This window comes from Brachybacterium tyrofermentans (assembly GCF_039526165.1).
GTDB classification, from domain to species: Bacteria; Actinomycetota; Actinomycetes; order Actinomycetales; family Dermabacteraceae; genus Brachybacterium; species Brachybacterium tyrofermentans.
This window is the reverse complement of the sequence record NZ_BAAAIR010000034.1, coordinates 57,278-113,619: the sequence shown is the minus strand read 5'-3', so window position 1 is coordinate 113,619 and position 56,342 is coordinate 57,278. Positions and strand designations below refer to the sequence as shown.

The 56,342-nt window shown below is 70.5% G+C and carries 48 protein-coding genes, 2 tRNA genes and 1 pseudogene (1 of these 51 cut by a window edge); 24 read left to right on the top strand and 27 right to left on the bottom strand.

Annotation, left to right across the window (positions count from 1 at the left end):
• Positions 1–46: 46 nt before the first annotated feature.
• On the top strand, positions 47–913 hold the full coding sequence (locus tag ABD093_RS08155; protein ID WP_343923618.1) for an HAD family hydrolase: 867 nt from the start codon (positions 47–49) through the stop codon (positions 911–913).
• Between the two features lie 52 nt (positions 914–965).
• Here ABD093_RS08155 and ABD093_RS08150 read toward each other — a convergent pair whose 3' ends face one another.
• Entirely contained in the window at positions 966–1,913 is a 948-nt protein-coding gene (locus tag ABD093_RS08150) for an NAD(P)H-quinone oxidoreductase (RefSeq protein ID WP_193118091.1), read from the bottom strand.
• Positions 1,914–1,915: 2 nt separating this feature from the next.
• The gene (locus tag ABD093_RS08145) at positions 1,916–2,893 is read right to left on the bottom strand and encodes an MDR family oxidoreductase (protein WP_343923616.1); all 978 of its coding nucleotides are present in this window, start codon (positions 2,891–2,893) and stop codon (positions 1,916–1,918) included.
• A 77-nt stretch (positions 2,894–2,970) separates the two neighbouring features.
• On the opposite strand from ABD093_RS08145, the gene ABD093_RS08140 reads away from it, so the two are divergent.
• Positions 2,971–3,058, top strand: a tRNA-Ser gene (locus ABD093_RS08140).
• 138 nt (positions 3,059–3,196) lie between these two features.
• Here ABD093_RS08140 and ABD093_RS08135 read toward each other — a convergent pair.
• Positions 3,197–4,150, bottom strand: coding sequence for an SDR family NAD(P)-dependent oxidoreductase (locus tag ABD093_RS08135; protein WP_343923614.1), 954 nt, complete (start codon positions 4,148–4,150; stop codon positions 3,197–3,199).
• 143 nt (positions 4,151–4,293) lie between these two features.
• Here ABD093_RS08135 and ptsP point away from each other — a divergent pair, with 143 nt between their 5' ends.
• Positions 4,294–6,012 carry a phosphoenolpyruvate--protein phosphotransferase gene (gene ptsP, locus ABD093_RS08130; RefSeq protein ID WP_343923612.1) on the top strand — a complete coding sequence of 573 codons (1,719 nt, stop codon included), beginning with the start codon at positions 4,294–4,296 and terminating at the stop codon, positions 6,010–6,012.
• 334 nt (positions 6,013–6,346) lie between these two features.
• On the opposite strand, the gene ABD093_RS08125 is transcribed toward ptsP, so the two are convergent.
• The 12 genes from ABD093_RS08125 to ABD093_RS08070 form a co-directional block, all read right to left on the bottom strand.
• Positions 6,347–6,619, bottom strand: coding sequence for an HPr family phosphocarrier protein (locus tag ABD093_RS08125; protein ID WP_193118087.1), 273 nt, complete (start codon positions 6,617–6,619; stop codon positions 6,347–6,349).
• Positions 6,620–6,904: 285 nt separating this feature from the next.
• Entirely contained in the window at positions 6,905–8,050 is a 1,146-nt protein-coding gene (locus ABD093_RS08120) for a mannitol-1-phosphate 5-dehydrogenase (RefSeq protein WP_343923610.1), read from the bottom strand.
• A 4-nt stretch (positions 8,051–8,054) separates the two neighbouring features.
• Positions 8,055–10,256 carry a PTS sugar transporter subunit IIA gene (locus tag ABD093_RS08115; protein WP_343923608.1) on the bottom strand — a complete coding sequence of 734 codons (2,202 nt, stop codon included), beginning with the start codon at positions 10,254–10,256 and terminating at the stop codon, positions 8,055–8,057.
• A 256-nt stretch (positions 10,257–10,512) separates the two neighbouring features.
• Positions 10,513–11,325: a TVP38/TMEM64 family protein gene (locus ABD093_RS08110; protein ID WP_226850432.1), complete on the bottom strand. Its 813-nt coding sequence runs from the start codon at positions 11,323–11,325 to the stop codon at positions 10,513–10,515.
• Between the two features lie 54 nt (positions 11,326–11,379).
• Positions 11,380–12,192: a DUF1684 domain-containing protein gene (locus ABD093_RS08105; protein ID WP_193118084.1), complete on the bottom strand. Its 813-nt coding sequence runs from the start codon at positions 12,190–12,192 to the stop codon at positions 11,380–11,382.
• 123 nt (positions 12,193–12,315) lie between these two features.
• A complete protein-coding gene (locus ABD093_RS08100) occupies positions 12,316–12,663 on the bottom strand; it encodes a GntR family transcriptional regulator (protein ID WP_193118083.1) in 348 nt (115 codons plus the stop codon).
• The gene (locus ABD093_RS08095) at positions 12,660–13,556 is read right to left on the bottom strand and encodes a hypothetical protein (RefSeq protein ID WP_193118082.1); all 897 of its coding nucleotides are present in this window, start codon (positions 13,554–13,556) and stop codon (positions 12,660–12,662) included. Before ABD093_RS08095 ends, ABD093_RS08100 begins: the two co-directional genes overlap by 4 nt.
• Before the next feature lie 262 nt (positions 13,557–13,818).
• A complete protein-coding gene (locus ABD093_RS08090; protein WP_343923603.1) occupies positions 13,819–14,133 on the bottom strand; it encodes a putative quinol monooxygenase in 315 nt (104 codons plus the stop codon).
• 139 nt (positions 14,134–14,272) lie between these two features.
• Entirely contained in the window at positions 14,273–16,063 is a 1,791-nt protein-coding gene (locus tag ABD093_RS08085) for an ABC transporter ATP-binding protein (protein WP_343923601.1), read from the bottom strand.
• Positions 16,060–17,787, bottom strand: coding sequence for an ABC transporter transmembrane domain-containing protein (locus ABD093_RS08080; RefSeq protein ID WP_343923599.1), 1,728 nt, complete (start codon positions 17,785–17,787; stop codon positions 16,060–16,062). The genes ABD093_RS08085 and ABD093_RS08080 overlap by 4 nt, the downstream gene beginning before the upstream one ends.
• Positions 17,788–17,936: 149 nt before the next feature.
• Positions 17,937–18,833, bottom strand: a complete 897-nt coding sequence (locus tag ABD093_RS08075) for an SDR family NAD(P)-dependent oxidoreductase (RefSeq protein ID WP_343923597.1) — start codon at positions 18,831–18,833, stop codon at positions 17,937–17,939.
• Between the two features lie 4 nt (positions 18,834–18,837).
• A complete protein-coding gene (locus ABD093_RS08070; RefSeq protein WP_193118078.1) occupies positions 18,838–19,356 on the bottom strand; it encodes a MarR family winged helix-turn-helix transcriptional regulator in 519 nt (172 codons plus the stop codon).
• 70 nt (positions 19,357–19,426) lie between these two features.
• Between ABD093_RS08070 and ABD093_RS08065 the strand changes: the two genes are divergently transcribed.
• The 5 genes from ABD093_RS08065 to ABD093_RS08045 all read left to right on the top strand — a co-directional run bounded on the left by ABD093_RS08065 (position 19,427) and on the right by ABD093_RS08045 (position 23,187).
• Complete coding sequence (locus ABD093_RS08065) at positions 19,427–20,374, top strand: EamA family transporter (protein WP_343923594.1); 948 nt, start codon at positions 19,427–19,429, stop codon at positions 20,372–20,374.
• Positions 20,371–21,015, top strand: a complete 645-nt coding sequence (locus tag ABD093_RS08060) for an NAD(P)-dependent oxidoreductase (RefSeq protein ID WP_193118076.1) — start codon at positions 20,371–20,373, stop codon at positions 21,013–21,015. Before ABD093_RS08065 ends, ABD093_RS08060 begins: the two co-directional genes overlap by 4 nt.
• Before the next feature lie 84 nt (positions 21,016–21,099).
• A complete protein-coding gene (locus ABD093_RS08055; RefSeq protein ID WP_193118075.1) occupies positions 21,100–22,314 on the top strand; it encodes a M20 metallopeptidase family protein in 1,215 nt (404 codons plus the stop codon).
• 112 nt (positions 22,315–22,426) lie between these two features.
• Positions 22,427–22,930 (top strand): DUF2975 domain-containing protein, encoded by a 504-nt coding sequence (locus ABD093_RS08050; RefSeq protein ID WP_193118074.1) that lies wholly within the window; start codon positions 22,427–22,429, stop codon positions 22,928–22,930.
• Positions 22,930–23,187, top strand: a complete 258-nt coding sequence (locus tag ABD093_RS08045) for a helix-turn-helix domain-containing protein (protein ID WP_343923589.1) — start codon at positions 22,930–22,932, stop codon at positions 23,185–23,187. The genes ABD093_RS08050 and ABD093_RS08045 overlap by 1 nt, the downstream gene beginning before the upstream one ends.
• A gap of 18 nt (positions 23,188–23,205) precedes the next feature.
• Here the strand turns inward: ABD093_RS08045 and ABD093_RS08040 are convergent, their stop codons facing one another.
• Complete coding sequence (locus ABD093_RS08040) at positions 23,206–25,728, bottom strand: excinuclease ABC subunit UvrA (protein ID WP_319021607.1); 2,523 nt, start codon at positions 25,726–25,728, stop codon at positions 23,206–23,208.
• 42 nt (positions 25,729–25,770) lie between these two features.
• Entirely contained in the window at positions 25,771–26,814 is a 1,044-nt protein-coding gene (gene ku, locus ABD093_RS08035; protein WP_343923587.1) for a non-homologous end joining protein Ku, read from the bottom strand.
• A 104-nt stretch (positions 26,815–26,918) separates the two neighbouring features.
• On the opposite strand from ku, the gene ABD093_RS08030 reads away from it, so the two are divergent.
• Complete coding sequence (locus ABD093_RS08030) at positions 26,919–29,447, top strand: ATP-dependent DNA ligase (RefSeq protein WP_343923585.1); 2,529 nt, start codon at positions 26,919–26,921, stop codon at positions 29,445–29,447.
• Between the two features lie 787 nt (positions 29,448–30,234).
• Positions 30,235–30,438, top strand: coding sequence for a cold-shock protein (locus tag ABD093_RS08025; protein ID WP_193118110.1), 204 nt, complete (start codon positions 30,235–30,237; stop codon positions 30,436–30,438).
• Between the two features lie 130 nt (positions 30,439–30,568).
• Here the strand turns inward: ABD093_RS08025 and ABD093_RS08020 are convergent, their stop codons facing one another.
• Complete coding sequence (locus ABD093_RS08020) at positions 30,569–32,872, bottom strand: family 78 glycoside hydrolase catalytic domain (RefSeq protein WP_193118070.1); 2,304 nt, start codon at positions 32,870–32,872, stop codon at positions 30,569–30,571.
• 203 nt (positions 32,873–33,075) lie between these two features.
• Here ABD093_RS08020 and ABD093_RS08015 point away from each other — a divergent pair, with 203 nt between their 5' ends.
• A complete protein-coding gene (locus ABD093_RS08015; RefSeq protein ID WP_193118069.1) occupies positions 33,076–33,795 on the top strand; it encodes a M50 family metallopeptidase in 720 nt (239 codons plus the stop codon).
• A gap of 95 nt (positions 33,796–33,890) precedes the next feature.
• Entirely contained in the window at positions 33,891–34,508 is a 618-nt protein-coding gene (locus ABD093_RS08010; RefSeq protein ID WP_343923582.1) for a biotin transporter BioY, read from the top strand.
• Between the two features lie 175 nt (positions 34,509–34,683).
• Here the strand turns inward: ABD093_RS08010 and ABD093_RS08005 are convergent, their stop codons facing one another.
• Positions 34,684–35,742 carry a YdcF family protein gene (locus ABD093_RS08005; protein ID WP_343923580.1) on the bottom strand — a complete coding sequence of 353 codons (1,059 nt, stop codon included), beginning with the start codon at positions 35,740–35,742 and terminating at the stop codon, positions 34,684–34,686.
• A gap of 92 nt (positions 35,743–35,834) precedes the next feature.
• On the opposite strand from ABD093_RS08005, the gene ABD093_RS08000 reads away from it, so the two are divergent.
• Entirely contained in the window at positions 35,835–36,266 is a 432-nt protein-coding gene (locus tag ABD093_RS08000; protein ID WP_343923578.1) for a VOC family protein, read from the top strand.
• 111 nt (positions 36,267–36,377) lie between these two features.
• On the opposite strand, the gene ABD093_RS07995 is transcribed toward ABD093_RS08000, so the two are convergent.
• The 3 genes from ABD093_RS07995 to ABD093_RS07985 all read right to left on the bottom strand — a co-directional run bounded on the left by ABD093_RS07995 (position 36,378) and on the right by ABD093_RS07985 (position 40,182).
• Positions 36,378–37,403 carry a YdcF family protein gene (locus ABD093_RS07995; RefSeq protein WP_343923576.1) on the bottom strand — a complete coding sequence of 342 codons (1,026 nt, stop codon included), beginning with the start codon at positions 37,401–37,403 and terminating at the stop codon, positions 36,378–36,380.
• Positions 37,404–37,583: 180 nt separating this feature from the next.
• The gene (locus tag ABD093_RS07990) at positions 37,584–39,020 is read right to left on the bottom strand and encodes a tagaturonate epimerase family protein (protein ID WP_343923574.1); all 1,437 of its coding nucleotides are present in this window, start codon (positions 39,018–39,020) and stop codon (positions 37,584–37,586) included.
• Positions 39,021–39,150: 130 nt separating this feature from the next.
• Positions 39,151–40,182: a zinc-binding alcohol dehydrogenase family protein gene (locus tag ABD093_RS07985; protein ID WP_343923572.1), complete on the bottom strand. Its 1,032-nt coding sequence runs from the start codon at positions 40,180–40,182 to the stop codon at positions 39,151–39,153.
• Between the two features lie 315 nt (positions 40,183–40,497).
• Here ABD093_RS07985 and ABD093_RS07980 point away from each other — a divergent pair, with 315 nt between their 5' ends.
• The 5 genes from ABD093_RS07980 (at position 40,498) to ABD093_RS07960 (ending at position 45,085) form a co-directional block, all read left to right on the top strand.
• Positions 40,498–41,547 carry a LacI family DNA-binding transcriptional regulator gene (locus ABD093_RS07980; protein ID WP_343923570.1) on the top strand — a complete coding sequence of 350 codons (1,050 nt, stop codon included), beginning with the start codon at positions 40,498–40,500 and terminating at the stop codon, positions 41,545–41,547.
• Between the two features lie 9 nt (positions 41,548–41,556).
• Positions 41,557–42,228, top strand: coding sequence for a DUF1801 domain-containing protein (locus ABD093_RS07975; RefSeq protein WP_193118063.1), 672 nt, complete (start codon positions 41,557–41,559; stop codon positions 42,226–42,228).
• Between the two features lie 225 nt (positions 42,229–42,453).
• Complete coding sequence (locus ABD093_RS07970; protein WP_343923568.1) at positions 42,454–44,202, top strand: potassium channel family protein; 1,749 nt, start codon at positions 42,454–42,456, stop codon at positions 44,200–44,202.
• Positions 44,203–44,337: 135 nt separating this feature from the next.
• A complete protein-coding gene (locus ABD093_RS07965) occupies positions 44,338–44,814 on the top strand; it encodes a peroxiredoxin (protein WP_193118061.1) in 477 nt (158 codons plus the stop codon).
• A gap of 182 nt (positions 44,815–44,996) precedes the next feature.
• Positions 44,997–45,085 (top strand) — tRNA-Ser (locus tag ABD093_RS07960).
• Between the two features lie 109 nt (positions 45,086–45,194).
• Here ABD093_RS07960 and ABD093_RS07955 read toward each other — a convergent pair.
• Positions 45,195–45,995, bottom strand: coding sequence for a GntR family transcriptional regulator (locus tag ABD093_RS07955; protein ID WP_343923566.1), 801 nt, complete (start codon positions 45,993–45,995; stop codon positions 45,195–45,197).
• Between the two features lie 364 nt (positions 45,996–46,359).
• On the opposite strand from ABD093_RS07955, the gene ABD093_RS07950 reads away from it, so the two are divergent.
• From ABD093_RS07950 to ppc, 5 genes are all read left to right on the top strand, one after another.
• A complete protein-coding gene (locus tag ABD093_RS07950; RefSeq protein WP_343923564.1) occupies positions 46,360–47,286 on the top strand; it encodes a transporter substrate-binding domain-containing protein in 927 nt (308 codons plus the stop codon).
• 85 nt (positions 47,287–47,371) lie between these two features.
• On the top strand, positions 47,372–48,151 hold the full coding sequence (locus ABD093_RS07945; RefSeq protein ID WP_343923562.1) for an amino acid ABC transporter permease: 780 nt from the start codon (positions 47,372–47,374) through the stop codon (positions 48,149–48,151).
• Complete coding sequence (ehuD, locus tag ABD093_RS07940; RefSeq protein ID WP_343923560.1) at positions 48,148–48,801, top strand: ectoine/hydroxyectoine ABC transporter permease subunit EhuD; 654 nt, start codon at positions 48,148–48,150, stop codon at positions 48,799–48,801. The genes ABD093_RS07945 and ehuD overlap by 4 nt, the downstream gene beginning before the upstream one ends.
• Positions 48,794–49,597, top strand: a complete 804-nt coding sequence (ehuA, locus tag ABD093_RS07935) for an ectoine/hydroxyectoine ABC transporter ATP-binding protein EhuA (RefSeq protein WP_343923558.1) — start codon at positions 48,794–48,796, stop codon at positions 49,595–49,597. Before ehuD ends, ehuA begins: the two co-directional genes overlap by 8 nt.
• A gap of 213 nt (positions 49,598–49,810) precedes the next feature.
• Positions 49,811–52,639 (top strand): phosphoenolpyruvate carboxylase, encoded by a 2,829-nt coding sequence (ppc, locus tag ABD093_RS07930; RefSeq protein WP_343923556.1) that lies wholly within the window; start codon positions 49,811–49,813, stop codon positions 52,637–52,639.
• Between the two features lie 78 nt (positions 52,640–52,717).
• Here ppc and ABD093_RS07925 read toward each other — a convergent pair.
• The 4 genes and pseudogenes from ABD093_RS07925 to ABD093_RS07910 all read right to left on the bottom strand — a co-directional run bounded on the left by ABD093_RS07925 (position 52,718) and on the right by ABD093_RS07910 (position 56,113).
• A pseudogene (locus tag ABD093_RS07925) lies at positions 52,718–53,738 on the bottom strand (aldo/keto reductase).
• Positions 53,739–53,786: 48 nt separating this feature from the next.
• Entirely contained in the window at positions 53,787–54,509 is a 723-nt protein-coding gene (locus tag ABD093_RS07920; protein WP_343923554.1) for a GNAT family N-acetyltransferase, read from the bottom strand.
• Positions 54,506–55,492, bottom strand: a complete 987-nt coding sequence (locus tag ABD093_RS07915) for an App1 family protein phosphatidate phosphatase (RefSeq protein WP_343923552.1) — start codon at positions 55,490–55,492, stop codon at positions 54,506–54,508. The genes ABD093_RS07920 and ABD093_RS07915 overlap by 4 nt, the downstream gene beginning before the upstream one ends.
• 135 nt (positions 55,493–55,627) lie before the next feature.
• Complete coding sequence (locus ABD093_RS07910) at positions 55,628–56,113, bottom strand: GNAT family N-acetyltransferase (protein WP_193118053.1); 486 nt, start codon at positions 56,111–56,113, stop codon at positions 55,628–55,630.
• Between the two features lie 171 nt (positions 56,114–56,284).
• Between ABD093_RS07910 and ABD093_RS07905 the strand changes: the two genes are divergently transcribed.
• On the top strand, positions 56,285–56,342 hold the start of the coding sequence (locus ABD093_RS07905; RefSeq protein WP_193118052.1) for an arsenate reductase/protein-tyrosine-phosphatase family protein. It continues 461 nt past the right edge of the window; only the first 58 of its 519 coding nucleotides appear in the window; it begins with the start codon at positions 56,285–56,287; its stop codon lies off the right edge, out of view.

Below are 56,342 nucleotides of genomic sequence, written 5' to 3'. Positions count from 1 at the left end.
CCGCCGGTTCACCCGGGTGTCAGACGGCGCTGAGACACTCGGGGGCATGGATGCTGCCACGGCGATCACCGACCGCGATGCCACCCGGACCCGTCTGAAGGAGCATCTCGGTGCCCTGCCCGGCGAGCGACTGCTGATCGGGCTCGACGTCGACGGCACGCTCGTGGACCACGACGGCGTCATGTCCCCGCCGATGCGCCGTGTGCTGCAGCGCGCCGCCGCGGAGCACACCGTCGTCATCTCGACCGGCCGCTCCCTCGGGGCGACGCTCCCGATCGTCGAGGCCGCGGGGATCACCCGCGGGTACGCGGTCTGCTCCAACGGGGCGGTCACCCTGGAGCTGGATCCGGCGGCCGACGGCGGGTACCGCATCATCGACACCCGTGCGTTCCGGCCCGGCCACGCCCTGCGCACCCTGCGCGCGGTCGCACCCGACGCGCACTACGCGGTCGAGATGGTCGACGGCTCCTTCCAGGCCACCACCGGCTTCCAGGACGCCAGCTTCGGCGTGCAGGCCCAGGAGAAGCCGCTGGAGGACCTCCTCGAGCTCGAGGCCGTGCGCGTGGTGGTGCACGTGCCGGACCTCAGCCCGGAGGAGTTCAGCAAGGTCATCGCCGAATCCGGTGTGCACGGCGTGGAGTACTCGATCGGCTGGACGGCCTGGCTCGACATGGCCGCCCCCGGCGTCTCCAAGGCCACCGCCCTGGAGACGGTGCGCGCGGATCTGGGCATCGAGCCGGCGCACACCGTGGCCGTCGGCGACGGCTTCAACGACACCGAGATGCTCCAGTGGGCCGGCGTCGGCGTGGCCATGGGCCAGGCGCCCCAGGGCGTGAAGGACGTGGCGGACACCGTCACGGACTCCGTCTACGAGGACGGCACCGTGCTGGTGCTGGAGACCCTGCTGGGCTGAGCGGGCTGCAGGGCTGATCAGACTGCTGGGTCGAGCCCTCAGCCCTCAGCCCTCAGTCTTCGGGCGAAGCGATCTCGAGGACGACCTTGCCGAGATGGCCGCCCTCGCGGAGCACCGTGTGGGCGTCGGCGGCCCGCTCGAAGGGGAAGCGGGCGTGGATCGGGATCCGCAGGGAGCCGTCCGTGAGCAGCGGCCAGGCCAGGGCCTGGGTGGCCTCGAGGATCTCGCGCTTGGCCTCGGTGCGGCGGGAGCGCAGCGTGGTGCCGATGACGCGGCCGCGCTTGCCCATGAGCAGGCCGATCGGCAGCTCGCCGCTCGCCCCGCCGAGGGTGCCGATGATGACCAGGCGCCCGTGCTCGTGGAGCATCCCGACGTTGTCCGCGAGCGTGGGCCCGCCCACGACATCGAGGATGACGTCGGCCCCGCCGGTCTCGCGCACCGCCTCGAGCAGATCGGTGGTGTGGCGGTTCCAGGACATGTCGGCGCCCAGACCGCGGGTGGTGGCGATCGCCTCGTCGGAGCCGACGGTGGTGAGCACGCGGGCACCGAGGTGCCGTGCCAGCTGGATCGCGACGGTGCCGATGCCTCCGGTGCCGCCGTGGATCAGCACGGTCTCGCCCTCGACGAGTCCGGCCTCGAGCACGAGGTTTGAGACCACGGTCGCGCACACCTCGACCACGCCGGCGGCGTCGACCAGGTCCATCCCCTCGGGGACGGGGAGCAGCTGCCCCTCGGGCACGGCGACGACCTCGGCGTAGCCACCGCCGGCCAGCAGCGCCACCACGGCCTCACCGGTGTCACGGCGGTGGCCGGAGACCTCGAGCCCCGGCAGCTCCGACGCATCCGGCGGCGGGGGATACATGCCGGCGACCTGGGCGAGGTCCGCACGGTTCACCCCGGCGGCGATGACGTCGACCAGCACCTCGCCGGGCGCCGTGACGGGTTCGGGGAGATCGACCAGCTCGAGCTGGTGATCCTCGGTGATGGAGAGCGCGCGCATGGTCACTGGGTCACATCCACGATCGTGCGGCCACGGGTCTCGCCGGCCAGGATCAGCGGGGCGAACGCGATCGCCTCCGACAGGCCGATGCCGGTGGTCAGCGAATCGAGCAGGTCGAGGTCCAGCTCCCGGGTGAGGGCCTCCCAGGCGCGCTCGCGCAGCGTGAGCGGGGCCTCCACCGAGTTCACGCCCGCCAGGGTCACGCCGCGCAGGATGAACGGCAGCACGGTGGTCGGGAGGTCCGTGCCCTGGGCGAGCCCGTAGGCCGCGACCGTGCCGCCCCAGGCGGTCTGGGCGAGGACGTTCGCGAGCGTGGTGCTGCCCAGGCCGTCGATCGCTCCTGCCCAGCGCTGCGACTGCATCGGCTTGCCGGGCTCCTCGGAGAGCTCGGAGCGGTGGATGACATCGGCCGCGCCGAGATCACGCAGGTACTCCCCGTTCTCCTCATCCCGTCCGGAGGACGCCACCACGCGGTGGCCGCGACCGGCGAGCAGCGCGACCGCGATCGAGCCGACTCCGCCGGAGGCGCCGGTGACAAGCACATCGCCGCTGCCGGGCTCGATCCCGGTGTCCTCGAGCCGCAGCACCGAGAGCATCGCGGTGAACCCGGCGGTGCCGATCGCCGCGGCGCGGTCGGGAGAGATCTCCGCCGGGAGGCGCACCAGCGCGTCGGGTCGCACCCGGGCTCGGGTCGCGAAGCCGCCGTGGAGGGACTCGCCGATGCCGTCGCCGTTGAGGATCACGAGGTCGCCGGCCGAATACTGCTCGGTTTCCGAGGCGGTCACCCGCCCCACCACGTCGATGCCGGGGATCAGCGGGAAGGAACGGGCGATGCCCTTGCCAGCGACCGCCATCGCGTCCTTGTAGTTGTAGCTCGAGAAGAGCACGTCCAGCTCCACGGGCCCGGTGAGCAGGGACTCCTCGGCATCCTCCATGAAGCGGGCGTCGGAGTCCTTCGAGTCGATCAGTACGGCGCGCATGCGGGGTGAACCTCTCCCTCGGGTGCAGATCCCGCCACCCTAGTCCCGGTACACTTCTCGAGGGCCTCCGGGCCCGGGGAGGGTTGTCAGAGCGGCCGAATGAGTTGGTCTTGAAAACCAATGTGCAGCGACCCTGTACCGCGGGTTCGAATCCCGCACCCTCCGCTGATCGACGACCGGCCCCGGGCATCTCGTGCAGATGCTCCGGGGCCGGTCGTGGTCCGAGGGCCGCCGGCGGCAGGTCGTGGTCCGAGGGCCGCCGGCGGCAGGTCGCGGTCCGAGGAATGCCGACAGCAGGCCGGCTCACGGTTGGGCGTGTGCGCTCCGGAGCCCGGGAGACAGGCCCACCTCGGCGCGAGCCCAGGTCGTGACCTCGCGGGCCAGGTCGCGGTCCAGGGCCGCGGCCGAACGCCGCAGGAACGTCGGCCGGCCCCGCAGCGCGCCTCGCCCGTCCGGACCGATGTAGGAACCCGGCGGCAGCGGCTGGGTGGCGGCGAACAGGACTGAGGCGGCGCCGCGCTGCGCCGACATCGCGATCGGCCGGGTGACCTCGGTGACCAGTCGGTCCAGCCGTGCGGACCCGGTCGCGTTCTGCAGGTTGGTGAGCACCCAGCCCGGATGCACGAGCTGCAGGTCCACGCCTGAGCCAGCCGTTCCTGAGCCCTCCGCCCGGAGCCGGTCGGCGAGATCCCGTCCCCACAGCATCGTCGTGAGCTTCGAGCGTCCGTATCCGGCGCGCAGCGACCAGCCGCCGCGTCGGAAGTGCGGATCATCCAGGTCGATCGACCCGAAGGTGTGCGCATCGGAGGCGACCACCACCACCCGCTCCCGCACCAGCGGCAGCAGCGTCTCGGTCAGGAGCAGGGGAGCGAGGGCGTTCACCCCCAGCATCCGCTCGGAGCCGTCAGCGGTCTCCTCGCGACGCCGGGTGACGGCCCCGGCGACATGGATCAGCAGGCCGATCCCGCTCGGGCCGACGAGACGCTCGATCTCCTCGGCACCCGTGCGCACCGCCGACAGATCGGCGAGATCCAGAGACGTCAGGCGCACGGCTCCTCGTCGGCCGGTCTCCCGAATGATCCGCTGCGCGACCACCTCGCCCTTGGCGCGCGTGCGCACCGGCAGCACGAGGTCAGCGCCCCAGTGGGCCAGCTGCAGCGCCGCCTCCCGGCCCAGTCCGTCGCTGGCGCCCGTCATGACGACGGTGCGACCGGTGAGATCGGGCTCGGGCAGGTGCTCCCATTCCATGACGTTCATCGCGTCATCGTAGGGACGCCGGCTGGACGGGCGCCGGGCCCCGCACTCCGGAGGGCACGACACTCCGCGTAGCATGGAGGGGTCGCCTGGCAGGCCGTCCGGCTCCTGCGGCGCAGCCCCCGGATCCGCAAGGAGAATCAGCGATGGCCCAGTACACAGGTGTTGCAGTCAGCCCCGGCCGCGTAGTCGGCACGATCCGCACCATGGCGCCGCCGGTCGCCGAGCCGCCCGTGACCGAGAAGCTGCCCGAGGGTGCCGATCCCGCCGTCGAGGCCGAGCGCATCCCGGCCGCGGCCGCCGCCGTGCAGGCCGCGCTGGTCCGCCTGGCCGAGCGCGCCAGCGGGGACGGGAAGAAGATCCTCGAGGCCACCGCGCAGATGGCCGCAGACCCCTCGCTCACGCAGACCGCGCAGGGCTTCGTGCTCTCCGGCGGCAAGTCTCCGGCCCGCGCCGTGTGGGAGGCTGGAGACCAGGTCGCCACGATGCTCGAGGGCCTCGGCGGCTACATGGCCGAGCGAGCCACCGACGTGCGTGACGTGCGCGCCCGCATCGTCGCCGAGCTGCGCGGTGAGCAGGCCCCCGGGATCCCCGGCCTCGAGGAGCCCTTCATCCTCACCGCTATCGACCTCGCCCCGGCGGATACCGCCACTCTCGACCCGCAGCGCGTGATCGCCCTGGTCACGTCAGACGGCGGCCCCCAGTCGCACACCGCGATCCTGGCCCGTCAGCTGGGCCTGCCCGCGATCGTCGCCGCCAAGAGCATCCATGAGTTCGCCGACGGCACCGAGGTGTTCGTCGACGCCGGCCTGGGCACCATCACCGACGAGGTCACCGAGGAGCATCACCGTTTCGCCGAAGCCTGGACCGAGCTGCAGAAGAATCCCCTGACCTATGAGGGCGGCGGCGGTGTGCTGGAGGATGGCACCCGCGTGCAGCTGCTGGCCAACATCGGCAACGCGGCCGACGCCGAGAAGGCCGCCGCTGCGAACGCCGACGGCGTGGGCCTGTTCCGCACCGAGTTCCTGTTCCTGGACCGCGAGGACGAGCCGTCCGTCGAGGAGCAGACGGCCGCCTACTCCGCCGCCTTCGCGCACATGGCCGGCAAGAAGGTCGTGGTGCGCACGATCGACGCCGGAGCCGACAAGCCGCTGCCCTTCCTCACCGATGCCGACGAGCCCAACCCGGCGCTCGGCGTGCGCGCCTACCGCACCTCCTGGGAGAAGCGCTCGGTGCTGACCAACCAGCTCGACGCGATCGCCGCCGCCGCGAAGCAGTCCGAGGCCACGCCCTGGGTGATGGCCCCGATGATCTCGACGGTCACCGAGACCGAGGACTTCGCAGCGCTGTGCCGCGAGCGGGGCCTGGAGCCCGCCGGGATCATGGTCGAGACGCCCTCGGCCGCGATCACCGCGGACCGTCAGCTGGCCGTCTGCGACTTCGCGTCCATCGGCACCAACGACCTCACCCAGTACACGATGGCCGCGGACCGTCAGCTGGGCTCGCTGGCCCACCTCAACAACCCGTGGCAGCCGGCCGTGCTCGCGCTGGTGAGGGCCACCTGCGCCGGCGCCCGCGTCGCCGGGGGCGACCCCGAGGCGTTCGGCGAGAAGGCCAACAAGCCCGTCGGCGTGTGCGGCGAGGCCGCCGGCGACCCGGGCCTCGCGGTCGTGCTCGTGGGCCTCGGCGTGAACAGCCTGTCGATGACCCCGCGCTCGCTGCCGGCCGTCGCCAAGGTGCTCTCGACCGTGACGCTCGAGCAGGCCAAGGAGCTCGCCGCGAAGGCCGTCGCCGCCCGCACCGCGGAGGACGCCAACCACGTCGTGCGCGCCGGCCTGCCGATCCTCGGCCAGCTGGGCCTCTGAGCGCCTGACCCCGGAGACGCGCGGGTGCCTCTCGCGCGTGCTCGCCGAATCCCCGAGAGCATGTCCGTAGCGGCACGGTCTCGGGGATTCGGTGCTTCCATAGTGGCCCGACTCGCGTCGACACGGCCCCGGAGCGCCGAAACCCTCGATATACACCATCCACGGTGCATATCGAGGGTTTCGACGAGCCAGACCGGTGTGGCGGCCGCGGTGCGGGCGTCATCGGGCGGACTGTGGCCGGGGCAGAGCCCTGAGGCCTGCAGAATCCTGTCGCCGAGGAAGAACCCGGGACCAGGGCACAACCCCGGGACCGGGTCGGTGCCCGGGGGAGGGCTCAGTCCTCGGCGTCGAGGTCCTTCTCGAGGAGATCGGCCAGGGCGTTGACCGACTCGTCGGCCCCATCACCCTCGGCACGCAGTGTGACCTCGTCGCCGTGACCGGCGCCCAGGGTCATGAGCATGAGCATGCTGGAGGCCTGCACGGCATTGCCGCCGGACTTCTCGATGGTGACGGTCGCGCTCTGCTCGGCGGCGGCCTGCGCGAAGATGCCCGCGGGGCGCGCGTGGAGCCCGGAGGCGCTGGCGATCTTGACGGTGCGCTCTGCCATGGTGTGTGCCTTTCGACGGGCCGCCGCGCGGTTCGCGACGGTGGGGCGGCGCGGTCTCCGCGCCGAGTTCTTACAGTGTCCTCTGGAAATATACCGGTCTGTCCCGTGAGCCTGGGGCCCAGCGGGCAGACCATCGCTCGGGAGTGGGAAGAGTCCCCACTGTGCGTCGATCGCGCCCTCGCGGGACGGCGCGCTGCACCCCTCGCCGCACTCCGAGCCGGGACGGCCTGAGGGCGGTGTGGGGAGGGTCGACGCGAGCCGAGTGCGGCGCCCGTCGACCCACTTTCACAGGGTCGACTGCCTCGCGGCGACGGCGTCGCGCACGGCGGCGAACAGCGGGTGCGAAGGCTCCAGGCCAGTGATCTCGGCCGTGGCGGCGTCGGCGTCCTGCGAGCGTAGGATCTCCTGCAGCCGGTCCACCTCGTCGTCACCCTCTGGGGTGAAGGCGAGCGCCGCCGAGAAGGAGGCGAGCAGGCCCTGATATCCCAGCCCGTGCTCGGCGAGCTCGGCGGCCGGACTGATGATCCGCTCGTTCCGGGAGAGCTTGCGCAGGGGCGCGCGCCCCACCCGCTCGACCGGGTCCGGCAGGGCGGTGTTCGCGAAGCGGCCCAGCACCTTCGTGCGGTACGAGGCCATGTCCTCCTCGGAGAAGCCGTGCTTGGCGACCAGCAGCGCGGAGGTCTCCGTGAGCACCGAGGTGACCCGGCCGTGCACCGCGGCATCGGAGATCGCGTCGGCGATCGTCGAATGCCCCGCGGCCCAGCCGTGCCAGGCGGTGGTGGCGTGGCCGGTGTTCACGGTGAACAGTTTGCGCTCGATGTACGGGCCGAGGTCGTCCACCCAGGTGATGCCCGGGACGTCCAGCTCCTGGCCGGCGAAGGGCGTGCGATCCACGGCCCACTCGTAGAAGTCCTCCACGGTGACGTCCAGGCCTGCACCGTCGGCCTGCACCGGCACGATGCGGTCCACCGCAGTGTTGGAGAACAGCGCCTTGTCGTCGAGGTCCTCGCCCTGGTAGTTGGCGCGGATCTCCTGCTCCAGCAGATCGGTCGCGTTGATCGCGTTCTCGCAGGCCATGACGGCCAGGCGAGGGGCCCCGGCGGGGCGGGCCGCGATGCCGGCGGCGATGTTCGGTGCGACGAAGCGCAGGATGTGCGCGCCGACGGCGGTGGTGACGACGTCGGCCGACGCGACCTGCTCGGTCAGACCCTCGGGATCCTTCGTCGAGTTGATCGCGCTGAAGCCGTCGACGACCGTCCGCGTCGGGTTCTGGCCGACGGTGCGCACCTCGTAGGAATCCGCCTCCTGCAGCTGCGTGATCAGGGCGTCGGCGACGTCCGCGAACACCAGCTCGTAGCCGGCCTCGTGGAGCAGCAGGCCCACGAATCCGCGGCCGATGTTCCCCGCGCCGAAATGCACTGCCTTGGTCATACGATCACTCCTTCTCGTCGCCGAAGATCGCCAGGATCTCCTCGGCGCTGGTGGCCTGCTCGAGGCGCTCGACCTGGGCGGGATCGGAGAAGGTCATGGCGACCTTCTGGAGCAGCTCGAGGTGCTCGTTGCCGACCCCGGCGATCCCGATCACGAACTTGGTCGGGTTGCCGTTCCACTCGATGCCGTCCGGGTAGCGCACGAACGACATCGCCGAACGCTTGATGGTGGACTTCGCATCGTTGGTGCCGTGGGGGATGGCCAGGCCGTTGCCCATGAACGTGGAGACCGTGGCCTCGCGGGCGTGCATCGCGTCGACGTACCCCTGGTCCACGGCGCCGGCGCCCACCAGCAGGGCCCCGGCCTCGTCGATGCCGGAGGCGGAATCGGTCGCGGTGCCGGTGAGGACGATGCTCCCGGGGGAGAGGATCTCCGGGGAGGCGGCCGAGGTGTCCGAGGCGGCAGCGGCGTCGGAGGAGTCAGGGGCCTCGGACGCTCCGGCGGCACCCGCCGACTCGTGCTGGGGAGCGGTCTTCTCGGCCGCACGACGGCCGTGGCCCCCGCCAGCGCCCGCGCCTGCTGCTCCGGCTGCTCCGGCACCGACGGTGGCGGCGGTCGCTCCTGCGACCGGCTCGGAGTCGGTCTCCGCCTGGGGATCGTTGCGCTCGTGCACGAGCTCGACGACCTCGTCATAGCGCGGGGAGTTCATGAACTGGTCCACGCTGACGTGCACGGCGGAGCCGGTGCGCTGGCGCGCCCGGTCGGTGAGCTCCTTCTGGGTGACGACGACGTCCCACTCGTCGTTCAGGGAGGAGATCGCCTTGTTGGTGACCTCGACGTCGGCGAAGCCGGCAGCGCGCACCTTCTTGCGCAGCACGGTCGCGCCCATCGCCGAGGAGCCCATGCCGGCGTCGCACGCGAAGACGATCTTGTCGATGCGCCCGGTGTGGCCGGAGCCGTCGGCCGCGGCGGCCGCTCCGGCTCCGGCACCCGCGCCGGTCAGGGCGCCGGCGACGGAGGACTTCTTGCCCTTCATCTCCTCCATCTTGGCGGTGGCGGCGGCGATGTCGCCGTCGTCCTGCTTGCCGATCTTGAGGAACAGCGTGGAGAGCAGGAAGCTCACTCCGGCCGCGGCGAGCACGGCGAGGGTGATGCCCAGGTAGGAGTCGCGGGCGGCGACGCCGTAGATCGCGAGGATGGATCCCGGGGAGGCGGGTGCCTTGAGCCCCGTGTTGAAGAGGACGTTCACGAACACGCCGGACATGCCGCCGCCGACCGCGGCGAGGATGAGGATCGGCTTCATGAGCACGTAGGGGAAGTATATCTCGTGGATGCCGCCGAAGAACTGGATGATCGCGGCGCCCGGTGCGGAGGCGCGTGCCGCGCCGCGACCGAAGATCGTGTAGGCGAGCAGGATGCCGACCCCCGGTCCAGGGTTCGACTCGAGCAGGAACAGCACCGACTTGCCGTTGGTGGCGGCGTCGGCGATGCCCAGCGGGGTCAGCACGCCGTGGTTGATGGCGTTGTTGAGGAAGAAGACCTTCGCGGGCTCGATGAGGATCGAGACCAGCGGCAGGAGGTGCGCATTGATCAGCGCGGCGACCCCGTTGGCCAGCAGAGTCATCAGGGCGTTCACCAACGGGGCGAGACCGAAGAAGCCCGCCGCCAGCATGATGAAGCCGAAGATCCCGGCGGAGAACATGTTCACGAGCATCTCGAAACCGGCGGGGATGTGGTCCTGCCACAGGCGATCGAGCTTCTTCATGATCCAGGCCGCGAGCGGCGCCATGATCATCGCGCCGATGAACATGTGCACCTCGGGCAGCGCCGCGAAGTCGGCTTCGGCCTTTCCGCTGGCGAGCCATTCCTCGAGAGCTGCGGCGTTGTCCTGGGCGATCAGCCAGTCGGAACCGGCGATCACACCCATGGTCGCGATCACGCCGACCACGGCGCCCCGCGCCTCGTAGATCATGCGGCCGCCGGTGTTCGCGATCAGCAGCGGCAGCAGGTAATGGATCATCGGGCCGACGGCGCTCTCGAGTGGAGCGTTCGGCGTCCAGCCGTCCTCGATGAAGAAGGCGGTGAGGATGCCCCAGGCGATCAGGGCCGGGATGTTCGGCATCACCATGTTCGACAGCGAGGTGCCGACCTTCTGCAGGGCCACGCGCGGGCTGAACCCGCGCTTGGCCTCGGTCTTTGTAGTCATGACACGTCCTCAGGGATGGCCGGGGACCACGGGCCGGGGTCTCCGGAGGGCGACGGCGTGCGCCGACTGGCGCACTGCGGCCGGGCAGGGCGATCTCCGAGCATGGATCTGAGGAGGGGCTCCGGCGGCGTGAGAGCAGTCTAGTCCTGGCGACGGCCCGGAACAGGCACCCCGGGACTCGGCATCCGTCGAGGTGGCGCCGAGGAGTCCGTGCCGAGGAATCGGAGTGGGGGATCGGCCGACGGGGACGGGGCGCTCAGGCGTCGGCGGTGCGGGTGGCCCGCCAGCGGCGGTAGGACATCAGGGTCAGGATGATCACGATGATCCAGGAGATCACCACGGCGATGCCGTGGCCGATGCCGGGATTGGCGAGGAAGGAGCCGATCGCGATGAGGGAGATCTGGCCGGGCAGGGCGGACAGGGCGGTGGCGATGAGGAAGTCGCGGCTCGTGATGCCCAGTGCGCCGCTGCCGTAGTTCACCGGCCAGTACGGGATGCCGGGCATGAGGCGCAGCGTGCACACGGCGTAGAAGCCGCCGTTCTCCAGCTGGTCCTCGACCATGTCCGCATGCGAGCCGAGACCCTTCATCACCGTCTCGCGCCCCAGGCCGCGGGCGATCCAGTAGCCGCCCCAGCAGCCCAGCACCACGCCGATCATCGACAGGACTGTGCCCAGCGGCAGCCCGAAGAGCATCCCGCCGGCCACGGCCATGATCGTCACCGGGATCGGGGTGAGCGCGACGACGGCGTAGAGGCCGATGAACGCGAGCGGACCCCAGGCGCCGAGCTCGGCGAACTCGGCGCGCAGCTCGTCGAGCGATGGCAGGCGCACGTTCAGCGCGAGCCAGATCATGGCCAGCACGGCGACGACGAGGGCCACGTTGCGCAGCACGGACCCCCACGGCACGCCGCCCCGTCGGCCCCGGCCCGACGAACGGTCATCGGCGGATCCGGTTGCTGCAGTTCCAGTCGGAGCGGCCTCTGCCGCAGCAGTTCCGGTCGCATCGGCTCCGGGCTCAGCGGGGCCGGATGCGGGCTGCGCGGGTCGCGCGGAGGAGTTCTCGAGCATCCCGCGATCCTAAGGTGCTGGCGCTGTTCGTGCAGTTCCCGCCGTTTCCGCCGTTCAGCGCTCCGTGGGCTCCACCCGGGACTCCCCGGCCCGCACCGCGAGCGGCAGGTGATTGCCCACCGGCGGCCGGGGGCAGGTGCCCCAGGCACTGAAGGCCGAGGGGAAGTTCAGGGAATAGTTGAGATCCACCCGCACCTTGTCGTCGTCGAGCTGTGCGCTCACCTGGCGCCAGTCGGCGGTGTCTGTCCCGGAGGTCTCGTCGGTGAACAGGATGCTCGACTCCCCGGTCAGCACGAGGTCCACGGCCGTGCCGTCGATCTCGAGGGTGGCCACACCGGGGGAGGGCAGTTCCTGCTGCAGCCACGGCATCGCGGAGTCGACCGTCACGGTGGTGGTCTCGCGCCGCCAGGTGCCGGTCAGCACGAGGGCCGGGTCGTAGTCGAAGGTGGGCACGCCGTCGAAGGCGGTCAGGCGCGGGGCCGACGGGTCGAGCAGACGCAGGCCGATCCGGCCACCGCGACGGATCACGTCGATCCTCACGTCCTCGCCGTAGCTCGCCAGGCGCACATCGCCGGTGCCGGTCACGGTCACGGTGGTGCGGTCGGCGTCCTCGTGGACCTCGACGTCAGGGGCCTCGGCGAGCACCGTCAGATCCGTGCCGTCGAGGTGGACGACAGCGCGATCGTCCACGATCTCCCAGCTGCCGGGCACGCCCTCGAGGCGCTGAGGACCGGCCGAAGGATCGATCCACCGGATCCCCACCTGGGCGAGGATGCCGTGGGGAGCGGCCAGGGACTCGTCGCGACGGCGGCGGAAGCCCTGCCAGGTGGTCGTGGCGCTGTCAGGGGTCTGGGCGGTGGTGCTCATGGGCGTCTCCTCGCTCGGTGCGTGTGCCTCGAGTCTGCCTCTGGAGGGGGCTGCCGTGCACGGGGCGCGTGATCTGCGGACACAAAGCAGTCGGCAGGGAGCTCGCGGTGTCACCACGCGGTGTCACCACACGGCGCGGAGCACCCGGATGGCGGCGTCCAGGTCGAGACCGTCCTCGCGCGAGCTCGAGGCGAGGCGTCGCGCGGCGCGGGCGACGGCGGGGGAGACGGGGGAGGCCTGGTCGCTCACCCGGGACCCGGAGCCGGCGCGGGAGACGATCAGCCCGCTGGCCTCCAGCGCCCGGTAGGCCTTCGCCACGGTGCCCGGGGCGACCTGCAGATCGGTGGCGAGCTGCCGGACGGAGGGCAGGCGGTCCCCACGGGCGAGGGCGCCGGTCGTGATCAGCCCGGCGATCTGGTCGTGGATCTGCTCGGCCGGGCTCCCACCGGCCGGGGTGATCTCGATGATCATGCCGACTCCCGAGAGGTCCTCGCGGACCGAGGGAGAGCCGTCAGCGCGGTGTAGACCCAGAGCCCCAGGCCGATCGCCGCGAGGAGCGGGGCACCGTATTCCAGGAAGGGTGCCAGGTCGGAGAACGCCGAACCCGTGGAGAAGTGCTCTCCCGATTCGGCACCGACGGTGAGACTCATCGTGGACGTCGACTTCAGGAGACGGAGGACCGACGCGAGGTGGAGCAGCAGCGCTCCGGTCGTGATGCGGGCGACGTTCGTGCTCCGCAGGCGGCGCTGCGCGATGTCCTGCTCGACGTCCTCCGGATGCGGCGGCCGGGCGATGCCCGCCCATGCCATCACTGTGGCCGCGAGCAGGATGACCAGGGTGATCATCGGCGCCAGGGAGTAGTGCCAACCGTAGAAGTCGGTCTCTGCGCCCCCGCTGCCCAGCTCGATGACATAACGCGTGAAGTGGCCGGCCTCATCACGCTCCGAGACCAGGCCGGTGGCCACGGTGATGGTGACGACGAGCGCGAGCACGATCCCGAGGGTCACCATCCATGGCCCGCTCAGGAACGAGGTCCAGGTGCGCCGCGTCAGCTGGGCCCCGTTGGAGCGACGGTCGCGCGCAGGGAGTCCGAGCAGGAGCACCGTGAGGACCCCGAGCGCCAGCGGCAGCACGAAGCGCACGGCGGCGTACACGTCCCAGGGGAAGGACTGGAGGTCGGTGACATACATCGGGATCAACGGGGACGTCGAGAACACGATCATGATCAGCGACGAGGCGCCGGCAGCCAGAGCGGTCACGAGGCCGACCGGCCGAGCGAGGCGGGGGAGCCTCCTCCGCAGGACGAGTCTCAGCAGCGCCGCGCCGAGCACGCCCACGACGAGGGGGATGTACAGGAACCACATCGGAAGAAACCTCGATCCGTATCAGTCAGGTGACACAAACCGTATCAGCTGATTAGTACGTTATCGAGGGTGAGCAAGTCAGCGCCACCGGCCCGCGGCGGTCTCGATGGTGGCCTCGATGGGGTGCCGGCGTGGTGGCTGTGCTGGCTGTAGCGGCACCGATGGTCACCCTGGTGGCGGCCGCTGAAAAACAGAAGCGGCCGACGGGATGGTCCCGTCGGCCGCCGCGCTGTCGAGCTGGTCGTGCAGCAGCTCTGTCCGCTCAGAGCAGGCCCTGGGCCTCCGTGCCGGCGGGGATGGGGGTCATGCGGGTGACCAGGCCCGGCTTCTCGACGAGGTCGGCGACGTCGGCGCGGAAGATCTTCACCTGGTCGCTGTCACCGTGGGCGTCGAGCGCCTCGACGGAGGACCACTTCTCGATCATGGTGATCGTGCCGTCCTCGGCGTCGTGGATGGAGTAGAGCTCGCAGCCCTCCTCGGTGTGCACGGCGGCGATGCCGCGCTGCATGGCGTCCGCGAGCTTCTGCTTCTTGCCGGGCTTGGGGTAGAAGATGGCGGTGACGACGACAGCGGTCATGGGGGCTCCTGGTGCTGATCGGGGTGGGGTCCTGAGCATCCATCCTGCCTGGTCGAGCCGCTCGACTCCACCCCGTCCCAGCACGGCGACCTCCGCGACGGCGACGGTTGTGGGGCCGACGCCTCGCGGCGGATCGCCCTCACCGTGCGGTCCAGGCCTCCCAGAGCGTCGCGTAGAGGCCGTCGCCGTGGCTGAGCTCCTCGTGGGTTCCTGATTCGACGATCCTGCCGCCCTTCATCACCAGTACGCGGTCGGCGGTGACGGCCTGGGACAGGCGATGGGCGACCACGAGCCCGCCCCGGCCCGTGAGCACCCCGCGTGCCGCGGTCTCGAGATCCCGGGCGCCGGAGGAGCCGGCCTCCGCCGTCGCCTCGTCGAGGACCACGAACTCCGGATCCGCCAGGACGATGCGGGCGAGAGCCAGCATCTGCTCCTGCATGGCGGTCAGCGGCTGCCCGCCGTCGCCCACCACGGTGTCGGTGCCGTCGGGCAGACTGCTCACCCAGCGGTGGGCCCCGACGGTGCTCAGGGCGGCGAGGACGGCACCGTCGTCGGCCTCCGGGGCGGGCACGCGCACGTTCTCCGCGATGCTGCCGGCGAAGACGTGCACCTCCTGGCTGACCATCGAGATCCGTCGTCGCAGTGCAGGGGCGGAGAGGTCGCGAACGGCGTCGGCTCCCAGGCGGACGGTCCCGGTCGTGGGCGGCACGGTGCCGGCGGCGATCTGGGCGAGCGTCGATTTGCCGGCGCCGGTGGCACCTACGACGGCGACCACCTCGCCCGGCGCGATCCGCAGATCGACCGCGGCGAGCACGGGGTGGTCGACCTCGTAGGAGTGCCCGACGCCGTCCAGCAGCAGCGAGCCGTCCGCCGGCGGCAGCGTCTCGAGGGCCGGGGCGCCCGCCGTCGCCGCGATGCCGACTGGTTCTGCCGCACGTGCTGATCGTGTCGACGACGACGGCAGGTCGATCACGCCGACCATCCGTGCGAGCGAGGCGCCGGCGGACTGGATCTCGTCGAACATGCCGACCAGTGCGCCGATCGGATTGAACAGGCGGTGGAACAGCAGCGCTGCGGTCGCGACGCCGCCGGCCGTCAGCCCACCGGACTCGACCAGGAGGGACCCGGCCACCAGGAGGGCGGCGAGGACCACCGCCTCGGCCCGGTTGTTGCGCGAGAAGGCGCGGGTGAGGAAGCGGAACACGTCGATCGACAGGGTGCGCGCATGGACCGACGCGGCGTCGATGCGCTCGAGCTCGACCCGTTCGGCCTCGTACGCCCGCAGGGTGGTGGCGCCGCCGATGCCGCCGAGCATGCGCTGCGAGCGCACACCGAACGCGATCCGCTCCTGGGCGTAGATCGGCCCGGAGCGGGGCAGGTACCAGCGCAGCGTCAACGCGTACATGGGGACGGCGACGAGGCCGACGAGACCCAGCCTCCAATCCACCACCGTCATGCCCGCGGCGGAGACCACCACCACGAAGAGCGACTGCAGGAACATCGGCAGGATGGCCGAGGCGGCCTCGGTGACCACCCGGGAATCCTCCGCGACGCGGGAGACGAGATCTCCGCGCCCTCCGCTCTCGACCACGGAGGAGTCGACGGCGAGGGCTGCGTCCAGGACGTCCTCCCGGAGCGATGCGACGGCCGGCTCCGCGAGCGCGCCCATCCACCAGCGGCTCAACCAGGTGCCCAGACCGCCCACGATGCCGGCGACAAGGATCCAGACGGCGCCCTGGACCACCGGGCGCATCGAGGTCTCGACGCGCAGCGCGTCCACGAGCCCGCCCACGACCCAGGGGCCGACGAGGCCGGCCAGCGCGGTCACGAACCCGGCGACGGCGATCAGGAGCAGCAGGAGGAGGCGGCCGGACAGGAGGGGGCGAAGAGCCGCGAGGACTCGCCGCCGGGAGGCGGTGGGCAGGATCATCGCTCACCCCCGGCGGTCTCGTGGTCCTGCTCGCCGGCCTGCTCGCGGTCAGGGCCCGTCAGGGTCGGGACGCGAGTCACGGCCGAGGCCGCCGCCGCTGGATCCGGGTCCGGATCGGCGGATCCCTCGGCGTGGATCTCGTGGATCTCGTCGGCCAGAGCACGGAAGGCCGGGGAGGAGGTGAGCACGAGGGTGGTGCGGCCGGCGCGCTCCCGCTGCACGCCCCGCGCGATCTGCCACTCGGTCACCGAGTCGACGGCACTGGTGGGGTCCTCGAGCACCAGCACCTCCGGGTCCGCGTACAGGGCACGGGCCAGGGCGATCCGCTGGCGCTGGCCGCCGGAGAGGTTGCTGCCCGCCTCGCGCACCTCGTGGTCCAGGCCGCCGGTGACCACCCCGAGCACCTCTGCGGTCCCTGAGGCGGCGAGCACCGAATCGGGCACCGGGGTGCCCGGGTCGTGGAGCATCGTGATGTTCGAACGGATCGTCCCGGCGAAGAGATCCGCCGCATGCGGCGCGCTGATCATCGACCCGGCCAGGGGGCGGGCGATCTTGTCGCGGCGGGAGCCGCCCACGAGGACCCGATCTGCGCCCGCACCACCCGAGAGGGCCCGGGCGAGCCGGAGGGCCGCCGCGGGCTCCGAGACGTCCAGGACGCACAGCACACCGTCGCTGATCCGCAGGTCCACCATGTGGTGGGTCCCGAGGTCCAGGGAGTCGACGGCGATCGCGGAGCCGGTGGGCAGCGGCCCCGTCGGCTCGACGGATCGACCGCCGCCCAGGAAGTCCGCGATCTTCCCGGCCGCGCCATGGGAGCGGGCGAACACGGTCATCGTCATGGTGAGGGTCTGGATCGGCTCGGAGAAGAACACGGCCACGCCGATCACCGAGACCAGCTGGCCCACGCTGAGGTCGCCCGTGGTCACGCGCCAGCCCGCCATGAGCACCACCCCTGCGAGGATCACGCCGACGCCGAGGGCGCCGAGGCCGGAGACCCGACCGGAGACATCGGCTGTGCGGACCCCGGCGGCGGCCGCGTCGGCGGAGGCGCGATGGTAGCGCTGAGAGGCCCAGCGCTCACCACCGATGGCCTTGAGGATCCGCAGGCCGCCCATCGTGTCGCTCGCGACCGCGCCGGCCTCGGCGACCGCCGCCTGCTGATCACCGCTGCGCCGGGAGATCGCCCGGGAAGGGCCGGCGACGACCAGGAGGGCGAGGGGGACCCCGAGGATCACGACCAGGCCCACCGGCAGATCGACCCACAGCAGGTATGCGGAGGCGCCGGCGATGCCGATGAGCGCGGAGCCGCCGGAGGCGAGCTGTCGGAAGATCATCGCGGCGACGTCGGCGTCCGCCGAGGAGAGCGACAGGACCGCGCCCGGCCGGCGCCCATCGAGCGCGCCGCGGCTCAGCAGTGCGTGGCGTGCCACCTCGACCCGCAGGTCGTGGGCCTCCAGCTGCAGTGCCGTGTTCATCCGTCGAGCCCCGAAGCGATAGGCGAAGGAGAGCACCGTGAACAGCAGCAGGAGGCCGGCGATCGAGAGCAGCAGGGCGGCGCGGTCCCGGGGCACGATCGCGTGGTCCACGATCAGCCCGATGGAGATCGGCACGAGAGCCTCGCAGAGCTGCCAGGTGGCCATCAGCAGCAGGCCCGGGACGACGAATCGCAGGCGGCGGCAGATGGCCCGCCGGAGCAGGGAGCCGCTGGTGGGTGAGGTGGGCATGGGGCCTTCGAGAGGAAGAGTCGTCGCAGCCGGGTCCGGCGCTATGAAGGCAACCCTAACCTGGAGTGGAAGGGGATGGGGCCCCGGGTGCGGGGGCGGACGCCGGCACCCAGGGGGACGCGGTCCCGGGTCCCGTGCGCGGCTCGCGCTCAGGCGGTGTGCGGCAGCCCCACCAGCTCGGCGCTGCGCTGCCACAGCGCCTCGGCGAGCTCGAGATCGTCGGCCTGTGGGTTCACGGCCATGGTGGGCCGGTCCTGGTCGTAGTAGCGCCCCGAGGTCCAGGTCGAGCCCGGAGTGCCGGTGAGGAACCAGGCCAGGGTCGCTCCGCCCCGCTCGGGGCTGATCATCGGCGCGAGGCGTGCCAGCGGTGACTGGTAGAGCCAGCGCATCGGGCTGCGAGAACCTGCGGAGAAGCTCGTGCGCACCAGCCCGGGGTGGAACGCCGCGGAGGAGATCCCCTGGTCGTGGAACTTCGCATGCAGGCTGCGGGTGAACAGCACGTTCGCGAGCTTCGCGTCCCCGTAGGCCTTGCGCGGGCTGTAGCGCTTCATGTTGTCGAGGTCCTCGACGTCGAGGTGCCCGAAGAGCCGGTTCGCCACGCTCGAGGTGTTCACGACCGCGGCGCTCCCGGCCAGCAGGCGCGGCAGCAGGAGGTTGGTGAGCAGGAACGGGGCGAGATGGTTGACCTGCATGGTCTTCTCGAAGCCGTCGACGGTGGGGGTGCGGTCACCGAAGATCCCGCCTGCATTGTTGGCGAGCGCGTCGATGCCGTGCCCGGCCGTCGCCTCCGAGAGCTCCTCCGCGAGGCGGCGCACGTCGTCGAGGCGGGCGAAATCGGCGACGAAGTGCTCGGCGCTGACGTCTCGCGCGACGGCCGCGGTCTTCTCCGGCGAGCGGCCCACGAGGAGCAGTCGGATGCCCGGGCCTGCGAGCTGACGGGCCGCGGCGGCGCCGATACCGTCGGACGCACCGGTGAGGACGATGGTCCTGAGGCTCGGGCTCGGGCTCGGGGTGGGGGCGGGGGAGTTCGTCGTGCTCTGCTCCATGGGGTCAGTCCTTGCTCGTGTCGTGGGCGGAGACGTCGCCCGAGTTCTCCAGGAACCGCTCCAGCAGCTCCGCCAGCGCAGTCTGCTCCTCGCGGCTGAGGCGGGCGTCCAGCAGCTCCTGTTCGCCGTGCGCGTGCGGGACCACGACCTCGTCCACCAGCTCCCGGCCGGCGTCGGTCAGGCGCACGAGCACGCGACGGCGGTTGGAGGGGTCCATCGTGCGTTCGAGCAGGCCCTTGTCCTCCAGGCGCTGCAGGCGGTTGGTCATCGCAGCGCCGGTGACCATGCTCGATGCGGCCAGCTCGCCGGGCGTGAGCGTGAACGGCGTCCCGGAGCGGCGCAGGGTGGCGAGGGTGTCGAACTCCCCGCGATGCAGGCCGTATTCCTGGAACGTCGCCTGCAGGGTGCGGCTGACGATCTCCCCGACGCGGGAGAGGCGGCCGATCACCCCCATCGGGGTCGCGTCGATGTCCGGGCGCTCCCAGGCCCACTGGGCGAGGAAGTCGCTCACGCGGTCGGCCATGTCATCGCCTCCAGAATATTCGATGCCTAACTGTTTGACGCAAGCCTACCGGGCGTCTAGATTCTCAACCATGAAACAGTTAGAGGTCGAAGGATTCAAGGTCGACGGTTCGCCTCCGCGCGGTCACGGGGTCCCGCCGGTTCCGTTGCCCGGCTCGCCTGCGGCACTCACCGTCGCCCTGACCGCGATCGCCCCGATCACGTGGGGCACCACCTATGTCGTCACCACCGAGCTGCTGCCCCCGGACCATCCCCTGTGGTCCGGGGTCCTGCGGGCGCTGCCCGCCGGGCTGCTCGCCCTCGCCCTCGGCCGCGCTCTCCCGCACGGTCACTGGTGGTGGCGCTCCCTGCTCCTGGGGACGCTCAACATCGGCGCCTTCTTCCCGCTGCTGTTCCTCGCCGCCTACCTGCTGCCCGGGGGAGTGGCGGGAGTGTTCGGTGCCACCGGGCCGCTGCTGGTCGCGGTGCTCGCCGCCGTCCTGCTCCGGGAACGACCGACCGCACGACGGCTGACCTGGGGAATCATGGCCGTCCTCGGGGTCGCAGCCATGGTGCTCGGGCCCGACGCCGCGCTCGATCCGCTCGGGGCCCTCGCCGGCCTGGGCGGCGTGACGTCCATGGCGGTGGGCACCGTGCTGTCCAAGAAGTGGCGCCCACCCGTCGGCCCGATCGCCTTCGCGGGCTGGCAGCTCACGGCCGGTGGTCTGGTGATCCTCCCGCTCGCCGTGGCCGTCGAAGGTGCGCCGCCGGCGCTCGACGCGCAGGCCGTGGCGGGTTACGCCTGGCTGACGCTCGTGGGCGGGCTGCTCGCCTATGCGCTGTGGTTCCGGGGGCTGGGTCGGATGCCGGCCGGGAGCGCCGCCTTCCTGCCGGTGCTCTCGCCCCTGGTCGCCGCCGTGCTCGGATACCTCGTGCTCGGCGAGCAGCTCACCGCCGTCCAGCTGGGTGGCTTCGCCCTCGCGCTGATCGCGGTGGTCGCCGCCCAGAGGACGTCGCGCCGACGGGAGGGGTCGGCATGAGGATCCTGATCATCGGGGGGACCGGCGCGGCAGGCTCGCGCATCGCGGCCGAGGCGCAACGGCGGGGCCACGCGATCACCATCGCGTCTCGGACGACGGGGATGAGGGTGGATGCCTCCGACACCGAAGCGGTGGCCGCGGCCGCGGCGCGCATGGACGTCGTCATCGCGGCGACACGGCCGGCGCTTGGGCGAGAGGCCGACGTGGTCGCGGTGACCGCGGGTCTCACCACCGGAACGGCCCGGGCAGGCGCGCGCCTGCTGGTCGTGGGCGGCGCCTCGCCGCTGCGCGTGCCCGGCACCGGACGGACGGCGATCGAGGACCCGCGCTGGGTGCCCCCGACGATCCGGCCGATCGCCGCCGCGAGCACCCGCCAGCTCGAGATCCTGCAGTCGGCCGGTCGGGAGAGTGCCTGGACCTACCTGGCGCCAGCGGCGGACTTCGCGCCTGCCGCGGACCGCACGCCGGGCCTCGGCCAGGGCTCCTATCGCCTCCACCTCGGGCGTGACGGGTCCGTCCCCGACCTCGTGATCGCTGCGGACGGCACCTCCCGCATCTCGATGGAGGACTTCGCGCTCGCCGTGCTCGACGAGGTCGAGGAGCCGCGCATGCTCCGCGGGGTCATCGCCGTCGGCACCTGAGGTGCGGCGCGCGGGACGCGGTGGCGGCAGGTCCGTGAGCGGGCCAGGATGGGGCAACCCCTGATCACGTGGAAGGACCCTCGCATGGCAGACCTCGCCCCCGGTGACGACCGCTTCCTCGAGCAGCTGATCGATCTGCGACGTCGGCTGCACACCACCCCCGAGATCGGGCTGCAGCTGCCCGTGACCCAGCAGCTCGTGCTCGACGCGCTCGCCGATCTCGACCTCGAGATCACGCTGGGAACCGAGACCACCTCGGTGATCGCAGTGCTCCGCGGCGGCCGTCCCGGACCGGTGGTGCTGCTGCGGGGCGATATGGATGGCCTGCCCCTCGTGGAGGACACCGGCCTCCCGTTCGGCTCGACCAACGGGGCGATGCACGCCTGCGGCCACGACCTGCACGTCGCCGGGCTGGTGGGCGCGGCGCGACTGCTCGCCGCTCGGCGCGCGGAGCTCCCCGGGACCGTCCTGTTCATGTTCCAGCCGGGGGAGGAGGGGTACGACGGGGCGAGCGTCATGCTGCGCGAAGGCGTGCTCGAGGCGGCGGGGGAGCGGCCGATCGCCGCCTACGGGATCCATGTCGCCGCGGACGTCGCCAGCGGCATGATCGCCAGCCGGCCCGGCACGCTGATGGCCGCCTACTCCGTGCTCGATGTGCGCGTGGTGGGGCGCGGAGGCCACGGCTCCCGCCCTCACGAGGCGCTGGACCCGGTGCCGGCCACCGCCGAGATGATCTCCGCGCTGTACACGCACATCACCCGCCGGTACAGCGCCTTCGACCCCGTGGTGCTCACCGTCGGCGAGATCCACGCCGGAAGCGCGCCGAACATCATCCCCGATCAGACCCATTTCCGAGTGGGTGTGCGCTCGTTCAGCAACGCCACTACCGAGTCGCTGGTCGCCGAGCTTCCCCGCTTCGTCACCGACATCGGCCGCGCCCACGGCCTCACGGTGCACGCGACCATGCGCACGGTCCTCCCCGCCACGATCAACGACGACGTCGAGGCGGCGACCTTCGGGGAGACCGCCCGCGCCCTGTTCGGTGCGGAGCGCTACCAGGAGCTGGCGAACCCGCGCACGGGGTCCGAGGACTTCTCCCGGGTGCTCGCGGAGATCCCCGGGGCGTACGGATACGTGGGAGCGGCGAAGGATCTCGACCCCGAGCATCTGCCCGCCTCGAACCATTCCCCGCAGGCCCGTTTCGACGACTCCGTGCTCGCGGACCAGGCGCTGCTGCTGGCAACCCTGGCCTGGAACCGACTGCAGGCAGAGGTGGGGGAGGGTGACCCCGTGATCTGAGCACACACCCACGGCGCACATCGATAATCGATGAATTATTGCTGTTGAACGATGTCCTCCCCGTGAGCTCCGTCGACCGGGCGGATCACGACGGACCTGAGGGAGCGATGCCATGAGCGCGGTGGGTGTGACGATTCTTCGGGTGATCATCTGGATCTCGTTGCTGGGCGCCCTCGTGCTGCAGGGCGTGATCGTGATGGCGGGGCTGCTCGACCAGGCCGGGATACCCACGTTCGCCATCGTGATCCTCTCGCTCGGCGTCCTCGGGATCCTGGCCCTGCAGGTGATCGGAGTCTGCATCCTGCGTCTGCTCGGCCTTGTGCGGCACGGTCGGGTGTTCTCGCAGCGCTCCTTCCGCTATGTCGACGTGATCATCGGAGCGATCGGAGCCTGCTCCGTGCTGGTCCTGGCGTTCGCGCTGGTCGGCGTCTGGGCGAATCGCACCACCCCCGGGGACGAGATGGCGCCGGGGATGGTCGGCGCGCTGTGCGGATGCGCCCTGGTCATCGCCGGTGTCGCCCTCGTCGTGTACGTGCAGCGCCAGCTGCTGGTCCAGGCCACGCTCACCGCAGAGCAGGCCCGCTCCCTCCGAGCAGAGCTCGACGAGGTGATCTGATGGCGGTCGTCGTCGACCTCGACGTGATGCTCGCCCGGCGGAAGATGCCGGTGGGCGTGCTCGCCGAGCGGGTCGGCATCACCGCGGCGAACCTCTCCGTGCTCAAGAACGGCCGTACCAGGGCGGTGCGCTTCTCGACGCTCGCTGCACTGTGCGAGGTGCTGGACTGCCAGCCCGGCGATCTGCTCCGCTGGGAGCCCGACGTCGCCGACTCTGCCGGCTCCGCCGACGCTGGCGGGTCAGAGCTCGCTTCGTGACCTGGTCCCGGGTTCTCCTCAGCGCGCCCTGTCGGTGAGGAGGTGCTCGCGCAGGTAGCGACCCGTCACCGACGCGTCGATCGCGGCGACGTCCGACGGGCTGCCCGTCGCGACGATCCGGCCGCCGGCCTCGCCGCCGCCCGGCCCCATGTCGATCACGTGGTCGGCGTTGGCGACCATGTCCAGATCATGCTCGATGACCACGACGGTCGCGCCGCGGGTGACGAGGCGATCCAGCACGGACAGCAGGGTGCGCACGTCCCGCGGGTGCAGGCCCACGCTCGGCTCGTCGAACACGAACAGGGCGTCGTCCTGGCGGCGATCGATCTGCCCGGCGAGCTTGAGCCGCTGCGCCTCCCCGCCGGACAGCGCCGGGGTGTCCTCGCCGAGCGTGAGATAGCCCAGCCCCAGATCGACCAGGGCCTGCAGCTTCTTGCGCACCGCCGGCAGATCACCGACCGCGTCGAGCGCCTCGCGCGCCGTGAGCGACATCAGATGGGGCAGAGACACACCGACGGGTGAATCCGGGCGCGGTCGCAGGATCTCGTCGGCCTCCGGGGCGTAGCGGTGCCCGCCGCATTCAGGGCAGTCGATATCGATGTCCGGGAGGAACTGGACGTCCAGCGAGACCCGCCCGGTGCCCTCGCAGCGCGGGCAGCGCAGCGAGCCGGTGTTGTAGGAGAAGTCCCCGAGCGTGAGCCCCTGCTCGCGGGCCGCGTCGGTGCGGGCGAAAGCACGGCGCAGATCGTCCTGCACCCCGCTGTAGGTCGCGACGGTGGAGCGCACGTTCACCCCGATCGGCGTGGCATCGATCTGGTGGACCCGCAGGATCCCCTCGTCCTCGAGCTCCGTCACATGCGCCGGGAGCCGACGGTTCTCGAGCCGTGCCCGCAGCGCCGGCACCAAGGACTCGAGCACCATCGTCGTCTTGCCGGAGCCCGAGACGCCGGTGACCGCGGTGAAACGGCCGCGAGGGATCTCCACCTCGAGCGCATGGACCGTGTGCACGGGATCGGTGCGCAGGCTCAGGCAACCGTCGGCGAAGACGTCGCCTCCTGCCTGCTCGCGCACGACGACCGGCTTCCGACCGGTCAGGAACCCGCTCAACAGGGAATCCGCGGAGTCCTCGATATCGGCCACGGAGCCCGCGGCGACGACGGTGCCGCCGTCCTTGCCCGACCCGGGACCGATCTCGATCAGGTGGTCCACCGCCCGCAGCACCTGCACGTCGTGGTCCACGAGCACCACGGAGTTCCCGTCGGCCAGCAGGTCGCCGACCAGGGTGAGGAGCCCGTCGATGTTCGAGGGATGCAGGCCGATGCTGGGTTCGTCGAGCACGTAGAGCACGCCGGTGGTGCGGTTGCGCACCGCGCGGGCGAGCTGGACCCGCTGCAGCTCCCCGGTCGAGAGCGAGGACCCTGCCCGATCCAGGGCCAGGTAGCCCAGTCCGAGCTGGACCAGACGATCGGCCATGGACAGCAGCGTCTCCACGAGCGCCCGGGCCATCTGGCGCATCTCGCCCGGCAGCGGATCCACGACCGTCGGTGCCCAGGCGATCAGCTCGTCGAGCGTCTTCGCCGAGGCCTCGGCCAGGTCGATCCCGTCGAGCCGGGGGAGGAGCGCAGCGGGGCTCAGACGGGTGCCGTCACAGTCGGGGCAGGTGCTCACGGCGAGGAACCGGGAGACCCTCGACAGGCGCTTCTCGGTATCGGCCCGGGCCAGCTCGGCGGTGACGGTCAGGCGGGCGTTGCGGAACGTGAAGTCGAGGTCGTGGATGCCCTTCTTGCTGGTGACCGTGATGTGCTTCTTCTCCTCGGGCCCGTCGAGGACGATCTCGCGCTCCCAGTCCTCGAGGTCCTGCCAGGGCACATCCGTGCGCACCCCGAACTCCCGGGCGATGTCCGGCTGCACGTTGAAGCCGAACATCGACCAGGGCACCACAGCGCCCCCGTCGAGGGTCTTCGACGGATCCGGGACGAGAGTCGCATCGTCGACCGTGCGCACCACGCCGATGCCCTCGCAGCGCGGGCAGGCCCCCTCGGCGTTGAAGGCGAGTGCTTCCGCGCCGGGAGCGACGACCTGCTCGCCGCACTCGGGGCAGGCGATCGGCACCTCGGCGGCGACGTCGATCGTGGGGCCGATGCGATGGCCGTTGGGGCACACGTGCGAGGCCAGGCGCGAGACCATCAGCCTCAGCACGTTCAGCAGCTCGGTCGAGGTGCCGAAGGTGGAGCGCACCCCGGGCACTCCGGGCCGCTGGCGCAGGGCGAGCGAGGCGGGCACGTGGGTGACCTCGTCGACGTCCGCCCGCGGGGCCTGGGACATGCGGCGGCGCGTGTAGGTGGACAGCGCCTCGAGGTATCGGCGCGAGCCCTCGGCGTAGAGCACGCCCATCGCGAGCGAGGACTTCCCGGAGCCGGAGACCCCGGCGATGCCCACCACGCGGTGCAGCGGCACGTCCACGTCCAGATCGCGGAGGTTGTGGACGCGGGCGCCCCGGACCTCGATGGCTGTGGGCTGGGGGCCTGCGTGATCGATCACGAGCGCCAGGCTACTCGCGGGGGCCGACGCACGGGCCGACGACTATGCGGACTTCTTCGTGCTGCCGGACTTCGTCGAAGCACCGGACTTCTTGGAGCCACCGGACTTCTTCGCTCCGCTGGCTTGCCTCGAACCGCTGGACTTCTTCGCTCCGTCGGCTTTCTTCGAGCTGCCGGTCTTCTTCGCTCCGTCGGCTTTCTTCGAGCTGTTCGAGCTGTTCGAGCTCTTCGAGGCCTTCGATCCCTTCGTCGCCTGCGCTGCCTTCGCATCCCCGGAGGACGATCCCGATCCGCGGCGCTTCTGCACGCTGCGCTCGAGCGCGTCCATCAGGCTGATGACCTTCCCGCCCCCATCGCCGTCGTCTCCGTCATCGGCCGACCCGTCCTTGCCGAACGTCGCATCCGTATCGACCGAGTCGCCCTCGTCGAGCTTGGCCTCGACCAGCTCGCGCAGCTGCTCCTGGTACTCATCGGTGAACTGCTCGGGATCGAAGTCGCCGCTGAACTGCTCGACCAGCGAGGCCGACATCGTCAGCTCCTTGGCGCTGATCGTCGTCTTCGACGGGCCGAAGTCGACGTCCTTCAGGTCGGTCGGCCAGCGCAGGGTCTGCAGGGCGAGGAGGTCCTCATGGACCCGCAGCACGCCGAGGCGGGTCTTGGTGCGCAGCGTGAAGGTGACGATGGCTGTGCGCTCGGTGTCCTCGAGCGTCCGGCGCAGCAGCACATAGGCCTTGGAGGACCGGCCGACCGGTTCGAGGAAGTAGGACGTGCCCAGCAGGATTGGATCCACCTGCTCGTCGCGCACGAACTGCACGACGTCGATCTCGTCGTTGTCCTCGGCGGGCAGGTCCTCGAGCTCCTCGTCGGTGAGGACGACCGTCTTGTCGCCGTCGTCGTACGCCTTGTCGATGTGCTCGTAGTCGATCTCGCGGCCGCACACCTCGCAGGTGCGCTGGTACCGGATGCGTCCCTGGTCCTCGTCGTGGACCTGGTGGAAGGAGAGGTCGTGCGACCTGGTGGCCCCGTAGAGCTTCACCGGGACGTTGACGAGCCCGAACGTGATCTCACCGCTCCATATCGCGCGCATGCCCCCATGACACCACGCGCGGTCGGCGCACGCCAGGAACGATCGGTAGGCCGATTTCCTGCTCGGGCCGTGACGATCCCCGTGACGCAGGGCACAGTGTGGTCATGGCTACCGGAGAGCAGAAGGTCAGGATCGACGACCGCACGCTGAAGGTCTCGAACCTCGAGAAGATCTACTACCCCTCGACGGGGACCACGAAGGGAGAGGTGCTGGACTACTACCGGCGCATCGCTCCGGTGATGATCCCGCAGGCCACGCGGCGACCTGCGACCCGCAAGCGCTGGGTCGACGGGGTGGGCACGGCCGAGCATCCCGGCTCGGTGTTCTTCCGCAAGGACCTCGAGGATCACGCACCGGACTGGGTGCCGCGCGCGGACATCGAGCACAAGGACGGCACCTCGACCTACCCCCTGGTCGACGAGACCGCCGTGCTGGTGTGGCTCGCGCAGCTGGCCACCCTCGAGATCCACACCCCGCAATGGCGCTTCGACGAGGACCTCGCACCGTCGAACCCCGATCGGCTGGTCCTGGATCTCGATCCTGGGGAGGGAGCGGGCCTTCCTGACTGCGCCCGCGTCGCCCAGTGGTGCCGCGAGATCCTGGAGGGGATGGGGATGGAGTCCTACCCCGTCACCTCGGGATCCACAGGCATCCACCTCTACGCGCCCCTGGACGGCGACGCCACAGCCGAGGAGATCGCCCAGGTCGCCCACGAGCTGGCGAGGTCCCTCGAGGACGACCACCCCGATCACGTCGTCAGCGACATGAAGAAGTCGTTGCGAGCGGGCAAGGTGCTCGTGGACTGGTCGCAGAACAACGGGCATAAGACCACCGTGTGCCCGTACTCCCTGCGAGGCCGGCTGCGCCCCACGGTGGCGGCGCCCCGCACCTGGGAGGAGATCGAGGATCCCGAGCTCGACCAGCTCGAGTTCGAGGAGGTCCTGCAGCGGATCGAGGACGACACGGACCCGATCGCGGCCCTGGGCATGAACGGCAGCGCGGGGAGCGGGTCGGCCGGCACGTCGCGTGACCGGCTGGAGGTCTACCGCTCCAAGCGTGATGCCACGAAGACCCCCGAACCGGTTCCGACAGCAGGCTCCGACTCCGACTCCGGTTCCGACGCCGCGCAGGAAGCGCTCGAGGCCCTGCGCTCCGAGGCGCCGATGTTCGTGATCCAGGAGCATCACGCCTCCAGCCTGCACTGGGACTTCCGCCTCGAGCACGACGGCGTGCTGGTCTCCTGGGCCGTGCCCAAGGGGCCCCCGCTCGACGTCGACGTGAACCGGCTCGCCGTGCAGACGGAGGACCATCCGCTCGAGTACGGCACCTTCGAGGGGACGATCCCGACGGGCGAGTACGGCGGCGGTGACGTCACCCTCTGGGACTCCGGCACGATCGAGATCGAGAAGTGGCGCGAGGGCAAGGAGGTCATCGTCGTCTGCCACGGTCGCGGGGACGGCGGACTCGGCGGGGCACCGCGCCGTTTCGCCTTCCTCCACACCGGATGCATGGGCGGGACGACGAAGTCCGCGGCGGCAGAGAAGAAGGCCGACGCGAACTGGCTGCTGCATCTCATGAAGGACCAGCCGACGGCAGGGGACGGGGCGCCCTCTGCGTCATCCTCCTCCGGAGCCCGATCCGCGCCGGCCGGGATGAGCGACCCGATCTCCCCGATGCTCGCCACCCTCGGCCGCCGCGAGGACATCCGGGACCAGGACGACTGGGCCTTCGAGATGAAATGGGACGGGGTGCGCGTCATCGCCACCGTCACCGCCGACGCCGTGCGCCTGACCAGCCGTGGCGGCAAGGACCTCACCGCCACCTTCCCCGAGCTCGCCGAGCTCCAGGACGCTCTCGATCCGGAGATCCTCGCGGCGGGCGAGAGCGTCCTGGACGGGGAGATCGTCGCGCTCGACGCCCACGACCGTCCCTCCTTCTCCCGGCTCCAGCAACGCCTGGGCCTCACCCGCGAGCGCGACGTCCAGCGGGCGTGGGAGGAGGTCGAGGTGCACGTGATGCTCTTCGATCTTCTGGTGCGCGGCGGCGACTCCCTGTTGCGCACCCCGTACCGGGCACGACGCGACGCCCTGTTCGCCGCGGTGGAGGCAGCCGAGCACGTCCATCTGCCGCACGCCGATCACGGCGACGTCGACCATGCGATCGAGCTCTCGCAGGAGCTCCAGCTCGAAGGGGTCATGGCGAAGACGGAAACCGGCATCTACCGGCCCGGCAAGCGCGGCCGCACCTGGATCAAGCTCAAGAACGCCCGCCATCAGGAGGTGGTCGTCATCGGCTGGAGGCACGGCAAGGGCGGGCGCTCCGGGAGCATCGGATCCCTGCTCGTCGCCGTGCCCGACGCCCAGGGACGCTTGAGCTATGCCGGTCGCGTCGGCACCGGATTCAGCGACCGCGACCTCGAGCAGATCGCGAGCACGCTCGGATCCCGCACCCGGAAGACCCCGCCGGTGGACGACGTGCCCGCGGCGGACCGTCGGGACGCGGACTGGGTGCGCGCGGACCTCGTCGGCGAGGTCCAGCACACCGAGCGCACCGAGGACGGCCGGCTGCGCCACCCCGTCTGGCGCGGGTGGCGACCCGACAAGGAGGCGGCGGAGGTCCGATGGGAGGAGTGAGCCCGCTGCCTGCTCCCGGAGGGGGTCGGCGTCGGCTGCTGACCACGTGGTCGTCCGGTCCGATGGCGCTGCACCGCGTCCGTCGCCACGCTCCCCACAGGATCATCGTGCAGGTCATCACCGATATCGATGGCCCGGCTGCCACGCGGATCCACGGTTGCCGCGTCCGGTGGATCACATGTGGTCACACGCGGTCCCGCGGATGCCGTAGTCTCCTCGGAGTCGTTCGAACGATCTCGCCTCGGCGGGACGGCACGCACCACCTCCTCCGGGTCGTGGATCCGGGTGCTGAGAGCGGATGGCCGCACGGCGCTGGATGCCTCTTTCGGAGGCGACCGACGACGGTCGCGCAGAACACCTACGAAATTGAGTATTCATCACCTCCTCCGCACTTCTCAGTACGTACGACGACGTCTCGACGTCACCCCTCTCGTCCGCGCCGATGGCCGCCTCCCTGGTCGTTGCAGCGCACCCCACCCTCTCCTGGCTCCGAGCCGATGACGACGTCCACGTCGCCACGCTCGCCGGAGAGTTCGCCGGCCACGTCGTCAGCCCTGCCGCTGACGCGCCGGTCCACACGGCCTTCGGGCCCCAGTTCGGCCGCATCGGCGACTTCATGTCGCTGGCCGCGGCTCAGGCGGCCCTCGAGGCCGCACACGCACCCCGTCCTGGCAGCACCGACCGCATCGGTCGGCGCAACGCCTGGGGTGCACCACATCCGCGGCGGCGCCGTCGCCACGGATACCCGGGCCACGAACGTGGTTCACGACAACGAAGGAATATCGCCATGGCTACTGGCATCGTCACCTGGTTCAACTCCGACAAGGGCTACGGCTTCATCGCCCCCGAGGACGGCTCCGCCGATGTGTTCGCGCACTTCAGCGCGATCGCCGGCACCGGCCGTCGCGATCTCGAGGAGAACCAGCGCGTGGAGTTCGAGACCGAGCAGGGCCCCAAGGGCATGCAGGCAGTGAACATCCGCGCCATCTGAGCGCCCCGGTCGATCACTGATCGGCCCTGAAGACCGGTGGGTCCGCCTCGCGGATCCCGGTCAAGACCACGACGCCCGTCGGGTCCGGCATCACGCCGGAACCGGCGGGCGCCGTTCTATGTCCCGGGTGTCACCAGGACACGGAGTGGAGCCCCGGCTCCAGATGCTGCTCGAGGCCGGGAAGCATCACGCGGGCGCGGGTGCCCTCGGGCACCTCGAGCGTCACGATCCGGGCGTCGCGGTCCACGTCGACCACGATCTCGCCGTGGATCGTGCGGCGCGACAGCTCGATCCGGCCGACGGGGACGTCCGGGTCCGGGACGACGTCGAACTCCCGCCACCCGTCCGGGCCACGGCGCAGCCCGGCGACGTTCTCGTGGATCCACGTCGCGGGGGTCCCCATGAAGTAGTGGGAGCAGGAGCGGGGCTCGTGCCACATCTCCATGAACGTGGAGTTCCCGGCGTCCAGCCACCCCTTCCACCCCGGCGCCGTCGGGTTCGACAGCACGCGGAGTGCGAGCTCACCGTGCCCGTGGGCCGAGAGCACGGGCAGCAGGAAGCGCACCCCGATGTGCCCGCAGTCGTGGTGGGCGTCGCGCTCCTCGAGGTCCGCGACCAGGTGTGAGACCACCGTGGCGACCCGGCTCGGGGGAACGACCCCGAAGGCCAGGGGCACCAGGTTGCTGGTCTGGCGGTACTCAGTGGAGCCCGGGTCGCGGTACACCCCGCGCCGAGGGTCGAGGAAGACGGTGTTCACGGCGGCCTCGAGGGTGGTGGCGTCGTCGAGCAGCTGCGCCGGGGTGGGAACTCCCGTGATCTGGTCGCCGCGGGAGGTCCAGGGGTTGCCGTCCGTCGGGCTGCCCTCGATGCTCGCGAGCTCGACCGCATGGGCGAGGGCGCGCAGGCCGTGTGCGAGGAACAGCGTCGCCGTGAGGCGCTTGTCCTCCGGGGCAGGGCCGGGGCTGCCGGGTGTCAGGTAGTCGCCGAGGACTCCCGAGACGAGGCCGTCCTCGTCGCGGCGGCCGAGCTCGTAGGACAGGTAGGCCGCGGCGGCGGGGCCCAGTTCGTGCACGATGTCCACCTCGCCGTATTCGGTGGCGAGTTCGTCGAGCAGCTCGGGAAGCAGCGAGGTCCACTCCGGGGCGGGGGAGAGCTCCTCATATCCCCAACCGGGATTCGGGGCGATCACGGAGAGGGAGCCGTCCGGGCGCTGGCCGTCGGCCTGATCGAGCGCCCACTTCCGCAGCATCCGGCGCATGTCGAAGCTCGCCACCATCGCGCTCAACCCCGTCAGGGCATCCCCGGTCCACCCGTTCTTCTCGTGCATCGGGGTGTCGGTGGGGACATGGTGCATGTTGTTCGCGAGCGACGCCCTCATCGCGGCATCGAAGCGCACGAGGTACTCGTCCGAGCTGGACAGGGCACTGGCGACGGAGAGATCTGCATGGGCGAGAAGTCCCGTGACCTCGAGGTCCTCGAGGGTTCCCAGCCGGGCCTGGAGCTCCACATACCGGAAGCCCTTATAGCTGAACTGCGGTTCGAAGGTGGGGGAGTCCCGTCCGAGCCGCACCAGATCCTCCTGGAAGCGGTCGGCGTGGATGTGCTCGTTGTCCGCGTCGACGCTGCCGTCGGCCCGGAGCTTCTCGCCGTGGACGGCGGAGAACTCCAGCGGCTCCTGCCCGCGGAGCGTGTACCGGCACCAGCCGGCGATCACGCGACCCATGTCGAGCACCACGCGCGCATCCCCGGAGTTCGTGGGGCCCGGTCCGGCGACCTCCACCGGGACGATCTCCTCCTGGACGATGACGGGCTCCTGGACCTGCAGCTGCATCCGTGGGGCGGCGATCGGTGCCGCGCGGCGGGATCCCGATCCCGGGCGGTCCACGAGCACACCCTCCCAGTCAGAGTCGTCGAAGCCGGCCTGCAGCCAGGCGTCGGGGTTCTGGCCACCCTCGAAGACCTCACCCTCGTACATCGAATCCGCGGAGATCGGCCCGGGCGCCGTGCGCCACCCCTCGCCGGTGGCGATCGCCCGGGAGGTGCCGTCGGCCAGCTCGACGCGGAGGTGCGCCCAGGCGCGCACCGGACCGCGCCAGGGCGCCTGCTCCCACCGCCATACGTTCGGGGTGGACATGTCGTGGAACCCGCGCCCCAGCGAGATGCCCAGCACGTTCGTGCCCCGCGTGAGCAGCTCGGAGACGTCCGCCTCGCACACCTGCACCCGATGTCGCGGGTCGGTCAGGCCCGGGTCCAGCCGCGAGGGCCGGTAGGGGGAGCCGTTGACGAAGGCTCGGAAGGCGCCCAGGCCGGTCACGAGCAGCCGGGCGGACGTCGGCGGGGCGCTGAGCTCGAACGTCGTGCGGAGCAGGGGGTTCTGCGGATCCGTGCCCGGGGCGGCGATCCAACGGGCAAGGGAGGGGTTGACGTCCGCCATCGGCAGTTTCCACCTGGTTCTTCGTATCCGCGTCGACAAGTGCCGACAGTCTGGCATGCGGCCGGTCGCCGTTCCCGCAGGAGCGGGTGGACAGGCGGTCGCGGACGGATGGGACGGCCGCGGATGCGTGGGGCGTGTGTGGGTCGTGCGTGGGCCTGGCTCTGCCTCCGTGGTTCCCGGGGGAGCACTGCGACGATGGGGGGATGGATCTGCAGACTGTCGGCCGCGCGGTGTGGGAGCGCATCGTGCCCGCGCCCGTCCCCGAGGCGGGATGGTGGGTGCTGCTGGCCCTCGCCGTGGCGCTCGTGGTCGTCGCCCTCGCACCGCTGTGGCGCCTTGCGCGGCCCGCCGTGACGATCGTGCATGAGCTCGGCCACGCGATCATCGGCATGCTCTGCGGCCGGCGTTTCACCGGCTTCGTGGTCAGCGCCGACATGTCAGGCCACGCGGTGACCGTCGGCCCTCGGCGCGGCGCCGGACGCATCATCTCGACCTGGGCCGGCTATCCCGCCCCTGCCGTCCTGGGAGCCGTGCTGATCCAGATAGCGCTGCAGGGCTGGTCCCGCACGGCGCTGTTCGCAGCGCTCGTGATCCTCCTGCTCTCGCTGGTGTTCACCCGCTCCGCGCACACCCTGCTGGTGGTGCTCGCGAGCATCGTCGGGATCGGCGCCGTGTGGTGGTGGGGGAGTCCCGGTGTCAGTGCCCTGCTCACCCTCGCGGCCGGGGTGTTCCTCCTGCTCGGCGCCTGGCGGCACCTCGGGGCCGTCATGCGCGGGGGCGGGAGGTCCGACGACCCGGGCCAGCTCGCACAGCTCACACCGCTGCCCGCATGGACCTGGAACCTCGGCTATGTCGTCGTGCTCGCCGCCTGCACGTGGTGGGCCGGGACGGCGCTCGTCCCGCAGGGGCTCGGCGGGGGCTGAGCGCGTGGGGTGCTCACCGTGTGACGCCGACGGACCGAGGATGCGTAGTCTGGCCTACGCTGATCCCTTCCCCGCCCGACCCTCCGAGGAGCTCCATGTCCGCGATCGCCGTTCCGGCCCGCCGTCCCGTCCTGGCCGATGCCCTGGCCCCGCACCGTTCCCGCCTGCAGGATGCCGGACTGGTCCTCGCCGGGACCGCCGTGGTCGCGCTGCTCGCCCAGATCACGATCCCGCTGCCGCTCGTGCCGATCACCGGCCAGACCCTCGGCGTGATCCTGGTCGGCGCCGCACTCGGCTCCCGCCGCGGCGCGATGGCGATGCTCACCTACCTGCTCGTCGGCCTCGCCGGCGCCCCGATCTTCGCCGAGTTCACCGGCGGGCCCGCCGCGGCCCTGTCCCCGAGCTTCGGCTTCATCCTCGGCTTCATCCCCGCAGCCTTCGTGGCCGGCTGGTTCGCCGAGCGCGCCTGGGATCGCAAGCCCGTCCTGGCCATGGTCGGCTTCGTCGCCGCGAGCGTGGTGCCCTTCCTGTTCGGCGTGCCGTACCTCGCCATGATCCTCAACGCCGTGATGGGCGCGGAGATGGGCATCGGGGGGATCCTCGCCGCCGGTGTGTGGCCCTTCCTCGCCGGTGGCCTGGTCAAGGCCGCGATCGCCGCGGTCCTGATCCCCGCCGCCTGGAAGGGTGTGCGCGCTCTCGACGAGCGGCGCTGAGCCACCTCAGCACGATCCTGTCCGGCCCGATCCCCCGAGCGCACCGATCCCGGTGCGCTCGGGGGATTCCGTCTGTCGGAGGCGCGCACGGCGACGGATCCGGACGATCGGCAGGTCGAACGCGGTGGTGCCGACCCAGCCGCCGGTCCGTCTCTCCGACAGGGTGGGACGGGTATCAGCCGGAGAGGACGGCCACGCGGATCAGCAGCGCGACGAAGGCGAGCGAGGGCAGGAACGTCACTGCGAGCCACACCTTCCGGTAGGACAGGATCGCGAGGAATTCTCGCAGCGTCGCGCTGGGGACGAAGTAGAACGCCGTCGGCCCGCCGATCGCCTCGTCGTCGAGTCCCAGCGAACGAGCCAGCAGAGCGGCGCGGAATGCGTGGTACCTGCTGGTGGTGACGATGTAGGGCCCCTGGAGGCCTGCGGCGTCGAGGATCCGGTGGGAGAAGGTCAGATTCTCTGCGGTGGTACGGGACTCCGTCTCGGCGTGGACGCGATCCGCAGGAACACCGGCCTCGTCCAGAAGGTACTCCGCCATCGCCTCGCCCTCGGCGCGCGGCTCGTCCTCGCCCCTGCCACCGGAGGGGACCAGCAGGGGATCGATCCCGATGCCGAGCAGTCGCTCGCGCTCGGACACCCCTCGGTCCAGGCGATTGCGCAGGAGTTTCGGGACGCGACCGCCGATCAGACCCGAGCCATGGATGATGATCCCCGGGGTGCCCAGCTTCCTCGGGAACAGCTGATAGGGGATCGAGGCGGCGAGGAACACCAGCAGGGCGAGCCCCATGTGCAGCGAGAGCAGAGCCAGGAGCGTCCCCGCGACGAGACCGAACGGCCCGCCTCTCGAGGCCAGGGCGATCGCCGTGATCGGAGCAGCGAGCAGGGCGAGGCCAGCCAGCCCGGAGAGCAGGTTGCCGAGCGAACGCCCTTCCTTGCGCGCCATGGTCGCTCCATTGGCGACCAGGAGGACGGCGAGCACCAGCACGCCCACCAGCGCGAGGCACCCCCCGGCCAGGACGAGCAGGTCTCCCAGAGGGAGGGTCGTCGCAACGAGCTGTGCGAACGTCGTCCCGCTCGAGTACAGCGCGATCAGCAGCAGCACCCCGTTGCGCACACGCCGGCGATCCTGCCGGAACACCAGCAGGTACACGGCCCACCAGAACGCCGTACCGATCATCGACCCCAGCATCCCCAGCTCCTCTCGAGCGCTTCTCGTCGTCTCTGCCGCCATCCTGACACCTCCCGGGCGCGGGACGGCGTGGAGTCACAGGGAACGGGACGTGCCGCGCCCGGTCGTCGGCCGCACCTGTCAGCATGGCTCGCATGGAGCAGAGAATCAGCCTCATCACCCTCGCTGTCCGCGATCTCTCGGTGAGCCGACGCTTCTACCTGGAGGGCCTCGGGTGGACATCGGAGCTCGACGTGCCCGGAGAGGTCCTCATGATCAGGGCGGGCGAGCATCTCGTCCTGGGCCTGTGGGATCGCGCCGCCTTCGAGGCGGAGGTCGGCGCGGTGAAACAGGGCGAGGGTGTCCCGCCGGTGACCCTCGCCCACAACGTCGCCGCACCCGACGAGGTCGACCGGATCCTCGAGCGTGCTCGGGAGCTCGCCGCCGGCCCGGTGGACGGGCCGGTGCGACGGGACTGGGGCGGGTACTCCGGGTACTTCGCGGATCCGGACGGCTACCGCTGGGAGATCGCGGTCAACCCCGGGCCGATCGGGCAGCTCGTGCTCCCCGGGGACCGGAGTTCCTGAACGATCCGGCCGTCGCTGCGTCCGACGTCTGCGGTCCCGCCTACGGCTCCCGCCGTCCGAGGGACGGTCACCCCCGCGCGCAGGAGCCGGAGGGCCCGCGAGCTCAGAAGCTCAGGAGCTCAGCGTGGCGACGCGCGTCAGCAGCAGCACGAGGAGCAGCGTCGCAGGGATCGAGGCGACGAGCCAGCGGATCCGGTACGACATCGTGATGACGAACTCCCGCAGCGTCGCGGTGGGCAGGTAGGACAGGGAGGTCCGGCCGCCGATCACCTCGTCGTCGAAGCCGAGGCTTCGCGCGAGCAGTGCGGCGCGGAACGCGTGGTACCGGCTGGTGGAGACGATGTAGGGGCCCTCGTGGCCCGCCCCGTCGAGGATCGCGTGCGACAGCACGAGGTTCTCCTCGGTGGTGCGGGACGCGGTCTCGGCGTGGACCCTGTCCGCCGGGACCCCGGCGACCTCGATCAGGTAGGCGGCCATGGCGGCGCTCTCTGCCGGGGTCCTCTCATCGCCCTTGCCTCCGGACGGGACCAGCACGGGATCGATCCCGAGTGCGAGGAGGCGATCGCGCTCGACGGCGGCACGGTCCAGGCGCCGCCGGAGCAGAGGAGGGACACGGCCGTCGAACAGGACGGAACCGAGGATGATGATCCCCGTGCTCTCGCGACGCGAGGGGAACAGCTGGTAGGGGACCGTGGCGCCGAGGAAGACGAGATAGGCGAGCCCCATGTGCGCGGCGATCACCCCACCCGTGACCCCGATCCCGAGGCTGAGCGGCGTCCCCGTCCCCAACAGGGCTCCGACGGCCCAGGGCGCGATCAGCAGGGCGAGCCCGCCGCACCCCGTGGAGAGACGCCCGAGCAGGCCGCTCTCCCAGCGGGACACCGCCACGGCGCCGACGACCACTGTGAGTCCCAGGGCGAGTGCGCCGACGACGGCGAGGGCCACGGCGACGAAGAGGATCACCTCGCCCGGCGGACGCCCCCGGAGGAGCAGACCGGCGATCAGCGAGATGCTCGCGTGGACCGCCATCAGCAGGGTGAACCCGGTGCGAAGGCGTCGACGGTCGTCCCGGAACAGCAGCAGGTAGGCCGGCCACCACAGCGCGGCGGCGATCAGCATGCCCAGCACACCCAGCACTGCTGACCCCTTCCGTCGCTCGTCAGGGACATCCTGGCATCTGCAGCAGGAGGTTCGGACCGCACAGTGGCGCTCCTGACATCTGGGAGCTGACCTGCTCGTCGGCCTGCCCGTGCTGAGAGGGGGCAGGCCGACGGTCAGGCGGGTGGGGTCGTGCGTAGGAGCTCGATCAGCGCTCCGTCAGAGGCCCGTCGTGGCCGCCGCGAAGGGTGCGAGGTGCTGGCCGATGTGGGCGGCGAGGACGTCGGTGTGCTGTGCCTGGTTCTCGGCGACCACGGCGAGGAAGCGGTCGTGGATCGAGGCGCCCGAGGCGTCGGTCCCGTTGAGCGAGTCGCCGTAGCCCACGTGCAGGATCTGGCGGGCGTCGGCCGAACGGATCAGCTCAGGCAGATCCACGCCGGCCAGCGAGGTCGGGGTGCGGTCCTCGTGGGCGGAGACCTGGTAGCTCGCGCGGGCCTTGACGTAGGAGGCGCGGGAGATGTCCCAGATCGCGGCGAACAGCTCCGGATCGTGGGCGGCCACGAACTCGACGCCGCACAGGTAGCTGGTGCCGGAGGTCTTCAGGTGCACCAGGCCCTGGGTGGCCTCGACGCACAGCGGGTAGATCGAGAACTTGTCCGACCCGGAGTGCAGGGAGATCTTGTAGCCGCCGAACTGCTGCGAGATCGCGTGGTGCGCCTCGAGGTTCAGGCGCAGCTCCTCCGTGTCGCCGAGGAAGTCCAGACCCTTCTCGAAGCCGTCCACGTAGCGCGGGGCGAAGCTGAACCAGGAGGCGCCCAGGCGCGTGAGCTCGGTGGCCATGTAGAAGTGCTCGAAGAAGGTGGTCAGCCACGTCGTCTCGTCGACGGCGAACTCGACCTCGATCTCGTGCTGCGCGTTCTCCGTGACGTGGCGGTACAGCCGCATGGACTCCACGACGGCTCGGCCGTACTTCACGACGGCGGTCAGGACGTCCTGCTCGGTGACCTCGATCTGCGAGTGGCCGACGTCCAGCGTCATCCCCACGTAGCGCTTCTTCGCGTCCTCGAGGGTGTCCTCGAGCTGGTCCCAGGGCAGAGCCGCGGCGTCGGCCTCGGTGACCCCGCCGGTGACGTCGGCGACCAGATCGCCCGGATCCAGGGTGAACATGACGAACCCGGCCTCGAGGCCGCGGTCGATGCCCTCGGTGGTCTTGATGTGGTCGCAGTCGGCGCCGAAGCCGCTCTCCCAGCCGGCCTCGACGAGCCCGAAGACGGCGTCGTCCATGACGGACCGGGCGCTGCGGCCCAGGCGGTCCATCTCACGGATCGACTGCTGCGCGAGGACCGGCATGACGTTCCCGCCCTGCGCGCCGAAGGCGCGGGCCTGGCCGGGGGTGGCGAGGCCGGTGCGGTCGCCGGTGCCGACGGAGGTGCGGTGGCCGCCGATCAGCTGGGGGCGCAGGGCCGGGAAGGCGGCCTGCAGGGCCTTCGCATTCGCGGTGGTCAGGGAGCCGGTCAGCACGTGGCCGTCGCCGGCCGCAGAGGCCTCGCCCTCGAAGGCGGACAGGGCCTCGGCGGTGGAGGCCTCCAGCTGGAGGGAGCGGACGGAGCCGTCGTAGCGGATGCTCGCCGCGAGGGAATCGGTGCGCAGAGTCATGGGGTTCTCCGATCAGAGAGGTGGGTGGGGGTGTCGTCGTGGAGGTCGAGGGGTCTCGGGCCAGCGGGGGAGCCGCGTGGGGTCGCGGGCCGGGGAACGGGCGAGATCGCGGGTCGGGTCCTGGGCAGGGTCATGGGGTCGCCGTAACGTCGAGGAGCACCTTGACCTCGTGCGTGGAGCCGGCTGCGGCGGCCTCGAGAGCGCCGCGCGCCTCGGTGAACGGGACGATGAGGGTGCGGATCGGCGAGACGTCCACCGCGCCGGTCCGCAGCAGCTCGATGAGGGTGGGGAAGACATCGCGGCTGTTGCGGGAGCCGAGCACGGTCAGCTCCTTCTTGATCAGCAGTGACTGGTTGAAGGTGACCTCGGCGGTGCCGTTGCCGATCAGCACCAGGCGGGCGCCGATGGCCGCGGCCTCGATCGCATTGAGGAAGGAGACCGGCAGTCCGGTCGCCTCGCAGACCACGTCGAAGCCGTCGCCGTCGGTCGCGGACTCGACGACGTCCGTCAGCGGTGCCTCACGGAGGTCGATCGTGCCGGCGGCGCCGAGCCGGTCGGCGAGCTCCAGGCGCGAGGGGACCACGTCGGCGATCCACACCTGCGCGCCGCGGGTGAGGGCGGAGAGCATCGTGAGCAGGCCGATCGCCCCGGCGCCGAGCACGAGCACGCGGTCCGCCGGGCCGACGTCCGCGCGCAGCACCGCGTGGTAGCCGATGGAGAAGGGCTCGACGAGCGCGAGGTCGCGGGGGTCCACCCCGTCGGCCCGATGCAGGCGGTCCAGGGGCATCACGATCAGCTCCTGGAAGGCCCCGTCGCGGTGCACGCCCATGGTCTCGTTGTGCTCGCAGGCGTTGATCAGGCCGCGGCGGCAGGAGTAGCAGGTGCCGTCCTGGAAGTACGGGACGCCGGTGACCACGTCGCCCACCTGGAACCCGGCGCTGTCCCCGCCTGCCGCGTGGATCTCGATGATCTCGGCCGAGAACTCGTGGCCCGGGACCCGGGGATAGGTGGTGAAGGGCTGGGTGCCGCGGAAGGTCTGGATGTCCGAGCCGCAGATCCCGGCGTAGCGCACGCGCAGCAGCGCCTCGCCGGGCGCCGGGACGGGATCGTCGATCTCGGTGACCACGGCGGTGCCGGGGGTCGTCACCTGCAGTGCTCTCATGGCGCTCCTGTCCGGGGTCGGCGTGGTGTCCAGCCGTGGCGTTCAGCGATGCACGCGCCGACTCATCAGGGTCCCGGCGCCGGGTTCCTGACCCGATCGCGCAGGACCATCGTAAACGATTGCACACCGGGGGCCAGCAGGGAAGGGGAGTTCATGGCGTAGGATTCTTCTGCACTGCAAAAGTTGCAGTCGGTGATCTGCCGCTGCACGGCACGTCAGCCGGGCACAAGACCGAGCGCGGCACCTCAGTCGGGCACGGCACACCAGTCGGGCGCGGGACCGAACGCGACACGGAACATGACACGGAGGCGGCGCATGGCCACGACCCTCAAGGACGTCGCGGCGCTCGCGGGCGTCTCCGTCGCGACCGCCTCGCGCGCCTTCCAGCGGCCGGAGCTCGTGGGGGCGACCTCGCGGGCGAAGGTCCTCGCCGCGGCCGCCGATCTCGGCTACAGCCCCAATCGCAGCGCCCGCGCGCTCATCACCGGCCGCTCGGGGGTCTACGGCGTGATCGTGCCGGACCTTGAGAACCCCTTCTTCCCGGCGGTGCTCAAGGGTGCCCAGGCCCGTGCCCACCAGCTCGGCTCGCAGCTGCTGATCACGGATGCGGGGGAGGCTCCGGAGGGCGAGCTGCCGCTCGTGCGCACACTCGCCGCGCAGGTCGACGGCATCGTGCTGTGCTCGAGCCGGATGACCGAGGACTCCCTGCGCGAAGCCGCGGACATCACCCCGCTCAGCCTGGTCAACAGGGTGTCCCCGGTGCTGCCCGGCGTCTTCGCGGATCCGGTTCCCGGCATCCCCTCCGCCGTCCGCCATCTGCACCGCATGGGGCACCGCCGCGTCGGCTACGTCGGCGGGCCCAGTGTGAGCCGATCCGATGCCGTGCGCCGCACCGTGATCGAGCGGATCTGCACCGAGGCCGGCATGGAGTGGACGGACATCGGCTCCTTCCCGCCCACCGTCGACGGCGGCCGCAGCGGCGCTGAGGCGGTGCTGCTCACCGACGTCACCGCGGTGCTCGTCTACAACGACTTCATGGCGCTCGCCCTCATGGAGCGGCTGCGCAGCTTCGGTGTCGACGTGCCGGAGGAGATCAGCGTGGTGGGCTGGGACGACATCGAGTTCTCCTCTCTCGTGACGCCGGGGCTCAGCACGGTGCGGGTGCCGCGCTACGACATGGGCGTCACCGCGATCGACCTGCTCCACGACGGCGGCCGACGACGGAACGGAGAGAGCCATCTTGAGTGCCTGGGCAGCAGCGGTGACGAGGATGCTCAGGGCCGGAGCCCGAGACATGCCCGGATCGGCCTGCCCACCCAGTTCGTCCCCCGCGGATCGACCGCGAAGGTCACCGCTCGCGAGTAGCCTGCGGCCATGAGCGACCTGAGCACATCGATCGATGCGGTTCCCGGTGTCGGCGGCCCGGCCGCCCGCGCCCTGGCCGAGCAGGGCCTGGCCACCGTCGGCGATCTCGTCGGCGCGGACTGGACGCAGCTCGCGCAGCTGCACGGCGTCGGCCCCGCAGCCGGGCGCCGCCTCCAGCAGATCCTCGAGGAGCACGGCGAGTCCCTGACGGACCCGCCCGCTCCGCGAAGCGGCGGGACGACGGTGACCCGCGGCAGCACCGGGCGGAGTGCGAAGGACATCACGACCCATGCGACGACGGTCGACCCGGCCGAGTACGTCGCGGGCCTGAGTGCCCGGCGCAGCCATGAGGGTCAGCAGCTCCTGGAGCTGTTCGGGGAGGCGACTGGGGAGCGGGCAGTCATGTGGGGCCCGAGCATGATCGGGTACGGGGAGAGCCACTACGTGTACGCCTCCGGCCGGGAGGGGGACACCTTCCATCTCGGCTTCAGCCCGCGCACGGCGGACATCGCCCTCTACGGGCTCTCGAGCGCCCCGCGCTCCGAGGAGCTGCTCGACCGGCTCGGAAAGCACCGCCGCGGCGCCGCCTGCGTGTGGATCAGGAAGCTCGAGGACGTGGACCGTGACGTCCTGCGCGAACTCGTCGAGCACGCCTGGGCGTCGGACCCCACTGCCTGCTGAACCTGCAGAACCTGCAGGGCCGTGCGCGGAGAGTCGGCCGACGAGATGGTCCTCACCGCTGTGATCCGCCGTCGAATCTGCAGTCCTGTCTGCCGGCGATGGTGCCCTGGGCCGCACCTGGTGGTCGATCGTTAGGCATGTGCCGGGCAACAGGCCTACGCTTCCGCGAGGTGCCTGGAAAGATCTGCGTCCGGGCACCCCGGACCGACGTCGAGAGGATCACCCATGGAGCTGCCGGGACCCATGCCCCGACGCGCTGATCGGGTGCCGATGGCGCGACGGAAGTCGCGTGCCGGGATCCTGATCGTGGCGATCGGTGCCGTCATGGTGATCGTCTACGCCGCGGTGTTCAAGACGCTGATGGGCGTGGACGCGCAGGATCATTCCTGGATCGGGGCGATCTACTGGACGATCACCACGATGTCGACCCTCGGGTACGGCGACATCACCTTCACCTCGGACGCAGGCCGGCTGTTCTCCCTGCTCGTGCTCCTCAGCGGCGTGGTCTACATGCTGGTGCTGCTCCCGTTCTTCGTCATCCAGTACGTCGTCACCCCCTGGCTGGACCGCAGGCGCACGGCCCGGACGCCCCGCAAGGTGCCGGCCCAGATGCGTGACCATGTCCTGCTGGTCGGCTCGGACGCGGTCACCCAGGCGTTCGCCGCGCGGGCGGAGCGCTCCCAGGTCCCCGCGGTGCTCGTCGTGGAGGACCCGGTCGAGGCAGGGCTGCTGCATGACCAGGGACGCCAGGTCGTCGTCGGCCCCCTGGACTCTGCGCAGACCTATCGCAGCGCGGGCGCGGATCGGGCGCGCATGGTCGCCTCGATGCTCTCCGACACCGCGAACACGAACGTCGCCTTCACAGTCCGTCAGGTCTGCGGGGATGTCCCGGTCGCGGTCACCGCGAGCAAGCCGGTCTCGGTGGACGTGCTCTCCCTCGCCGGGTCGGACCACGTGCTGGAGCTGGGCGCGGTGCTGGGCCGGGAGATGGCCGGTCGCGTGCTGGGCACCACGGGCAGGGTCCACCGCATCGGCAGCTTCGGGGACACGCTCATCGCGGAGGCCGCCGTGCGCGGCACCTCGCTCGTGGGGAAGTCGTTGGGTGAGGCCACCATGGGTCTGCGCTCCTGCGTGCGGATCCTGGCCATCATGCGCAAGGGGCGTCTGCGCCCGCTGAAGCCCGAGCTGCCGATCACCGAGCAGACCGTGCTGATCCTCGCGGGGGAGGCCGCCGAGCTCGCCGCCTACGACGAGCAGTTCCAGGTCCTGGAGCAGTCCGAGGATCCGGTGATCATCCTCGGTGGCGGCCGCGTGGGGCGTTCCGCCTCCCGCGAGCTCACCGCCCAGGGCGTGCCCAACACGATCGTCGAGCTGCTGTCGGACCGGGTCGAGAACTCGTACTCCGCGCTCGAGGGGACCGCCAGCTACACGGTGGTCGCCGGTGACGCGGCGGACCAGCGGATCCTGCGCCGGGCCGGGCTCGAGAACGCGTCCGCCGTGCTGGTCACGCCGCGCGACGACGATCTGAACGTGTACCTCACCCTGTTCTGCCGGCGCCTGCGCCCCGAGCTCCAGGTGGTCTCGCGCGCGACCTACGAGCGCAATGTCGCCACGCTGTACCGCGCCGGGGCCGACGGGGTCCTCTCGTACGCGACCATCGGCGCCACCGATCTGTGGAACCACGCCGGCCTCAGCCATCGCGTGCTGGTGGCCGAGGGCAATGAGCTGTTCCTGGTGCCGCGGCCCAACTCCCTGGTGCGGCGCTCCGTGCGGGACACCGAGGTGCATCGCCGCACCGGCTGCCACATCGTCGCCGTGGCGGGGGACGACGGCACGCTCAGCTATGACACCGAATCGATCCCCTCGGCGCCGGGCAAGCTGCTGCTGCTCGGTGATCGCCACGCCGAACGACGTTTCCGCGAGACCTATCTGCGGCGCAGGCGCCGAGGCCGACGGGTCACCACCTCCCGCTAGCCTGGGAGGACGGCGTCGGCCACCGCCTGCGGACAGGTCCGTCGCCGTCCCCACCACCGCCTGACCTGCATCACCTCCATCCCGGATCACCACCGCCCCGCACCACCTCCACCCCGCACCACCTCCAGGAGAGACATGCCTGCCGCACCCGTGAAGCTCGCCGTCGGCGACATCGCCCCTGATCTCGATCTGCCCACCGCCGGCGGAGGCCGGATCAGCCTGTCCGAGCTGCGCGGCGCCCCGGCGCTGCTGTGGTTCTACCCGGCCGCGAACACCTCGTTGTGCACCAAGCAGGCCTGCGATCTGCGCGACAACCACCAGATGTTCCTCGATGCGGGATACCGGATCGTGGGGATCTCGCCGGACCCGGTGGCGGAGCTCGATCGTTTCGTGGCGGAGCAGGAGCTGCCCTACACCCTCGCCGGCGACGAAACGCACCAGGTGATGGAGACCTACGGCGCCTGGGGCGAGAAGAACATGTACGGCAAGAAGGTCCAGGGCACGATCCGCTCCACCTTCGCGATCGACGCCGAGGGCGTGCTGACCTTCGTGAAGTACCGCGTGGGCACCCCGAAGCACATCGCTCTGCTGCAGGAGAAGCTCGGGCTCTGACCGGAGCTTCCGAGCACGCCGCCGGGGGAGAGATCCTGATGCGGGACCGTGCGGGACCGTGCGAGATCGTCCGCCAGACGGTGGCAGTCCGCACATGTGACGTGATCTGTGCACTCCCGCTTTGGCGCACCCCGCGCGCTCCCGTATGCTGTTCCGGCATGCCCTGCTCGTTCAGGGCATCAGGAGACGTGGCAGAGCGGCCGAATGCGCTCCCCTGCTAAGGGAGTAGGCGACAAAAATCGCCTCGGAGGTTCAAATCCTCTCGTCTCCGCCGACGACAAGGCCCCTGGCCTGCGAGAACATCGCAGACCAGGGGCCTTGTCCATGCCCGGGTGTTCGGGCCGACGAGCCGATGCGGTGATCGGTCGACGGGCCGACGCTCAGACGCTCTCGCCGGTGTCCTCGCCGATCGTCGTCCACTCGGGGCCGGAGGTCTCCAGCAGATCGGGATCGCGCACCACGTCGGACTCGACTCCGGCGCGCAGGCGACCCGCGAGCTCCTGCAGCGACTCCCGCAGCAGAGCGCGCGCCCGGGAGCCGTCGCCCTCCGCGAGCGCCGCGATCAGGGCTTCATGGGTGGTGGTGATGTCGGCACGCACGCCGAAGCCGAGCGGGTCGGAGAAGCTGCCCATCCTCGTGAGGATCACGATGGTGTTCATCGCGGTGCTGAGGAAGCGGTTCGTGGTGATCTCCGCGAGCTGCTGGTGCAGGTCGAGGTCGGCGTTGCCGGCTTCGATGAGCTGCTCAGCTGCGAGAGCGGCGCGGCTGCGCTCGAGCGAGGCACGCAACGGGGCCAGCAGAGCGTCGATCTTCGCCGTCTCACCACGGCGGTGCAGGGTGCTGATCGTGTCCGCCACGATCGTGGCGGACTGCATCTCGATCCCGAGGCGGTAGTCGATGAAGTCCGACATCGTCCCGGCATCCATACGGGTGACGTACAGGCCACGACCGGGGATCTGGGTGAGCAGGCCGTCGCGCACCAGGCGCTGGCAGGCCTCGCGCAGGGAAGAGCGCGAGATCCCCATCTGCCGGGACACCTGGACCTCGGGGATCCCGTCGTTGGGGCGGAGGTCGCCGTAGTAGATGGCGTTACGCAGCTCGAGCTCGGCCTGATCGATGATCGAGGTCCGACGCAGCGGCTGCATCATGGGCAGCTGCACTCGTTCCGGACGAGAGGTCATCGCCGTTCTCCTTGCTCCTGCGCGGTCCACTCCGCGTCGCGTCATCGTAGAACGCGCGAGCCCTCCCGTCAGCACGCGAGGGCCGGTGCAGTCGCTCGGCTCACTCGTGGGCCCGCTCATCGGCTCACCCATGGGCCCGCTCAAGGGCCCGGCCGAACCGGACTCCGGGAGTCGACGAGAAGGGCCCCGAGCGGCGACGAGAACGGCTCCGAGCGGGTCACGACCCCATCACGAAACGTGGACGGGGCGCGGCCCGCCCGGCCAACACCGATACCGTGGACCGGAATCCGATATCCAGAGATCAGATTGTCCGACAGTGCAACGACCGTCGGCCCGTCGATCGCTCAGCGAGAGGGAACACCCCATGCACAACCGCCGTACATTCTTCCGAGGGACCGGCCTCGTGCTGTCCGCCGCGGCCCTGGGCGGCAGCCTGGCCGCCTGCAGCCAGACGAGCACCGGCGGAGGTGGCGGCGATTCCAGCGACGGCGGCGGAGGCGGGGGCGATCTCCTGTCCAAGCTCCAGGAGGCCGGGAAGATCACCGTCGGCTTCGCCGGCGAGGCGCCCTACAGCTTCGACGACAACGGTGACCTGACCGGAGCCACCGTCGCCATGCACCGCGAGATCTTCGGCGAGCTCGGCATCGACACGGTCGAAGGCAAGCTCACCGACTGGAACTCGCTGATCCCCGGGCTGAACGCCGGACAGTTCGACGCGGTCAGCGCCGGCATGTCGATCCTGCCCGAGCGCTGCGCCGAGGCCGCCTTCAGCGAGCCGGAGTTCCAGTACACGACGGCTCTCATGGTGCCCAAGGGCAACCCCGAGAAGCTGGAGAACATGCAGTCCTTCGTCGACTCGGGTCTCAAGGTCGCCACCATGAGCGGCGCGATCGAGAGCACCTACGCGAAGGATCTCGGCCTCGAGAGCATCGAGGTCGGTGGGCCGCAGGACGGCGTGGACGCACTCAGCAGCGGCAACGCAGACGCCTTCGCCCTCACGGCGATCTCGCTGAACTGGCTGGCGGACAACTCCGCCACCGACTTCGAGGTCACCGAGAGCTTCGTCGCCGAGATCGACGACGTGAAGCAGGTCGGCGCCGGCGGCACCGTCTTCCGCAAGGAGGACACCTCGCTGCTGGACGCCTACAACGAGAAGCTCGCCGAGATCATCTCGGATCCGGAGCGGTATCTCTCGATCGTCGGCGATTTCGGCTTCTCCGAGGAGGAGCTCCCCCCGGAGGAGATGACCGCTGAGATCCTGTGCTCCGGCGATCTGTCGTCCCTGCAGTGACCTCTGACGTTCTTGCCCATCCCGCTCCGGCGCGACCCGATTCGGGACGCGCCGGAGCGGCGCGAGCCGAGAAGGTGATCCGCCGATGGACGGTGTGATGGGCTTCTTCGAACAGCTCGGACCCAACCTGCAGATCCTCGGCGAGCGGATGCCGCAGATCCTCGACGGCGTTCTGGCCACCGTGCTGGCCACCACGCTCGGCGGGCTGCTGGCCCTGGTGATCTCCTTCGTGTTCGGCATCGCCCAGACCGTGAAGGTCGCCGTCGTGCGCGTCCTCGCGCGCATCTTCGTGGAGTTCTTCCGCGGTACCTCGCTGATGGTCCAGCTGTTCTGGCTCGCTTTCGTGCTGCCGCAGCTGCCCTATCCGTTCGGCTGGCAGCTCACCCCCCTCGCCATCGGCGTGCTGGCGCTGGGACTGAACTACGGCGCCTACGGCGCCGAGGTGGTGCGCGGCTCGATCGGCTCGGTGCCCAAGGGGCAGTACGAGGCTCTCAGCGCGCTGAGCCTCTCCCCGGTGCGCGGCATGTTCCGCGTGATCATCCCGCAGGCCTGGGCCTTGATGATCCCCTCGCTGTCCAACCTGTGGATCCAGCTGCTCAAGGGCAGCGCGATCGTCAGCACGGTGCTGCTGTACGACCTCTACTTCCGGGTGGAGCAGGTCCGTGATCAGACGGGCACGTGGTTCGCGTTCCTGTTCGCCCTGGTCGCCTACTACCTCATCGCCTGGGTGATCGTGATCATCATGAACGCGCTCGAGGTGCGGGCCAAGCACAAGATCGGTCGCGGCCCGGCCCTGTCGCAGTCGCTGGGAACCTTGCTGCGCGCCCCGGGCAGCGCAGCCGTGGCGAAGGGAGGACTGGCATGAACGAATCCTGGTGGTCCTGGGACCATGCCGCCGCCGCCCTGCCCCTGCTGCTGGAGGGCTTCATCAAGTACACCCTGGTGGCGACCGTGCTCGGCACGCTCATCGCCGTGGTGCTGGGCCTGATCGTCGCGATGATCCGACGCCTCGCGCCGGCCATCATCCGCACTCCGGTGACCTGGGTCGTGGAGTTCATCCGGATGACGCCCCTCGTCGTGCAGCTGGTGTTCGCCAACCTGGTGCTGTCTCCCTACATCGACTCGACGCTCGCGATCGGCATCTGGGTGCTCGGCATCCACTACACGACCTACATGGCCGAGGTGTACCGCGCGGGGATCGACTCCGTGCCCAAGGGGCAATGGGAGGCGGCCACCGCGCTCTCGCTCCCGCTGCTGCGCACCTGGCGGGCGGTCGTCATCCCCCAGGCGATCCGCAGCACCCTGCCGTCGCTGGGCAACTACGCGATCTCGATGTTCAAGGAGACGCCGTTCCTCTCCGTCATCTACATCCTGGAGATGGTCCGGGTCGCTCAGACCTACGGCGGCGACACCTTCCGATACACCGAGTCGATCACGCTGGCCGGCCTGATCTTCCTGGTCGCGAGCTATCCGACGTCCGTTCTGATCCGACGACTGGAGAAGAGACTTGCCTGAGAACACCGCCCCCGACGGGGCCACCACCACCGGTGCTCCGCACATCGAGTTCCGTGACGTGGTCAAGAGGTTCGGCGACAACACCGTGCTGAACGACCTCAACTTCACCGTCGCGAAGGGAGAACGCGTCACCCTGATCGGGCCCTCGGGCTCCGGCAAGACGACGATCCTGCGCCTGGTGATGACCCTCGAGGAGCTCACCGGCGGGTACATCCACGTCGGCGGGACTCCGCTGCAGTACGAGGACCAGGGCGGCAAGCGCGTTCGCGTCTCGGACAAGACGCGACGGCGCACCACCACCCAGATCGGGATGGTGTTCCAGCACTTCAACCTGTTCCCGAACATGACGGTGCTGGAGAACATCACCGAGGCGCCCATCCACGTCATGGGCCTGTCCAAGGCCGAGGCGATCTCGAAGGCCGAGGGCCTGCTGGAGAAGGTCGGCATGAGCGACAAGCGGGACTTCAACCCCTCGCAGCTCTCCGGCGGTCAGCAGCAGCGCGTGGCGATCGCCCGCGCCCTCGCGATGGACCCCGAGATCCTGCTGCTGGACGAGGTCACCTCGGCGCTGGATCCCGAGCTGGTGGGGGAGGTGCTCGCGGTGCTGAAGGACATCGCCGCCGAGACGGACATCTCCATGCTGATCGTGACCCACGAGATGCAGTTCGCGCGGGATGTCTCGGACCGGGTGATGATGTTCGATCAGGGATCGATCGTCGAGGAAGGGTCGCCGGAGAAGATCTTCAGTGACCCCGGCCACCAGCGCACCAGGGACTTCCTGCACGCCGTCCTCTGAGCTCGAGCGACGGGGTCGCGAGGTCGGGCGGCAGTGGTGCATACCAGATGATCCCGATGTCGCGACCCGGTCGCGTCCCGTTCCGTCCGCAGGCCGGTCCACGGCCGGGCCTCCAGGCCCGTCGCGGTAGTCTGTGCCCGTTCGTTCCGCGCCGAGGCGGTCGCCCCAGCTGTCGGCGGCCGCTGTGTGGCGCCGCCGACCCCAGGAGGCCCCGTGCCAGATTCTGACGCCATCGCTGTCCCGACCTTGACGAGCGAGTTCCCCGTCGTCGGCGATGATCCCCATATCGATGCACCGCTGCGAGCGACAGTCCGTCGCCTCTCGACGCTGCTCGGTCGCACCCTCGCTGACCAGCACGGTCAGGAGATGCTGGATCTCGTCGAGCAAGTCCGCAAGCTGACCAAGGACGCGAAGTCCTCGGACTCCGAGGCTGAGGCCCGTGACGTCCAGGAACGACTCGCCGAGCTCCCGCTCGAGCAGGCGACGGCACTGACCCGTGCCTTCGCCCAGTACTTCCTGCTGGCCAATGCGGCCGAGCAGGTCTACCGGGTCCGCTCCCTGCAGGAGCGCCCCGCCTCGGAGTCGTGGGTCCCGCGCACCGTCGCGGCCGTGCACGAGTCCGTGGGGCCCGAGGGCCTGCAGGAGGCCGTCGACTCGCTCGACGTGCGACTGATCTTCACCGCGCACCCCACCGAGGCCTCCCGTCGGGCGGTGCTGACCAAGCTCCGCAAGATCTCGGACATCCTCGAGAACGACACCGAGGACGGCACGACCGAGCGGCGCCGGCAGGATCACCTGCTCTCCGAGCTCATCGAGTCCCTGTGGCAGACGGATGAGCTGCGCCGCCAGCGTCCCACCCCTCAGGACGAGTCGCGCAACGTGCTCTACTACCTGACCCAGCTGTACCGCCAGACCATGCCGGGCTTCCTCGACGATCTGCGCGAGGAGCTGCGCGCCCACGGCGCCGATCTGCGCGAGCGTCAGGTGCCGCTGCGCTTCGGCTCCTGGATCGGCGGCGACCGCGACGGCAACCCCTACGTCACCGCGGAGGTCACCCGAGAGGTGCTCCAGCTCCAGGCCGAGACCGCGGTCGAGCTCGCGATCGACGTGATCTCCGAGCTCATCGGCGACCTGTCGATCTCCAGCGAGATGACCGGCGATGACGAGGAGCTGCGCGCGAGCATCGAGGCGGACCTCGCCTTCGAGTCCGAGGTCGACGAGGTGCAGCAGCGGATGTTCGAGCAGGAGCCCTACCGGCTCAAGCTCGGCACGATGCGCGGCAAGCTCAAGGCCACCGGCGAGCGGATCCGCACCGGCGAGCCGCATGTGCACGGCAAGGACTACTACGACTCCGAGGAGCTGCAGGACGACTTCGCCGTCCTGCGCGGCGCCCTGGCCCGCCACGGCGGCCGTCGGGCGGCCGACGGGGCGATCGCGGTCGCCCAGCAGGTCCTCGCCGGCTCCGGCCTGAACCTCGCCATCCTCGACGTGCGCGAGCACTCCGAGAAGCACCACGAGGTGCTGGCCCGTCTCTTCGACCGCGTCGGCGAGCTGGACCGCCCCTACGCGGAGCTCAGCCGCGCCGAGCGCACCAAGGTGCTGGCCGCGGAGCTCGCGAGCCGTCGTCCGCTGGTCGGCACGGCGCTCGCCGAGGACGAGACGATCCTCGATGACGCCACCCGCACCACCTACAAGGTGTTCGGCGAGATCCGGGACGCCCACCGGCAGTACGGCCAGTCCTCGATCGAGACCTACATCGTCTCGATGACGCATGGCGCCGACGACATCCTCGCGGTCGCCCTGCTGGCCCGCGAGGCCGGCCTGGTCACCCTTCCCGGTGGCGATCAGAACCGTTCGGACATCAGCTTCGCGCCGCTGCTCGAGGAGGTCGCCGAGCTGCGTCACGCCGGGGAGATCCTCGACGAGATGCTCAGCGATCCGTCCTACCGGGAGATCGTGCGCCTGCGCGGCGACCTCCAGGAGGTCATGCTCGGCTACTCCGACGGCAACAAGGACTCCGGCGTCATCACGAGCCAGTGGGAGATCCACCAGGCCCAGCGTCTGCTGCGCGATGTCGCCGCCCGCCACGGGGTGACGCTGCGTCTGTTCCATGGCCGCGGCGGGTCCGTCGGCCGTGGTGGCGGCCCGACGTACGATGCGATCCTGGCCCAGCCGTACGGCGTGCTCGAGGGCGAGATCAAGTTCACCGAGCAGGGCGAGGTCATCTCCGACAAGTACACGCTGCCCACGCTGGCCCGGGAGAACCTGGACCTGTCGCTGGCCGCGGTGCTCGAGGGCTCCGCGCTGCACACCTCTCCGCGCTCGACGCCCGAGCAGCTGGACCGCTTCGGCGAGGTCATGCAGCAGGTATCCGACGCCTCCTATGCGCGCTATCGCACGCTGGCGGACGATCCGGACCTGCCGGAGTACTTCGTGACCTCGACCCCGGTCGAGCAGCTCGGCGACCTGAACATCGGCTCGCGACCCTCCAAGCGCGCGACCTCGGAGAAGGGCCTGGACGGCCTGCGAGCCATCCCGTGGGTGTTCGGCTGGACCCAGTCGCGGCAGATCGTGCCGGGCTGGTTCGGTGCAGGCTCCGGTCTGAAGGCGGCGCGTGAGGCCGGCCTCGAGCCGGACCTCCACGACATGCTGCGCAACTGGCACTTCTTCCGCACCGTGATCAGCAACGTCGAGATGACGCTGGCGAAGACGGACATGGCGATCGCCGCGCACTACGTGCACTCGCTGGTGCCCGAGCGGCTGTGGCCGCTGTTCGACCGCATCAAGGCGGAGTACGAGCTCTCGGTCGCCGAGATCGAGCGCCTCACCGGGGTCCTGGGCCTGCTGGACAACCAGCCGGTGCTCAAGCGCACGCTCGCCGTGCGCGACCGCTACCTGGATCCGATCTCGTACATGCAGGTCGCGATGTTGCAGCGTGCACGGGCCGCCACGGACCGCGGCGAGGAGCTCTCCCCGGAGCTGCAGCGTGCGCTGCTGACCACCATCAACGGTGTGGCCGCCGGTCTGAAGAACACCGGCTGAGCCGTCCCGCGCCATAGGGAAGGGCCCCGACGATCCTCAGGATCATCGGGGCCCTTCCCTATGGCCACGTGCTGCTGGTCAGCGGCCGGTGCCGTCGACCGCGAACTCATCGAGGGCGGCGAGCTCCGCCGGGGTGAAGGAGAGGTTCTCGGTGGCACCGACGTTCTGCTCGAGCTGACGCACCGAGGAGGCGCCGACCAGCGCGGTCGCCACGCCCTGGTGGCGCAGCACCCAGGACAGGGCCAGCTGGGCGAGGCTCTGGCCGCGCTGGTGGGCGATCTCCGACAGGGCGCGCATACGGGTCTGATACGCGGTGTCGTGGACCTGACGCGAGGTGAGCGAGCCGCCCGTCCCGCTGGCCCGTGATCCGTGGGGCACCTCGGACATGTACTTGTTGGTCAGCAGGCCCTGCTGCAGCGGGGAGAAGACGGCCAGGCCGATCTCCAGATCCTCCACCGTCTCCAGCAGCCCGTTCTCGATGTGCCGGTTGAACATCGAGTAGGAGGGCTGGTGGATGAGCAGCGGGGTGCCGAGGTCGGCGAGGATCTCCGCGGCCTCCCGGGTCTTCTCGGGGGAGTAGTTCGAGATCCCGGCGTACAGGGCTCTGCCGCTGCGCACCGCGTGGTCGAGCGCCCCCATCGTCTCCTCGAGCGGGGTCTCGGGATCTTCGCGGTGGTGGTAGAAGATGTCGACGTGTCCCAGGCTCATCCGTCGCAGGGACTGGTCCAGGGAGTTGAGCAGATACTTCCGCGAGCCGCCGTCGCCGTACGGGCCGTCCCACATCCCGTAGCCGGCCTTGGTGGAGATCACGAGCTCGTCGCGATGGTGGCGGAAGTCCTGCTCGAGGATCCGGCCCACATGGGTCTCGGCACTGCCGGGAGGCGGGCCGTAGTTGTTGGCCAGGTCGAAGTGGGTCACGCCGAGGTCGAAGGCGCGACGGACGATGTCGCGGAGGACCTGCAGGTCGCGGCCCTCACCGAAGTTCTGCCAGAAGCCCAGCGAGACCGGGGGCAGGCGCAGCCCGGACCGACCGACCGACCCGCCGATAGGGGACGTTCTCGTAGCGGTGGGGGGACGGGGCGAAGGAGTCAGTGCTCATGCCGGCAGTTTAGTCGCCTCGGTCACACGGCGCGTCGACCAGTGCAGGTCAGAGCTCGTGGAGAGGGCGCTCCATGACGTCCATGCCCAGGCCCTCGACCTGCAGTCCCGCGGGATCGCCCGCGAAGGGCACGGCCACGCCCGTGCGCACGAAGCCGTTCCGCTCGTACCAGGCGTGCAGCTCCGGCCGGGACTGCAGGACCCGGATCATCAGCAGGTCGACCCCGGCGCGCTGCAGGTGGTCGCTCTGCGCCGTGAGGAGACGGCGCCCGAGCCCGCGGGACTGGGCCGACGGATGCACGGCGAACAGTCCCAGCTCGGCGCGCGCGAGCCCGTCGGCGTCGGCCGGTTCGCGGCGCGTGTAGCAGCATCCGACGATCGTGCTGTCAGTGCCGTCAGTGCTGTCAGCGCCGTCGTCGCTGGAGTTGCGGTCGTTGCTGTGGTCGTGACTAGCGGTGGCGTCGTCGCCATGGTCGTGACCCACGGTGCCGTCGGCGGGACGCTCGGACTCGGCGTCGTCGCGTGCCGTCTCGGACGGCGTGAGCACGGCGACCAGCAGCGTGACGGCCGGATCGGCGATCATGGCGCGCACTTCGGAGGAGTCGGTCCGGGTTCCGCTGACCAGGTGTGCCTCCGTGGTCCAGCCGCCGGTGCCGCGATAGGCGGCCTGTGTCAGCTCGACGATGCTGTCGACCTCGTCCTCCTGGGCGGGCCGGATCGCGATCGTGGACGCGGTGGTGGCCGTAGTGGGGGCAGGTGCGGGGAGGATCATCGGATCACCTCGGCGTGCTGGAGGGCGGAGAGCAGGGTGTGGCCATCGGGCGCGGTCACGACCAGCGGGGTGAGGTCGCCATGGTTCCGCCGCTCGAGGGGCCGCAGCGTGCCGTGGGCGAGCAGCTGCTCGGATTCTGTCAGCTGACGGATGACGATCGCCTCGACGAGCTCGGGACGCTCGGCGGCGAAGTCGGCGTAGGTCGACGGGTCGTGCTGTCCGTCATCGCCCACCAGGAGCCAGCGATGCTCCGGGAAGGTCTCGGCCAGCTGCCGCAGGGCCCGCTCCTTGTGCTCCCGGCCGGAGCGGAAGAACCCGGTGTTCGTGGGCCCCCAATCGGTCAGGAGCAGCGGGCCGTCGGGGTACCCGTTCTTGTAGAGGAACCGCTTGAGCACCGGGAACACGTTCCAGGCGCCCGTGGACAGGTACAGCACGGGCATCTCGGGAAACTGCCGCGCGAGACGCTGGTAGAGCATCGGCATGCCCGGCACGACCTGGCGGGAGGACTGGTGGACCACGAAGGCGTTCCAGAAGGCGAGCAGCGGCCGCGGCAGCCACGTCACCATCACCGTGTCATCGATATCGCTGACCAGCCCCACGGTGGCGTCGGGGGCGAAGACGGTGATGTCGGCGGACACCTCGTTGCCGGGGACCGTCCACAGCAGCGCCTCGTGCCGACCGGGTTCGAGGTCGACATCGAGCTGGACGTCGACGATCCCTGTGCGGTCCGCGCGCACGCTGAACTGCTGCTCACCGATCCGGATGTGGACGGTGCGGTACGGCGCGACCTGGCTCGCGAAGTTGCGCCAGCCCCGCACGGCCATGGTGCGCATGTCGTGGACCGGCTGGTCATGGAAGTCGGCCGGAGCACCGGGGGAGGCATAGAGGACTTTCGCCAGCACCCTGACCGTCGTCGGAGAGCCGTATCCGTGGAACGGCTGGAGGCGCAGATCCCAGTGCAGTCGTCGCAGCGCGCTGCCCACCGTGGCGTTCTTGACGTCCTCGAAGCGGGCTGACCAATGAGGACGCCTCCGGCCTGAGCCTCCACCGGTCGCGCGGGATGCGGATCGGGAGGAGGTCAGGCCGGAGGCGGCTCGACGGGAGGAGGGCACCTGGCCTCAGAGGCCTCGGGCCATCTTCAGCCAGGCGCCGTCGGGGTCATCCTCGATGATCTCCCAGCGGCTCCCGGTGTCCTCGAATCCGAGGGCCTGGTAGAGCGACTGCGCTGCCTCGTTCTTGGGGCCGACGTACAGCGTGACGGTGTCCGCCTCGTCCTCGCGGCACCAGTCGAAGACCGCGTCGGCGAGCTTGACGGCGATGCCGCCCTTACGTGCGCTCGGCAGCACCCACATCGCCTGGAGCTCGCGCTCGTTGGCGGGGGAGTCGCCCTCGTGGCGAACTGCCACGACAGCCACCGGCTGGCCGGATTCGATCGCAAGGAACCACGCGGCCTCACGGACGCGCTTCTTCCAGATGGAGTCCTCGTAGGTCGACTCCTTCTCCCAGCTCTGCCCGAAGGCCGAGGGGTCGGTGCTGAGAGACCGGAGACGGATCTCGCGCACGAGCGACCAGTCGTCGTCGTGAGCGCGGATGATTTCGGCCATGGCTGTCCTCCTGAGCCGTCGTGGCATGGTCACTTCCATCTTGTGCTCGTGACCATACCCTGGCGAATATGCGCGGACGGCACGGTGGGCACCGCTCGCGCTTCCCTCAGTATTGTACGGGGCGTGGCGATTCTGCGCTCACCGCCTCCGCTTCATTGACACAATGGGGGGATGTCGCCCTTCCGTGTCCTCACCGTCTGCACCGGCAACGTCTGCCGGTCCCCCGCAG

Bases quoted from the DNA above. Each gene is read 5' to 3' on its own strand.
- ABD093_RS08155 (WP_343923618.1), top strand. From the start codon at position 47: ATGGATGCTGCCACGGCGATCACCGACCGCGATGCCACCCGGACCCGT.
- ABD093_RS08150 (WP_193118091.1), bottom strand. From the start codon at position 1,913: ATGCGCGCGCTCTCCATCACCGAGGATCACCAGCTCGAGCTGGTCGAT.
- ABD093_RS08145 (WP_343923616.1), bottom strand. From the start codon at position 2,893: ATGCGCGCCGTACTGATCGACTCGAAGGACTCCGACGCCCGCTTCATG.
- ABD093_RS08135 (WP_343923614.1), bottom strand. From the start codon at position 4,150: ATGAACGTCATGGAATGGGAGCACCTGCCCGAGCCCGATCTCACCGGT.
- ptsP (WP_343923612.1), top strand. From the start codon at position 4,294: ATGGCCCAGTACACAGGTGTTGCAGTCAGCCCCGGCCGCGTAGTCGGC.
- ABD093_RS08125 (WP_193118087.1), bottom strand. From the start codon at position 6,619: ATGGCAGAGCGCACCGTCAAGATCGCCAGCGCCTCCGGGCTCCACGCG.
- ABD093_RS08120 (WP_343923610.1), bottom strand. From the start codon at position 8,050: ATGACCAAGGCAGTGCATTTCGGCGCGGGGAACATCGGCCGCGGATTC.
- ABD093_RS08115 (WP_343923608.1), bottom strand. From the start codon at position 10,256: ATGACTACAAAGACCGAGGCCAAGCGCGGGTTCAGCCCGCGCGTGGCC.
- ABD093_RS08110 (WP_226850432.1), bottom strand. From the start codon at position 11,325: ATGCTCGAGAACTCCTCCGCGCGACCCGCGCAGCCCGCATCCGGCCCC.
- ABD093_RS08105 (WP_193118084.1), bottom strand. From the start codon at position 12,192: ATGAGCACCACCGCCCAGACCCCTGACAGCGCCACGACCACCTGGCAG.
- ABD093_RS08100 (WP_193118083.1), bottom strand. From the start codon at position 12,663: ATGATCATCGAGATCACCCCGGCCGGTGGGAGCCCGGCCGAGCAGATC.
- ABD093_RS08095 (WP_193118082.1), bottom strand. From the start codon at position 13,556: ATGTGGTTCCTGTACATCCCCCTCGTCGTGGGCGTGCTCGGCGCGGCG.
- ABD093_RS08090 (WP_343923603.1), bottom strand. From the start codon at position 14,133: ATGACCGCTGTCGTCGTCACCGCCATCTTCTACCCCAAGCCCGGCAAG.
- ABD093_RS08085 (WP_343923601.1), bottom strand. From the start codon at position 16,063: ATGATCCTGCCCACCGCCTCCCGGCGGCGAGTCCTCGCGGCTCTTCGC.
- ABD093_RS08080 (WP_343923599.1), bottom strand. From the start codon at position 17,787: ATGCCCACCTCACCCACCAGCGGCTCCCTGCTCCGGCGGGCCATCTGC.
- ABD093_RS08075 (WP_343923597.1), bottom strand. From the start codon at position 18,833: ATGGAGCAGAGCACGACGAACTCCCCCGCCCCCACCCCGAGCCCGAGC.
- ABD093_RS08070 (WP_193118078.1), bottom strand. From the start codon at position 19,356: ATGGCCGACCGCGTGAGCGACTTCCTCGCCCAGTGGGCCTGGGAGCGC.
- ABD093_RS08065 (WP_343923594.1), top strand. From the start codon at position 19,427: ATGAAACAGTTAGAGGTCGAAGGATTCAAGGTCGACGGTTCGCCTCCG.
- ABD093_RS08060 (WP_193118076.1), top strand. From the start codon at position 20,371: ATGAGGATCCTGATCATCGGGGGGACCGGCGCGGCAGGCTCGCGCATC.
- ABD093_RS08055 (WP_193118075.1), top strand. From the start codon at position 21,100: ATGGCAGACCTCGCCCCCGGTGACGACCGCTTCCTCGAGCAGCTGATC.
- ABD093_RS08050 (WP_193118074.1), top strand. From the start codon at position 22,427: ATGAGCGCGGTGGGTGTGACGATTCTTCGGGTGATCATCTGGATCTCG.
- ABD093_RS08045 (WP_343923589.1), top strand. From the start codon at position 22,930: ATGGCGGTCGTCGTCGACCTCGACGTGATGCTCGCCCGGCGGAAGATG.
- ku (WP_343923587.1), bottom strand. From the start codon at position 26,814: ATGCGCGCGATATGGAGCGGTGAGATCACGTTCGGGCTCGTCAACGTC.
- ABD093_RS08030 (WP_343923585.1), top strand. From the start codon at position 26,919: ATGGCTACCGGAGAGCAGAAGGTCAGGATCGACGACCGCACGCTGAAG.
- ABD093_RS08025 (WP_193118110.1), top strand. From the start codon at position 30,235: ATGGCTACTGGCATCGTCACCTGGTTCAACTCCGACAAGGGCTACGGC.
- ABD093_RS08020 (WP_193118070.1), bottom strand. From the start codon at position 32,872: ATGGCGGACGTCAACCCCTCCCTTGCCCGTTGGATCGCCGCCCCGGGC.
- ABD093_RS08015 (WP_193118069.1), top strand. From the start codon at position 33,076: ATGGATCTGCAGACTGTCGGCCGCGCGGTGTGGGAGCGCATCGTGCCC.
- ABD093_RS08010 (WP_343923582.1), top strand. From the start codon at position 33,891: ATGTCCGCGATCGCCGTTCCGGCCCGCCGTCCCGTCCTGGCCGATGCC.
- ABD093_RS08005 (WP_343923580.1), bottom strand. From the start codon at position 35,742: ATGGCGGCAGAGACGACGAGAAGCGCTCGAGAGGAGCTGGGGATGCTG.
- ABD093_RS08000 (WP_343923578.1), top strand. From the start codon at position 35,835: ATGGAGCAGAGAATCAGCCTCATCACCCTCGCTGTCCGCGATCTCTCG.
- ABD093_RS07990 (WP_343923574.1), bottom strand. From the start codon at position 39,020: ATGACTCTGCGCACCGATTCCCTCGCGGCGAGCATCCGCTACGACGGC.
- ABD093_RS07985 (WP_343923572.1), bottom strand. From the start codon at position 40,182: ATGAGAGCACTGCAGGTGACGACCCCCGGCACCGCCGTGGTCACCGAG.
- ABD093_RS07980 (WP_343923570.1), top strand. From the start codon at position 40,498: ATGGCCACGACCCTCAAGGACGTCGCGGCGCTCGCGGGCGTCTCCGTC.
- ABD093_RS07975 (WP_193118063.1), top strand. From the start codon at position 41,557: ATGAGCGACCTGAGCACATCGATCGATGCGGTTCCCGGTGTCGGCGGC.
- ABD093_RS07970 (WP_343923568.1), top strand. From the start codon at position 42,454: ATGGAGCTGCCGGGACCCATGCCCCGACGCGCTGATCGGGTGCCGATG.
- ABD093_RS07965 (WP_193118061.1), top strand. From the start codon at position 44,338: ATGCCTGCCGCACCCGTGAAGCTCGCCGTCGGCGACATCGCCCCTGAT.
- ABD093_RS07955 (WP_343923566.1), bottom strand. From the start codon at position 45,995: ATGACCTCTCGTCCGGAACGAGTGCAGCTGCCCATGATGCAGCCGCTG.
- ABD093_RS07950 (WP_343923564.1), top strand. From the start codon at position 46,360: ATGCACAACCGCCGTACATTCTTCCGAGGGACCGGCCTCGTGCTGTCC.
- ABD093_RS07945 (WP_343923562.1), top strand. From the start codon at position 47,372: ATGGACGGTGTGATGGGCTTCTTCGAACAGCTCGGACCCAACCTGCAG.
- ehuD (WP_343923560.1), top strand. From the start codon at position 48,148: ATGAACGAATCCTGGTGGTCCTGGGACCATGCCGCCGCCGCCCTGCCC.
- ABD093_RS07920 (WP_343923554.1), bottom strand. From the start codon at position 54,509: ATGATCCTCCCCGCACCTGCCCCCACTACGGCCACCACCGCGTCCACG.
- ABD093_RS07910 (WP_193118053.1), bottom strand. From the start codon at position 56,113: ATGGCCGAAATCATCCGCGCTCACGACGACGACTGGTCGCTCGTGCGC.